This is a genomic window from Enterococcus sp. DIV1304_2 (genome assembly GCF_050555445.1).
In the GTDB taxonomy this organism is placed as follows: domain Bacteria; phylum Bacillota; class Bacilli; order Lactobacillales; family Enterococcaceae; genus Enterococcus_B; species Enterococcus_B pernyi.
The window spans coordinates 2,100,756-2,158,426 of the sequence record NZ_CP187851.1 but is presented as its reverse complement, the minus strand read 5'-3'; the positions used below and the strand labels follow the sequence as shown (position 1 = coordinate 2,158,426).

Below are 57,671 nucleotides of genomic sequence, written 5' to 3'. Positions count from 1 at the left end.
GATTCCTAAAGCAGACAAAATCTTGATCGGCGGCGGAATGACTTACACATTCTACGAAGCAAAAGGCATCAAGATCGGTAACTCTTTAGTTGAAGCAGATAAAGTAGCTTTAGCAAAAGAATTGATCGAAAAAGCAGGCGACAAATTAGTTTTACCAATCGACAACGTTTGTGCCCCTGAATTTTCAAATGATGTAGAAACACAAGTCATCGAAGGAGATATTCCTGAAGGCTTGATGGCATTAGACATCGGCCCTGCATCAGTTAAATTATTTGCTGATACATTACAAGGTGCGAAAACAGTTGTATGGAACGGACCAATGGGTGTATTCGAAATGAGTAACTTCGCTAAAGGTACGATCGGTGTTTGTGAAGCAATCGCTAACCTTGAAGATGCAACAACGATCATCGGTGGCGGTGACTCTGCTGCTGCTGCGGAACAATTAGGTTTTGCAGACAAATTCACTCACATCTCAACAGGTGGCGGTGCAAGCTTAGAGTTGCTTGAAGGGAAAGAATTACCTGGACTAGCTGCAATCAACGACAAATAAGCATAAAATCAACGAATAAATAAAATGGTGAGAGGACCATCTACAGATTGCTCAAATCTGTAGTCCTCTTACATTCTGAATAGGAGTGCATATCATGCGTAAACCAATTATCGCTGGTAACTGGAAAATGAACAAAACTGCATCTGAAGCAAAAGATTTTGCAGAAGCAGTAAAAAACAAGATCCCTTCAAATGATAAAGTAGATTCAGTGATTGGATCTCCTGCATTATTCTTACAAGAATTAATGGCTTCAGCTGAAGGTACAGAATTGAAAATCGCTGCACAAAACTCTTACTGGGAAAACTCAGGTGCATTCACTGGTGAAACATCACCAGCAGCTTTAGCTGATCTAGGTGTACAATATGTGATCATCGGTCACTCTGAGCGTCGTGAATACTTCCACGAAACTGACGAAGATATCAACAAAAAAGCGAAAGCAATCTTCGCAAACGGTATGATCCCAATTCTTTGCTGTGGTGAGTCATTAGAAACATATGAAGCAGGCAAAACTGCTGAGTGGATCGAAGGACAAATCACTGCTGGTCTTGAAGGCTTAACAGAAGGTCAAGTAAGTAATCTAGTTATTGCTTACGAACCAATCTGGGCAATCGGTACAGGTAAATCAGCAGATGCTGAAATCGCTGACGAAATCTGTGGCGTGGTACGTCAAACAGTTGAAAAACTTTACGGCAAAGAAGTATCAGAAGCAGTTCGTATCCAATACGGTGGTTCTGTAAAACCTGAGAACATTGCTGAGTATATGGCAAAAGAAAATGTGGATGGCGCATTAGTTGGCGGAGCTAGCTTAGAAGCGGATTCATTCTTAGCATTACTTGATGCTGTAAAATAATTATTGAAAATTTGTGAAAAATGCAAGAAATGTTTGCACAAAGACACAAAATTAACTAAAATCGTATATGAGGGAAATCCCTTAGGAAAAAACCAAACTCAAAGGAGAGACAAAACATGTCAATTATTACTGATGTTTACGCTCGCGAGATTCTAGACTCACGCGGTAACCCAACAATCGAAGTAGAAGTATACACAGAAAGCGGTGCTTTCGGCCGTGGAATGGTTCCTTCAGGTGCTTCAACTGGTGAATACGAAGCAGTTGAATTACGTGACGGAGACAAATCTCGTTATGGCGGTAAAGGTGTAATCAAAGCTGTTGACAACGTAAACAACATCATTGCTGAAGCAATCATTGGCTACGATGTACGTGACCAAATGGCTATCGACAAAGCAATGATCGCTTTAGACGGAACTCCTAACAAAGGTAAATTAGGTGCGAACGCTATTCTTGGTGTTTCAATCGCTGTTGCTCGTGCAGCTGCTGACTACCTAGAAGTACCTTTATACCACTACCTAGGCGGATTCAACACAAAAGTATTACCAACTCCAATGATGAACATCATCAACGGTGGATCACATGCGGATAACTCAATCGACTTCCAAGAATTCATGATCATGCCTGTTGGCGCGCCAACATTCAAAGAAGCACTACGTATGGGTGCGGAAGTATTCCATGCATTAGCTGCAATCTTGAAATCTCGTGGATTAGCAACTTCAGTTGGTGACGAAGGTGGATTCGCTCCTAACCTTGGTTCAAACGAAGAAGGTTTCGAAGTAATCATCGAAGCAATCGAAAAAGCTGGCTATGTTCCTGGTAAAGACGTTGTTCTTGCAATGGACGCTGCTTCTTCAGAATTCTACGACAAAGAAAAAGGTGTTTACGTATTAGCTGATTCAGGCGAAGGCGAAAAAACAACTGACGAAATGATCAAATTCTACGAAGAATTAGTATCTAAATACCCAATCATCTCTATTGAAGATGGATTAGACGAAAACGACTGGGATGGATTCAAGAAATTGACAGAAGTTCTAGGCGACAAAGTTCAATTAGTGGGTGACGACTTGTTCGTAACAAACACTGAAAAACTTGCTGAAGGTATCGAAAAAGGAATTGCTAACTCAATCCTTATCAAAGTTAACCAAATCGGTACTTTGACAGAAACTTTCGAAGCAATCGAAATGGCTAAAGAAGCTGGTTACACTGCAGTAGTTTCTCACCGTTCTGGTGAAACAGAAGATTCAACAATCTCTGATATCGCAGTTGCAACAAACGCTGGCCAAATCAAAACAGGTTCTCTATCACGTACTGACCGTGTTGCGAAATACAACCAATTATTACGTATCGAAGACCAACTTGGTGAAGTTGCAGAGTACAAAGGTTTGAAATCTTTCTACAACTTAAAAAACAAATAATTAAATGAATGTAAAAATGCCCTTCTTATGTCAATGACATGAGAGGGGTATTTTTTTTAGGCATATGATTAATCAGAAAAAATATTTTTAGTACTTAAAGAAACGAATGATAGAAACAAATCATAGATTCTTATGAATATAAATAAAGATCATCATTCCTCATATTTTATTAGGCACAAAATCGATTAATTAGCTTTAACCAAGCTGTTCTTAATTCATCGCGTCTTTATCATGGATGATGAAAACGAGACGATTGAGAACAAGAATGTACCTCCTATAAACTTGAAGATCGACAACTATGTGGGGTTTCTTTTTATTATATAGTGTGTTATAGTCTATTGATTATCTAAACGACGAACGATTCCGAAGAATTTCTTCTTTATCATTTGCTTCTCTTACTTCCTCAACCTAACCACCAAGTCTTTTGACGTCATCATCATATGTTGCCATATAAACAAAACCCGCATAGTGTTCGGTTCCAATATAAATAAGTTGATTTTTGATGAATGTAAGAGAATAAGTTCTCATGGAAATTTTTTTGATAACCGGATACGGTTTTGGTCGAAATATCACGCCTAAAAGGTCTAATAACTCTGATCAAAGGACAAATAGGGAGCTTTTATAGAGGTAAGGAGTGAGCCTAGTCCATCTTTCCGGACAAGTTTCTATCATGTAGCAAAGAACGTGGTGAAAGATTATCCTGTTTTTAAAAAAAGAGTTGAATGTTCGGATAAACCCTATAAGGAAATTTAATGTAAACTGATTTTGTGAAAAAAATATTAAATTCCGGAGGCTATCCAACAATGAAAAAAAAGGTATCCACAACAGTTATGCTATCAACTTTGTTGTTAGTAGGTAGTAACCCAAGCTTAGTAAACGCATCCGAGGCAGTCAGTGAAAAACAAATACCGATTGAAGTCCAAGATGGAAAACTAGATATCACTTTCAATGAAGGAACAACAAACAAAGTCGATTTCAAATTATCTGATTTTGACTTAAACTCAGATATGCGTAAACAAACGAAGGTCTTGAAAGCAACTGCTACAGTAAATAATACAAAATCACAGGATGTTTTTGTGAATATTTTTGCAAAACTTGACCAATATGGAAATGGACTAGACATTCAACCTTCAAACCCACATCTTCAAGCACAACAGGTAATGCGAATGAGTTCGGTACAGATCGAAAAAGATTTCGATGTCATTTTAGATGCAAATGATTACGTATGGCGATCAAACAGAGATGATAGCGCCAAAATCATCTTGACAGCACAAGAAGTAAATAATCCTTGGGGATAATACTCCGGACTAAAAAATAGTTATTTTCAGTTGTGAAAGGCTTGCCAGATAAAAAGAGTTAAGTGTGCGAAGATTGACAGAATACGATGGATCATAATATAGAATACGTAGATCTATCCGTCTGTCCTATAGAATATTCAAAGAAGAAATGCTGATCCAATCAATGAAAACTACTCTTGTTGATTGCCTGATCAGTGTTCCTTCTTTTATTCTTTCGTGTAGTTGCAAGCTTCTACTGGCGCTGGTTGGTCCATCAGATTTATGAATCTAGTAATGCAAACAGAGAAAATTTTAATCAATAGAAATTTATTAGAAATAAGTGAAGGTGTTTAGATAATAATTCCGTAGAAAGACAAATATACATGATCAAAGCTTCACTACCTTAGTAATCAAGTCAAAATGTACAGGCAAGACCAATACAACAGCCATGCAAGTTGAACTAGGAGACATCGGTATAGTTCGCTGAAAATAAAAAATGAAACATTCTGACTAAATGAATTCTTCTTAGTATAGAATCCTCTAAAAATGAAGGTTGGTAGAAGAAATGGAATATATAATGGATACGTTTAGTAGCCGTTACTTAACAAAAAAACAAAACGAAATGTTGCAACTGTTTACGGTTCTAGTGACAGAAAAATATTTGTCATTGAATAAATTAAGTGAGCGGTTAAACTTAACGATGTATCAAACGAAAATATTACTGGTTGAACTCGAAGAAAACTTCGAACAATTGAATTTTACATTTTCATCTTTCTTTTTACTAGAAAAGGGGACGATTGGTTTAATCGAAGGTGTTAATCAGGAACTGTTGCTTCAAGTATTTGTTAATTTGAAAAAAAAGTTTTTTAATGAATCACCTTATTTTCAATTATTGCTCTATCTCTTGAAACACCGAAAAACTCGTGTAGTCGATATTTCCGAAAAGTTGATGTTTAGTAAGTCTTATAGTTATAAATTGATCAGTCGGCTGAAAGATATCTTTCATTATCAAAAAATACCAATAACTATTAATAGTAATTTTGAATCAATTTCTTTGGAAGGCAATGAGATGTCTATCAGAACATATCATTACCTGGTACAAATCATGGCCTATAATGTTTTCGCAGATAGCCAAACAAGAGTGAATATTGACCTAGTAGGTGGACACTATGAGAGGTTGAAGACAACAAAAGCAAAGCATGACATTCTATTCTCGATACTTGAAAATGCTGTGTCACGTGGGTATATCATACAAGATTTGGACAAAACAGCGATAGCACTATTCGCTGATATGAAAGAACTGTATGAAGAGGACTCGCTAACAAAGTTGATACCAACGCGAAACATGGAAGATAGAGAAAAAGAAGTTGCATTCTTTTATTTTTGTAGACAACTTCTCATCCCTGAAACGACAAGCAAGCAGGACAAGATAGTCTTAGGTAAAAAATTCAAAGAGCATAGACAGAACGAAATCGTTGATTTTTCTATGAATGTCGTCGAAACATTATCAGAAAAATATAAGATAAATTCCGATGTGGAGCATGTGATTTTATATGAAAGTGTCATCAATAGTTGGGCATACAAAAATATTTATTTCGAGAATTTAAAGGGAGTGGCTAATCAAAATAGTCCTAATAGTAGAATCCATGAAGTGAAGCAGCTACTATTGGAAATAGTCAAAAATAGGAATTTTCAAGTTGGGGATAGACAAATATTTGCGAACAAGTTAGCACATATCCTTTCGTATTATTTGCCTATCCAAAACAATGAAAGAGTGACTATTGCTATATCGATGTTGCATCATCCGGAATATGTACCAGTTATCGAAAGTAAATTACTAACGATATTTAATAAAAAAATCATTCATTTCACTTCTGACTTTACTGATGCAGATATTTTGGTGTCTGATGGGATTGTGTACCACGATGAGTCCCAAGATTTTGCTTTTTTTAGAGACATTCACAATAAGGATCATTGGGACAATTTAAACGCGATTGTCCAAGCAAGAATTATCTTAAAGTTAGAGTAATGAATTTAATAAATATAGATAATAAAAGAATCTCTAAGGAAACTTATTCTTTTCAATTTGATCAGGGAAAAGTGAAACATTCTGATGAATCAAAATACAAAGTATGATGATAGGATAACTACTGTTGTGAAAAAGAGGAATAAGAATGATCAAGAAAAAATATAGAGATTTAAGATACTTGATAGGAAAATGAATAGGAGAAATAATGACAAAAAATAGCCAAGCCAAAGAATACAAGTTAGTTGACTTCTGTTCGCTTATTTTCGTTTTATTGATGGGATGTTTTTTTTACATACAACCAGTAGAGGCGTCCGAGGAAGATACTGCATCGATCCTAGTGGATGTGCAACCCAAAGAATATGAGATCAGAGATAGCTATCTGCAGTTTACTCCAGAACTTAATAAGAACTATGAGTTCACTGCTACGATTACAAATATAGGTGACAAAGACTTAGATGTTACTGTCTATCCATCGGTTGCTATATCAACGATGGGAAGTGTCACTTATGTTGAAAATACAGAAAATCTTTTAGATGAAAAGTATGACTTTAGTAAATACGTGAAGATAACTGATGCTAATGGCGAACTAGAAGACGGGAAAATCAAAGTTGAAGCGAAACAAAGTGAAACGATAGCAATTTTGATCAATGTGACTGAGGAACTTAATGGAGAAGTTTTAGGTGGGGTGAATTTCTCTCAGACATTAAGTGAAGAAAGTCATGAAGATGCTGTAGATATCGTTCATGTCTATGAGAAAGTGATCCTATTTCATCTCAAGATGGATGAAATAGAGGCTGAAAAAGAACAAACTTATGATGAGTTTGAGTTTGTGAGCTCACAGGATGCGATAAGGCTTGATTACTATATAGCCAACAATGATCCTGCAGTAACTTTTGCGGAAAGCGGCTCATACAAAGTAATCAATCCAAACGGGGATATCATTTCTGAAGGAGAAATTGAAGAAAGCTCAATTGCATTGACGCCAATGACTAAAACAAAGCTGAATCTGCCCTTAGTTAGGGACGCAGAATTGGTATCTGGGGAATATCAATTCATCATAACTGTTGATGGCAAGGAGAAAATAACTAGATTTAGCTATACAAAAGAGGCGCTTGAACAATTGATTGAACAAACAAACGGCTCGAATCATGTTGTTGTCAATCAAACCAACAATATATGGGTGATTGGTTTATTAATCATTTTTTCTACTCTATTGATTGTCATAAGTGTAATACTTTATCTTAAATATAAGAAAACGAGAATCAACAGCTAAGGCTGCGATTCTCGTTTTTCGCTATTAGGCGAAAGGCCAAATTTATAAATGATCAATAATGTGAGAAAAGAAATTCCGGTACCCGCAAAGCCAAAAAACATATCAATGAGATCAGGTGTGTTTATGAATCCAAGGACAGTTTCACATAGTGCATTTGCTATAAGCAATAGTAGAGAAAAGATAACTACATAATTGATTTTTACACCCATCAATAACCAAAAATAAGGAATCAAACCTAAAATCAAACTAATTGAAAAGTTTGAAATATGAAGATAAAAATCAGGATAGACAGAGGTGAAAATCGTTACATCCCAATATTTTGATAAATACATAAAAGATCCAGCAGCAATCACTACAAGATACAAAATAGAAGTCCATAACTTGGGTAAAAATTTAAAAGCAAGTTGGTTCTTCATGACGAGTCACCTCCGAATGATGTTTGGGTAATGAATATAGTGAGCTTTCCTATGTATTGTTAAAAAGAGGTGGTCAAGTTCATTATAGCCTATTTACTTTATTATGTAATATATCAAACAAGAAGGATGCGAATTAAAGAATATATCTATATCAAAAAGACAATACCAAGACATTTAAGGTAACTTATAGCCTAATGTTTACTCGATCTATTACAGACGTACCAGACTAATATTTATAACTCACTTGTAGAGGCAATTAAATTGTGGTACTATATTTTTGAAAGAAGTCGAGAATTCTTGGGCTTAATTGGAATTCTTGAAGAATGTATTTTCTTGCCTGAAAGGGTATCAGTTATCTGACGTGATGAAAGAGCCATTCATCAAAATCTTACTTTCAAAGTCATTGGGTGCTGACTTAAATGTAATCCTTATTTTGTAGCGAAGGTAATTTTGTTACGAATGAATGAAGTGTTTACTTACGATATCACGTATTTAAACATAGGCTTAGGAGAAGCCTTGATACACAGTTATCAAAAACAAGCACCCTTAAAAGAGAACTGGGAAAGCGAATGTGCAGTATGCATGTTCGCTTTTTTTACTAATTACAATTTAAATAGAAAAGAAAGAGAGCTTACAATGGAATATTCAAAAAAATTTGTGAAAACCTATCAATTATCTAAGTTATTCACCGAGAGCAATGAATTTCATTTGTTTTGCCAGACTATGATTTCTTTACTTACAGTTTTTCAAGAGGAATTTGTACATCGAAAAATAGATTACTTTTTTAAAACGGGAACAAAAGAGAGACAGCAAAAAATCTCTTTATGCGTACCTAAAGAAAGCATTATGCATTTATTTGGAATTAATTACTATGCCTTGCATGAGAGACATACTGTACATTTATATAATCAGCCCAGTTTTGCTTTAAATTTTTATCGTGATTTTGAATCTAATAAATTGGACTTTTCAAAATGCTGGGTTGAAAGTTTAGCTAAAGTAAAAGATAAAATGTCAGTTCTTAAATATATCAAGGACATTAAAACTGATAATGTTAGAGTTGGAAAATATGGGATACTTAGAACTATACCAATGACTAACACATTAAGTATACATAGAACATTTTTGGGATTAGGGCTATATCATGACAATCCTGAATTTTCAGTACCTCGCACTTGTCTTAATTTAAAAAAAGATAATGAAGCACAAAATAATACTTCTTTTAGAAATGTATATAAATGTTCAAAAATCATTGAATATGAAAGATTACCCAATGGAAAGTGGCAAAAAATAAGGCATGATGACTATACAAAGTATCTCCAAGCGGAAAAATCTTTGAAAAAGAAAAATAAAAAAAGAAAATAGCTCTTTGATTAAAAGAATCATAAACTTATTTATTATTTTTAATTTTTTTGTTCTATGGATAGTAGCAATATAGCCGTTTCAGTATACATATTTGTTAAATAAATTTAACTAGAAAATGAAGCCAAGACTGTATCAGTCTCTGACTTCATTTTTTTATATCTATTTATTGATATATGACATATTTCGTAGATAATCAGTTGACTCTAAAAATTAAGTAACATAATCTATCTAATCAGGTTTTTATCCAAGGATAGATTATAGTTTGTTATAATGTTTCTGGAAGCGTTATAATGGATGGTCAAATAGGGGCATAAATAAAAAATAGCTAACACGGTTTGCGTACATATATAGAAAGAGAAGCTCGATTTTTGAGATGAATGAAAGTAGAGGTTAGAGAGTTAACAGTGAAAAAAAAAATAATTGTGGTATGCATAACTATGTTTTTAACATTGGTGAGTATTTTAGGAATAAGAAACATATTGAAACCTACAGAAAAAGACAAACAGATAACCTTTTTAAAAGCACATGAAAAGGAGATGACGGAGTATATAAAAAATTATAGTTCGCAAGATGGCCACATTACGTTTAATTGGGAGACAACAGCAGTAAATACAGGTATTGCATTTTCCGAACCTGTATTGATTGTCAAATTTGATATTAGAGACAGTTCAAAATCAGAGTATAACAATCGAGGTTATGTACTTAGGGTAAAAACTGATTTAAAAAAATTAAATAAAATAAGGGAATTGATGGTTTTAAATGACCCTATTTATTCTAATATTCAGGAGGGAATAAATGACTGATTTGAAGATAACTATAATATATATGTTAATTTAGCGCAAAGTGCGTATACAGAACGTCCAAAACCGTTTCCTTATGAAGTACTTTTGGAAAAAGACCGTACTAAACCAGACAATAATAATTCTGTTAAATTCAATTTCCCAAATGCAAAAGATGCTCATGGAAATGGTTTAAGTACAGTCTACCTCCAACCCGATACTACCGTAAAAACAGTCAAATAATTAGCAATAATGCGACTACCGAAAGTAAACGGAGGATGAAGAAAAAAATGTGTGAAAGTGCCGATATTCTGTCTGAATATATCTAAATATTTTAGGTGCAAGAAATGGAGAGATAATCAAATGGGGAAGAAAAAATGGTTGGTTTTAGTATGTGTAGGTATATTATTAGTCATTTTGACAACGATAGGAGTGAATAAAATGAGCGAGCCACCAGAAAAAGAAAGACAAATTGCGTTTTTAAAAGAACATGAAAATAAAATGACTGAGTATGTGAAATCTCAAAATCCAAAGATTCAAAGTGTTAAGTATGAATGGGATAGTGTGAAAGTCGATGATATAGGAAATGGTACACCTATAGGCGCCGGAAAATTATTGACCATTAATGGGGAATTTAATGATATCGAAGAGTCAAACTTCATACTAAGTTTTGGAGTTGATGATAAAAAAATGCCTGAACTTGATACTATAGGACTTTTAAGCTCTTTATATGTAGAGGGGAGAATATATGAGTAAATTAGAGAATTCTGACAAGATTTCCCTAAAAACAGTCAAAGAATATGAAACAATATGATATCGAAAGTAAAGAAAGATATGAAATGTAAAGCTATGTAAAAGTACATATAAAAAATAATCTAGCATAAAAATATTGCTAAAATCAAAAACGCTGTTTTGTAAAAAAAATCTCTGATACATGTGAAAGTATTGATAGATTGCCTGAACATATACAAAAAATCCAAAATTTGGAAGATCGAGGAAGGTGGGAATAATCAATTGGGAAAGAAAAAATGGCTGATTGTAGTAAGTATAGGTATAGTATCAGTCCTTTTGACAACGATAGGATTAAAGAATATAAGCGAACCAACAAAAAAAGAAAGACAAATAGCCTTTTTAATTGAACACGAGGAAGAAATGGCGGAATTTGTAAAGCGGCAAAATGAAAAAGTTAATAAAGTTGTGTTTGATTGGAATTCACTAGAGCAAGAGATAGTTGGGAATGGACTTCCGCAAGGTGCCGGTGAGGTTTTTATTATTCGAATACAAATTACTGATAAGAATAGCAAGGAAATAAATTCATTTGGTTTCGCTATAAATCCAGATGATGTTAATAGGCCTAAGAAGATAGAAAAAATGTATACGATCAATGCTAACTATGATTACTATAGTTGCAGCCACAGGAGGGAGAAATTCTTGTGAGGAAAAAGGAAAAAATTATTGTAGTTAGCTTGACTATTATCTTAGTGCTTTTAGGCATGCCAGGATTGACAAACATAATGGAACCGACGGGAAAAGAAAAACAGATAGCTTTTTTGAAAAAACATGAAGAGAAAATGTCTAAATATATAAAACAAGAAAGTCATTCAGAAATCGAAATCAACTACGATTGGGAATCAGTAGAATGTTATCAAAGCATGGCGTTTTCGAGGCCAACCCTAGGAATCAAATTTGATGTTATAGATAAGAAAAAAAGTAGGGAAGAAAATTATTATTATAAAGGAAATACTTTGATCATTGACGTAGATAAAGAATATTCTACTATAAATGATATGTGGACGACGAACGCTATTCTAGAATCCAAATCTTGAAGGATATATGTAAATTTATTTCAAAGCTCGTACAAAAGAAGAACAAATAGTTTTGCCTATGAATCAATAAAAAAGGGAGTGAGGGGAGAATCAATTGGTCATGAAAAAATGGCTTATTCCAGTAAGTATAGGTATACTTTTAATGCTTGTTGCAACGATAGGAGTGAATAAAATAAGCGAACCAACAGAAAAAGAGAACCAAATTGCTTTTTTGAAAGAGCATGAAGAATACTTAACCAAGTACATTAAAGAGAGGAACCCACAAATCAATATAGCTATTATTAAATATGATTGGGAATCATTTAGGATAGAGGATAGCGGAGCTTTTACCCCAAAAATGTACATAGTTGATATTGAATTATATAGTATTGATAAAAATGAAATAGATGGCGGAGCAATTCAAGTTTTACCAAATAACTTAAAAAAACCTACTAAGATAGAAGAGATAGCGACCAATGATTTTGAAGAAGCAATGGAGGAACTAGATGATGGCTAACTTAGATAATTCATATACCATTCATGCTAATTTTGTAAATGCAAAAGATGGTTATGAAAAACCTGTTTATGAAAAACCTGTAAGCACAGTTTCCCTCTAACCCGATGCTAATGTGTGAAAGGAGTTAAAGAATTTGGAGCAATACCAGTATCAAAAGTAATGGGAAGATATGAAGTATAAATTTACGTGAAAATCCATACCAAAAAAGGTTTCAAAAACTTGGACGACCAAGAGATGAGAGGATAATGAATTGGTAAAGAAAAAATGGCTGATTCCAGTAAGTATTGGCATACTATTAGCCCTTTTTACAACAATAGGTGTGAATAAAATAGATGAGCCAACAGAAAAAGCAAGACAAATCGCTTTTTTGAAAGAGCACGAGAAAAAAATAACGGAATATGTGAAAGAAAGAAATGATTACGTAATTTTAAAAAAATATCAAATTAAAAATATTGAGTATGATTGGGAAACAGTTCGAGTTGTACAGGGCATGGCGTTTAGTCGTAAGTCAATCGCTGTTACTATCTATCTTTTTGATGAAACAGATAAAAAGGTTGATGGATTTGAAATATATATTTATCCCGATAATATTTCAAATCCTACTAAAATTAAAAGCTTTGAGTAAGGTGAAATACAAATGAACATTTAATTTGGTATAGTCAGCACACTTAATCGACCATTAAGAAGAGAAATTAAGATCAAAAATATAAGTATGCTTGTAACTATTGATTCACAAAGGTAAAAGCATAAAGGAGAAAAAATATGTGAGGAAAAAGAAAAAAATTATTGTAATAAGTTTGACTATTATCTTAGTACCTTTAGGCATGTTAGGGATGAAAAAAATAATGGAACCGACGGAAAAAGAAAAACAAATCGCTTTTTTGAAAGAACATGAAAAAGAAATGACCGTATATGTAAAGTCACAAAATGATAAAATCACAAGCGTTCAATATATCTGGGAAAGTGTAGAAGTTATTACGATTGGAAATGGACTTCCTTTTGGGGCAGGAGAAGCAATCACAATTGAAGGAAAATTCAATCATATTCCTGACTCCAGTTTTTATTTACAATTCAGTCTTGAAAAAACAAATAGAATGCCAGTGATAGAAAGCATGACTGCTTTTAATTCTTTTAGAATTGGGGGAATGCTCCTATGAGAAATGTAGAGAATATCAACAATATTTATACCAATTTAGCCGGAAGCAGCTATAATAGTTCGCCTAATTCAATTTAAAAATATTGAAATAGTATGAATTAAGTGGAATTTGATTATGCTATTAAAGAGATTGTTTAATATAGGAATGCAACTAATGAGGAAGCAAAGCTACCCAATAACGATAAGATGCTACCATAAAAACAGTCAAAGAGTTAGGGAAATACGTGGTCCAAAAGTAATCAGAGGAAATAAAGTACATACCAATAAATGTACACGAATAAATGATATTGCTAAAATCGATAAAGTTGTTTTGTTTTAAGGACCTGTTTAGGTAAAGTTTCGAGAGTTTGTCAGAAAGAACATAGACATAAATTAGGAGAGCTAGGAATGAGGGGATAATCAATTGGGAAAGAAGAAAAAATGGTTGATTTCAGTAAGTATAGGTGTATTATTAGTGCTTTTGTTAACGATAGGAGTGAATAGAATGAGCCAACCAACAGAAAAAGAGAACCAAATTGCTTTTTTGAAAGAGCATGAAAGTAAAATGACAGAATATATTAACCAATCTGAAGGTAAAAAAGTAACAGCGATTGATTATGATTGGAACAATGTTAATCAAGTGGTTATCGGAAATGGTCTTCCTAGTGGTGCAGGTAAAAAAATTCAAATTTTTGGATTCGTAAATAATAAGCCAAATATGGATTTCAGGCTTGATATAAAATTAAATAAAAACAATATACCTGATATGTCAACTTTACATTATGGTCAAAAAATAAATTATGAGGGAGAACATCATGTCTGATTTAGAAAATACAAATAATATATATGCTAATTTTGCACAAAGATCTTATACAGGTCGTGAGATTAACTTTCCTTATGAAGAGCTTAGCTTTAGTAAAAAAAAGAAACTAGACAATAATAATTCTGTTAAATTCAATTTCCCAAATGCAAAAGATGCTCATGGAAATGATTTAAGCACTGTCTACCTCCAACCCGACACCACCGTAAAAACAGTCAAGGAGTTAGGAAACATCCGAGTGCCGAAAGTAAATGGGGGCTATGAAGTACAAAGTTATGTGAAAAACACATATAAGCAAGGACTCTTGACGGATGAAAAAGCTGGATTCAATGCTTATTATGTGACGGATACGCCTAAGTTGTCGATAGAGACTAAGCATACTTATTTTGTTACTAGAGGCAGTGATGGTATTTCTTCAAGTAATTTGAATCTTAATGACTGGTGGCATAATAACCAGGCATTTACAACAAAAAATGCTTATATTCCGCAAGCAAAATTAGCAAATCAAGCCATGCACCAGAAGATAACGGAAATGACCACACAAGCACCTCATGCTACAATGTCTGTCACAGGTCATTCTCTGGGAACGATGGTGTCGATTCAGGCTGTGGCGAATCTCCCTGAAAAAGATATTGCTAAAATCGACAAAGTGGTTTTGTTTCAAGGACCTGATGCGCGTGAAAGTATCAATAAAATGTCTGAACAGGCACAAAAAAATATCCAGAAGTTGGAAGAGCATGGGAAAATCGACTATTACGTCAATGCTTTTGATATCGTTTCCATGTTGAATAGAAATAAGCCTGGAGTAGATGAAATCGGGAATGTTCGCTATTTACTACCGAAATCTTTTAACACGACGTTTGATATGGAAGATCAAAACGGCTCGAGTCATGATTTTGGACAGTTTCAAATAAATCCTGATGGCACACTTCAGGAAGCTAATTTAAAGGAACATGGCTACATTTTTGCTGCGGGGGTAAAGGTTTCCCAATTGATAGATAAATATTTGAATCGTGTAGTAAAAGAAAAACCAGAAGGTGGGTTATCTTTTACCGAAGTCATAAAATTATTGCTATCTGGAGAATATAAAGATTTTGAAAAAGAATATGCCAAGATTATTGCAGAGGCAAAAGTTGCTAGTGAATGGAACGAGACGGTCAACGAATTACATAAAAGAATTTCTAATGCTTCAGGTTCTAAAAAAATCACTTTACAATCGGAGTTAGTTCAATCGATCATCCAAAAGGCGAAAAATATAGGCGAAGAGTACGAGATCATCTTTAAAAATGCCCAAAAAGAATTTGAAGATGAGATTACGGCAATATCGAAAGAAATATTGGCTGGTGCGGGAGCAATCAAAAACTATTTGACTTATTGGGAAGTACAAGAGATGGTTTCCCCGTATGGAATAAATAATTTATGGGACAGCGGACAAGCCTCATTAAATACGAATCAAGTGAAACAATATAAAGAGAAGCTGGAGGAATTTAGTAATAAACTGGCGGTAGTAGCAAATCATCTTACAGAGTATGACAGACAGGCAGGAAATATTTTGTTCAAAAACAAGTGAAAGGAGTTTATCCATGGAAGATAGAGAATTACAAGAATTTTTAGAAAGACTTGGACAAGAACAAAAGGAACGGGAACGAGTAGCCATACAAGCGCTGATTCTGGCAAAGGAAAGTCGCATCGCTCAGGCCAAGTTAACTTCGATCGAATCCCTAAAAGAGATCTCAGAAGGAATGTATCAACAAACGAATAGTGTCTTACCATCTACTTTGAAAGGCGCTTTAGAAGGGGAAAGTGCCGTTGGAGCAGAACAGTATGTCAAACAAATGAAACAACCAACGTTGGTCACACCTGTGAAAAGGGGGTAAAGAATGGGGACAGTAGAGAAACAACGGAAACTACAAGATTTAGAGGAGCAATTCTATCAAAACAAACGTCAGATACACCGTCAACAAGAAGAAATCGATCATCAGTTAGTAAACTTTAGGAAAGAAACAGGTCAATTGGTACAAAAAATCATGTATTTGACGAAGAATGATCATTGGGATAGCCGACAATTCTATCATCAAATGGAGGCAATAGATCGTAACCTGATCCATACGGCTCAAAACTATGCACGACAATTAGAAGAAAAAGAGCAAGAATTAACAAGATCCTATCGAAAAGAGATAGAGCGAATTCACGAAACCAATTACTAGAAAAAAAGTGTCACGATCTTTCACAAATCTCTCTTCCTTATAGAAAATAGACTCTCTGTTATAATACATGTAAGCAAATAAGATAATAGGGGGAGAAAGATGAGCGAAGATGATGTGAAACAGATAACCAATACAGGGTTGCCATACGATGATATGGACTCTAAAGTAGTACACGCACGAAATCATGCCTTGAGACAATGCAGGAGATACAATTTTCTCGTGAATTCAGAAAATCATTATAAATACCCCATTTTACGGGCGCTATTCGCTTCAATGGGTGAGAATGTCTATATCGAGTCGAATTTTCAATGTGAGTTTGGATTCAACATTTCTATAGGAAATAATGTTTATTTGAACCATGATATGATCATTCTTGATTGTCATGAGGTGACGATCGGAAATGACGTTTATGTAGGGCCGAGAGTTGGTTTGTATGCAGCCAATCATGCAGAAGATCCATTTGAACGTGCTGATCATGTCGTTTATGCGAAGCCGATCCATATTGGCGATAAAGTTTGGTTAGGAGCGGGAGTCCATGTTCTTCAAGGGGTGACGATTGGTGCAAATAGCATCATTGGGGCAGGAAGTGTCGTAACAAAAGATATACCAGAAAATGTGATTGCTGCGGGGAATCCATGTAAAGTGATCCGACCGATTACGTATAAAGATCGAGAAAAAAATATTAAAGTCCAAGATAGTGCCTTGTTGATGGAACGATAGCATACTGGATTCAGGAAAGTCTCTTTCAGTCAAACAAGAGACAAAAACTTTTGGATAACAAACAATACCCGAACGATGGATCATTCCTTCTCATAGAGATGAGAGAAATTGATTCGACGTTCGGGTTTTTGCATTTAGTGATTAGCTATAGTACAAATACGCATCAACGATTTCTTGTCTTTGCCACTACTTGGTTTGGTAATTTCAACACAACGAGTGAAACGACAAGGACCGATAGCAGCCGATCTAAATAATCTGTCGCTGCTTGAACGATCGTGACACTTACAGCTTGGTTTAGTCCTAATCCGTAAAGAAGTTGGACGATGGCACTTGAACCTGATGAGGTGATACCGCCAAATAATTGGATCGTGATGATCGAGGATAGTATGGTTCCAGGCGCTGAAAGGACAAATGTCCACGCCAATAATGAAAGTCTACTCTTCAAACCGTGTGCCTGTAATTTCTGTGGTAAAATCAACCCTGCTAATAGTCCAGTGACGATTTGTATGGGTGAATAATACAAAGAGAACATGTCCATTGTCACGCCACTAAGCAAACTACTACTCAATCCTGTCAAAACACCAGGAATTGGTCCGAGTAAGGCACCGGCAAAAATCGTGCCGATCGAATCAAGATAAATCGGTAAACGGAGCCATAAAGCAATCGTTCCACCGAGAAAGTTGATTCCGATACTTAGTGCCATGATTGTGATCATTCTTGTCGTGATTTTCTTTTGTGTCATCTTTTTTCATCCTATCTTTAATCTTTCCAGATCATTTTTTATCAATTCTTCTTGTGCATGTAAAAGAACGGCTAAAAACTTCCGGAAAAAAAGAGAGGTGTCGACATCTGTCATGATTAGACTGTTTGGTTTTTTCTGCCAAAAATCATAACGATCAACCAAGGTTTGTCCGCGGCTGATGCCTTGTGTTTCAACAGCAGTATAGCTAGTGAATCCTTGGCACAGTTGTTCATCGATGAAATAAGCAACTGCTAAAGGATCATTGATGACACAACCAAGGATGCGTTCTTGCTGCCAGTGAAAGTCAAAGTAAAAGCGTGTGATTGCTTTTAAATAGTTGCCTTCTTGAGGTGCAAGTTGGCAACAATATTCTAGGATCGTTGGTGTAAAGACGATTTCTCGTGTCACGTCTAAACCGACCATCTCGATCATTTGACCAAGATGTTCAAATACATAAGCTGCGGCATCAGGGTCACACCAGTAATTGTATTCTGCTACTGGTGAACAATTGCCGTGGCTTTTATACGTGCCGCCCATCGAAACAAATCGATCCATGTGCTTTCCTAGTTGTGGATTCTTTTGTAAAGCAGAAGCGACATTTGTTAGCGGCCCTAACGCAATCACTGAAGTATCTTTTTGTTCAGCAAAATAACTCGCTAAAAAATCAACAGCGTGGATCGTTTCGGCTTGCTTGTCTGTTACTAATGGGAAGTTCGTTTCCCCTAGACCGTCCATGCCGTGAGTATCTTGAGCGCTGATAAATGGCGTGTTGAGTGGTGTTGCAGAACCTTGATAGACAGGGATGTCTAAACGGTCACAACGTTCCAAACAACGGATCACATTTTCAGTTCCCAAATGTACGGGGACGTTCCCACAAACGGTGGTGATTGCGACAACTTCGATTTCTGGTGATTTTAATGCAAACAATAGCGCTAATGTATCATCGATACCGGGATCGCAATCAATAATAACTTTTCGCATTATTTCCAATCTCCTTTCTTTAGAGACACTTAGTTTTTTATCCTGGGAAGTTTCCGAACCAGTCCAAGGGGTCAACCCTTGATTCCAATGCACGGCATTAGTATACTTATTTTTATGAAGAATGTAAATGTTATGCAAACAATTCATTATCTCTTATGAGTGTTAGAAGTAGGAAGAGAAGATCGTTTGTAAGGAATAAGGTGTTTAAAATTACAGCTGGTCAATGGTTCACTGTCTGCCTCTTTGGTAGAACGTGGTACAATAGAAATGAACGTTGAAATACGTAGGAGAAAGCTAGAGCACCATTTAGCATACTTGAATTTTTGTTTCAATCACCAAGTAGAAAGTGTGGGATGCAAGTGATTGTTTTTTATAGTTTATTAATTATGTTATTAATGATCGGTAGTTATCATTTTATTGCTTATCTGTACGCAAAGAAGTTGATCAAAACTGGATTACAACGTGGTTATGCTTGGTATGAAGAGACAGGTCATCAACTCATGGACCCTGCCTCTTTGACGACAGTCGAAGAGCAACGCCAACGTTTAGAAGATCTAGCAGAAGATTTTTGGCAACAAGGAGAACCCATTATGACCAAAAGTCAAGAGGGGTTAAAATTGAAGGGGAGGATATTCTCTACTTATTCGAACAAAGGTAAATGGGTAGTCTGTGTCCATGACTATCGCAGCACAGGAAAAAAAGACATGTCTTATATCGGGAAAAAGTATGCAGAAAAAGGCTTCAATGTCTTGATCCCTGATTTGCGTGCCCATGGGGAAAGTGAAGGGGAGATCATTGGGATGGGGTGGTTGGATCGATTAGATCTGATACTCTGGATCAATGAGATCTTGCAACGAGAGCCAGAGGCTAAGATCATCTTACATGGAGGCTCAATGGGGGCTTCTACGATCATGATGGCTAGTGGCGAGAAGTTGCCGAGTGCTGTCAAAGGCTTGATCCTTGATAGTGGCTTTGTATCCGTTTATTCAGAATTTCGTTATATGTTAAGCAAATTGACAGTTTTTCCAAAAAAAATCATTATGCGACATGCGAATCGTTACGCACAAAAATATGCAGGCTATTCTTTGAAACAGGCATCAGCAACGAGACAGTTAGGGAGCAATCATTTACCCGTTCTGATCATCCATGGTGAACATGATCATTTTGTTCCGATGGAAGCAGCTTATACGATCCAAAATGCAACGGCAGGAGATAAAGCCTTACTGCTAGTGCCTGGAGCAGAACATTTAGAAGCAGTCAGTAAAGATCCAGAGACCTACTGGACAGTGATTTTTTCATTCATTGAGCAAAGAGTGGGTCTATAAGTACAAATGATTGTTTGAAAAAAATAGGACTGGTAAAATCAAATTGAATAAAGAAACTGTTCGTTATTTTAGGGTTGGGAGAGTGAAATGATGGAAATCAAAGAAGAAAAAAATCGCTTAGTGTTATTGGACGATGAACAAAATGAAATAGGAGAAATGACGTGGTCTGATGCTGGTCCTGATATTATGATCATTGATCATACATTTGTTGATCCTGCATTTCGTGGACAGAAATTAGCAGAAAAATTGGTTGCTACAGGAGTAGAAGTAGCCAGACGTACTGGCAGAAAAGTGATTCCGTTATGTCCCTACGCAAAAGCGGAGTTTGAGAGAAAAGCTGAATATCATGATGTTTGGCGAAAATAAGCGTTAATGGTTAGCAAAAAAGCATTGATTTTAGAGGAGGATACAGGTGGATCGTTTGTCACAGAACCTGCAAAAAAATCGATGTGAAAAAGCCTAGAAATGTTCTTTAAAACATCGCCCATCTTATGAAACACTGTTGTCACAAGACGTGTTATGTGATAAAGTTAGAAGGACGATATTTTGAGAAAGGAGGCTGTTTGATGTATAATATTATTTTAGGGATCGTCATTGTCATCTCGATTATGATGGTCATTGCAATCATGATGCAACCAAGCAAACAAAATAGTGCAGCAAGTGCATTTACAGGTGGCGCAGATCAATTATTCGGAAAGCAAAAAGCACGTGGATTTGAAGCAGTAATGCAACGCTCGACAGCTGTTATGGGCGCTGTATGGATGATTCTGTTGTTCGTACTTGCATTTTTATCTTCTAAATAAATCGTTCGAAACCAATGATCAGAAGTGATCATTTGCTTCATTCAGATTTTGAGGATATACGGATGGTTCATCGATTGTTCAAAAAAATAGAAGGTCTGGGAAACGAAATGCTCCCAGACCTTTTTTGTTGAATAGAAAAAGAACCGTTATATAAGAAGGTATTTGCTAACTATGGTAAAATAAGGCTAATGAGGTGAATAAAATGAAAAGTCTACCACAACCTATTTATGAAAAACATGGGAAGCGTGCAATCCTCTTATTGCATGCGTATTCAGGTAGTCCAAATGATGTACGGATGTTAGCCCGTTTTTTAGAGAAATCAAACTATTCGGTCTATGCCCCAATGTTTACAGGACATGGCACGCTTGCTCCAAATGAGATCTTAGAACAGGACGCTGAGACGTGGTGGCAAGACACGAAACAAGCGATCCAGTTTCTCAACGATGAAGGATTTTCTGACATCGCCGTATTAGGATTGTCGATGGGTGGCATTTTTGCCGTTCGAGCATTATCAGAATTTCCGATGATAGGAGGCGGATTTTTTTGTTCGCCAATTTCTCCAGTAGAAAATCATGTGCCGGAGAATTTTGAGAATTATGTACGCCAGGTCTTGAAAATTGCCGGTGAATCGGAGTCGATGATCGAACAACAAGTCGAAAGCTTTCGGCCACGAGTACAGCAACAATTAATAGATATTCAAGAGCAAGCAGCAATAACAGAAAGTAAGTTATCAGATATCCAAAAACCAGTATTCATGGCTCAAGCGGGTCAAGATGAAATGATTGATCCTTATGGTGTCTACGAGACAGCAAAAAAACTTACGCAAACTGACATTTCCTTACACTGGTATCCAGAAAGTAAGCATGTGATCACAGTAGGAATAGCAAGAAAAGCGTTTGAAAAGGATGTATTGGATTTTCTAGAGAACTTACCTTGGAATGAGGAATAATAATGACAAAAGAAACATTAAAAGAAAAAATCATTTTCTTTATTGAAAGCAGTCGTAAGAAAAGTTTTTCGATGGAAGAAATCGCTGAAGGTCTTGGCTTTCAAAAAAGCGAAGATTTTAAATTACTAGTGCAAACCATCGCACAGATGGAAAGAGAACAAAGTATCGTATTTACCAAAAAAGGAAAAATCAAACTGCCACTTCAGCCTATTTTGATTGAAGGAACGTTCCGCGCAAATGAGCGAGGATTTGGGTTTGTCACGATCGATCCTGAAGAAGATGATGTGTATATCCCCAAAGAAGCGACTGGCTATGCGATGGACGGGGATACTGTTGCAATCGATATCGTCAAAACGGCGGATGCCTTTTCGGATCGTGGAGCCGAAGGAAAGGTCGTTGAGATTCGTCAACGCGCAACCACACAAATTGCCGGAGAGTTCATCGCTTATACAGAAGATGAAATGGCAGAAACGGATCTTTATGGAGTAGTCATTCCAAAAGATAAAAAAATGAATCAATTCAAAGTGTACGCCGCAGCAGAAGGTGTCCGTCCAGTAGATGGAAGTATCGTGCTGATCGAATTGACCCATTATCCAGAAAAAAGCTATGCAACGAGTTTAGAAGGAATCATCAAACAAGTCATTGGTCATAAGAATGATCCTGGGATGGATATTTTATCGATTGTCGTAGCCAATGGGATACCGACCCATTTTCCGGATGATGTATTAAGCGAAGCAGATGCTGTACCAGATAGTATCAGTGACAAAGATTTGATTGGTCGCAGAGATTTACGTGACCAATTGATCGTGACGATCGATGGCGAAGATGCCAAAGATTTAGATGATGCAGTCACAGTTAGAAAGTTAGATAATGGGAATTACTTTTTAGGTGTCCACATTGCCGATGTTTCATACTATGTGACAGAAGGCAGTCAATTAGATCGTGAAGCCTATGAACGTGGAACAAGTGTGTATTTGACTGATCGTGTGATTCCGATGATCCCGCAACGTTTATCAAATGGTATTTGTTCGCTGAATCCTAAGGTTCCTCGTTTAACGATGAGTTGTGAAATGGAGATCGACCCAATAGGGAAAATCATTTCTCATGAGATTTTTCCAAGTGTGATCCAAACAACAGAGCGAATGACTTATACAGCAGTCAATCAGATCTTAGAAGAGCAAGACGAAGAAACTATGGCTCGCTATGAATCATTGGTTCCTATGTTTCAAGCGATGGGTGAGTTGCATGAGATCTTAGAGACGATGCGTATTCGTCGTGGTGCGATCTCTTTTGAAGATCGGGAAGCCAAAATCTTGGTTGATCCAGACGGTCACCCTCAAGATATCCTCTTGCGGAGTCGTGGTGTAGGAGAACGTTTGATTGAATCCTTTATGTTAGCAGCCAATGAAACGGTGGCAGAACATTATTCACGTGCGAATTTCCCTTTTATTTATCGTATCCATGAGCAACCAAAAGAAGAGAAAATGCAACGATTCTTTGATTTTGCATCTGCTTTAGGAATTTTAGTCAAAGGAACGAAGGGCACGATCACACCTAAGGACTTACAAAAAGTGATCGAAGATGTTGAAGAAAAACCGGAGTCAGCAGTGATCAATACCATGTTGTTAAGAAGTATGCAACAAGCACGCTATTCTGAGGATAATTTTGGTCATTACGGATTAGCAGCAGAGTACTATACACATTTCACGTCACCGATCCGTCGTTATCCAGACTTGATCGTGCATCGTTTGATTCGTTCATATGGTCAAGATCCAAGTGAAAGCAATCAGACGCATTGGGAAAATGCACTGCCTGATATTGCCGATCATAGCTCGAAAATGGAGCGACGTGCAGTTGAAACGGAACGTGAAGTGGACTCAATGAAGAAAGCCGAGTTTATGATGGATAAAGTGGGAGAAGAATTTGATGGGATCATCAGCTCTGTGGTGAAATTCGGGTTATTCATCGAACTTCCAAATACAGTAGAAGGTTTGATTCATATCAATGAATTAAAACAAGATTACTTCCACTACATTGAAAACCATCTAGCGCTCGTTGGTGAGCGGACAGGATTAACATTCAAGATCGGGCAAAAAGTACGAGTGAAAGTAGTCAAGGCTGATCCTACTGAGCGAGCGGTTGATTTTGAATTAGTCTCAGCAGAAGAATTGGCACCGCTGGAAGCGCCAAAAGGAAGAAGAAAAGAAGCAAATAGAGGTTCTTCAAAACATTCAAATGGACGGCAAACGGACAAGAAAAAACGTCCGAAAAAAGCCGATAGTAAATATGGTCCAAAAAAAGAAAAAGGGAAAAAAGGAAAAAAACCTTTTTACAAAGGCGTCACCAAGAAGAAAAAGAAAAAATAAATAAAAAATGAAAATGAATTGGGGGAATGTCCAATGCCAAAAGGCGAGGGAAAACTGATTGCGCAAAATAAAAAAGCTCGCCATGATTATTCGATCATCGACACAATGGAAGCAGGAATGGTTTTACAAGGTACAGAGATCAAATCTATTCGCAATAGTCGTATCAACTTAAAAGATGGATTTGTTCGTGTGAGAAACGGCGAAGCTTTTTTGCATAATGTCCATGTCAGCCCTTATGAGCAAGGGAATATCTTTAATCATGATCCACTAAGAACTAGAAAATTGTTATTGCATAAAAAGCAAATTGCGCGTTTATTGAATGAAACAAAAAATACCGGAATCACGATTGTTCCTTTGAAAGTCTATATCCGAGATGGCTATGCGAAAGTCTTGATCGGATTGGCCAAAGGGAAAAAATCGTATGATAAGCGAGAAGATCTGAAGCGAAAAGATGTGGATCGACAAATTGATCGTACATTAAAAAATTTCTCTAGATAATTTCATTATCCTTTTTCGCATATTCGGTGCTTTTAGATTTACTTAATGATAAAATTTGTTAGCATTTAATCTGATGAAACATGATTATCACAGGTTTTTTCTGAGTTTCCAGACATCATATCATCCATGTTTTTGATGATTTTTAGACTGAAATAAAAAAGTGTCTAATTTTCATGAAAATACTTTGAAATTTCTATTTCGTGGTGGTATGATACCGTTTGGTTAGAAACCGATAAAGAAAAACCAGATACACACATGAAATTGATTTTATGTGAAATTCGGGGAAAAGAGGTGAAATGGATTGGATGAACGCTCGCTAACGTTCCACATTGGACCGGTTTGGTTTGATGGGACTGTTTGTTTGATGGTGTTGTTAACTTGTTTGATCGTTTTCTTTTTAGTTTACTTCTTTACAAGAAATCTAAAGATGAAGCCAACTGGGAAGCAAAATGCACTTGAATGGGTCATTGATTTTACACGAGGGATCGTTACAGATAATGTACCTAGAAAAGAATTGAATAATTTTCATTTATTGGCATTTACCTTGTTTCTCTTCGTTTTTGTTGCGAACAATATCGGTTTAGTTACAAAAATCGTCTTACCTAGCGAAACGACACTTTGGAAAAGTCCGACAGCAGACCCGTTTGTAACTTTAACATTGGCATTTATTATGATCACACTTACTCATCTATTCGGGGTGAAGAAGCTCGGTTTCAAAGGTTACTTTGTCAACTCGTTCCTAAAACCCTATAGTTTTATGTTTCCAATGAAGGTGATCGAAGAGTTCACAAACTTGTTAACACTTGCTTTACGTCTTTATGGGAATATTTATGCGGGAGAAGTATTGCTAACTTTGATCGCAAAAATGATGACAAGCTTAGGCTGGTTCTCATTGCCTTTAGCAATTCCGTTAGAGATGGTTTGGATCGCGTTCTCACTATTTATCGGAAGCATCCAAGCATTTGTCTTTGTCACTTTATCAATGGTATATATGAGTCACAAAATCGAAGTAGAAGAGTAAAACAACTAGATTTAATTACTATTTAAACTATTTTAGGAGGAAGTAAATTATGAATTATATCGCAGCAGCAATCGCAATCTTAGGGGCAGCTATCGGAGCTGGTTACGGTAATGGTCAAGTAATTTCTAAAACAATCGAATCAATGGCACGCCAACCTGAAATGTCAGGTCAATTACGTACAACGATGTTCATCGGGGTAGCCTTAGTCGAAGCCGTTCCTATTCTAGGTGTTGTTATCGCCTTGATCCTAGTTTTTGGTGTGTAATAAAAATGCTCAGGTTGCGCGATAGTCAAAAAAGCTATCTACTATTTTATTAAATACGCAATCTAAGAAAACTGGATTCTCAGAGAAAGGAAGGCTAACCTATGCTGAATCAATTGGCAATTGCAGAAGTTGGCAATCCGATGTTAGGTAATATCATCGTTGTCAGCGGCTCATTTTTGATATTAATGGTCCTATTAAAACACTTTGCGTGGGGACCGATCAGCGATATTTTAAAAAAACGTGAAGATAAGATCGCCAATGATTTAGATTCTGCAGAACAATCTCGCATCAAATCAGCAAAATTAGAACAAGAACGTGAGCAACAATTGTTGGCTTCTCGCTCTGATGCTGCGGATATCATCAAACATGCGAAAGAAAGTGGAGAATTAAGCCGCCAAAATATTTTGAAGGAGACGCAAGAAGAAGTTGCTCGTCTAAAAAGTAAAGCCCAATCGGATATCACGATGGAACGTGATACGGCATTGAACTCAGTCAAAGACGATGTAGCTGAACTTTCTCTTCAAATCGCGGAAAAAATCTTGAATAAAGAATTATCTCCAGAAATGCACGAATCTTTAATCAATCAATACATCGAAGGTCTAGGTTCGTCAAATGAAACTAGATAAATATACAGTAGGTAGACGTTACGGAAAAGCATTATTTGAACTGGCGATCGATTCAAATAATACAGAAGAAATTTACCAAGAACTTCTTAGTCTACGTAAAATCTATGCTGATGTTCCTGAATTAGGGAGTATCCTTAGTGATGTTCGGTTGGAACCTCATGAAAAGCGATTGATCATGGACAAATTAGTCAGTGGTTATCAAGGAATTGTAAAAAACTTTTTAGAAGTCGTGTTCATGTACAATCGGATGAACGATCTACCTTTGATGATCGACGAATATGAACATCGCTACAATGAAAATAATGGTTTGTTACTGGGAAGTGTGACTACAGCAGTCCCACTTTCAGCGGAACAATTGACTAGACTTGAAGAAAATGTCGCTAAAACAATGAACTATCAAACGGTCGAATTGAAGCAACAAGTTGATTCTACGATCATTGGTGGGGCAATTGTAGAAGCAGATCATCAAGTGATCGACGGAAGCATTCGGACGCAGTTGGAAAAATTGCGTAATCAATTAAATAGATAGTACAAAGAGGTAGGTGAATCGAATGGCTATCAAAGCAGAAGAAATTAGTGCCTTGATTAAAGAACAAATTGAACATTATGAAAACGTGCTTTCAGTCGAAGAAATCGGTACAGTCACTTATGTTGGTGACGGAATCGCACGTGCGCATGGACTTGAAAATGCCATGAGTGGTGAACTACTTGAATTTTCGAACGGTTCATATGGTATGGCACAAAACTTGGAATCAAATGATGTCGGAATCATTATCTTAGGTGATTTTGAATCCATTCGTGAAGGGGATAAAGTAAAACGCACAGGAAAGATCATGGAAGTACCTGTAGGGGACGCAATGATCGGACGTGTCGTCAATCCTTTAGGACAACCCATTGATGGGCTAGGTGAAATCGTGACGGACAAAACACGTCCAGTTGAAGCGATGGCACCTGGTGTTATGCAACGTAAATCAGTCAACGAACCAATGCAAACAGGGTTGAAAGCGATCGATGCGTTAGTACCGATCGGACGTGGACAACGTGAATTAGTCATCGGTGACCGTAAAACAGGGAAAACATCGATTGCAATCGATACAATCATCAACCAAAAAGGTCAAGATATGATTTGTATCTATGTAGCTATTGGACAAAAAGATTCAACGGTACGTACACAAGTAGAAACATTGAAAAAATATGGCGCAATGGATTATACGATCGTAGTCAATGCGGGCGCTTCTCAACCTGCACCATTGCTATACATCGCACCTTATGCTGGAACAGCTATGGGTGAAGAATTCATGTATAACGGCAAACATGTATTGATCATTTTTGATGATCTATCTAAACAAGCTGTTGCCTATCGTGAGCTTTCTTTATTACTTCGTCGACCACCAGGCCGCGAAGCCTATCCAGGGGATGTTTTCTACTTGCACTCACGTTTGTTAGAACGTGCAGCAAAATTAAGTGATGATCTAGGTGGAGGGTCAATGACTGCTTTACCATTTGTTGAAACACAAGCTGGGGATATCTCTGCTTATATTCCAACAAACGTCATTTCGATCACTGATGGACAAATCTTCTTAGAAAGTGATTTGTTCTATGCAGGAACTCGTCCAGCCGTAGATGCAGGGTTATCAGTTTCTCGTGTTGGTGGTTCAGCACAGATCAAAGCAATGAAAAAAGTTGCCGGAACATTGCGTCTAGACTTAGCAAGTTATCGTGAATTAGAAGCATTTACGCAATTTGGTTCTGATTTAGATGCGGCGACACAAGCGAAATTGAATCGTGGTCGTCGTACAGTAGAAATCTTGAAGCAAAAATTACATGCACCTCTTGCAGTGGAAAAACAAGTAGTCATCTTATATGCATTGACACACGGTTACTTAGACAGTATCCCTGTAGATAGCATTTTAGATTTTGAACATGAGTTATTTGAATATCTTGAGACAAATCATGCAGATCTCTTTGAAACGATCCGTACAACGAAAGATCTTCCAGAAGAAGAAGCGTTGAACCAAGCAATTCAAGAGTACAAAGATATCTTTATGGCAACAAAAGGAAATAATTCTTCAACAGAAGACAAATTGAAATCCATTCAAAATGCATAGTGAGGTGAGATGAATGGGCGCTTCATTAAATGAAATCAAGACACGAATCGCGTCAACGAAAAAAACGAGCCAAATCACTCGTGCCATGCAAATGGTCTCAGCTTCTAAATTGACAAAATCTGAAGCTTCTTCACAGAAGTTCCAGATTTATGCCAATAAGGTGAGAGAAATCGTTACGCATTTAACAGCAACACAATTAACTGACATTGCTTCGGCTAATCCAAGAGGAGATGTCAATTATAATAGTATGCTGATCAGTCGACCAGTTAAAAAAACCGGTTATATCGTGATCACAGCTGATGGTGGGTTAGTCGGTGGCTACAATAGTTCCATATTGAAACAAACCATGTCCATCTTGGAAGAAGATCATCAATCACCAGATGAATATGTCATGATCGCCATTGGTGGTACCGGAGCGGATTTCTTTAAAGCTCGTGACATCAACTTAGCGTATGAACTGCGCAATTTGTCTGATCAACCTAGCTTTGATGAGGTTCGTAAAATCGTGAACATGGCAACGACCATGTATCAAAATGAAGTATTTGACGAATTGTATGTATGTTATAACCATCATATCAATTCATTGACTAGTCAATTTCGTGTAGAAAAAATGTTACCTATTTCAGATTTAGATCCGGGAGAAGCGAAAAGCTTTGAGCAAGAATATATTTTTGAACCTTCAAAAGAAGAAATCTTGACTAAACTGTTGCCGCAATATGCCGAAAGTTTGATTTATGGTGCGATCGTCGATGCGAAAACGGCAGAACATGCCGCGGGAATGACTGCAATGAAAACCGCAACAGATAATGCTGCGAACATCATCGATGATCTGACGGTTTCTTATAACCGTGCAAGACAAGGGGCGATCACCCAAGAAATTACCGAAATTGTTGCCGGAGCATCGGCACTAGAATAGCAAGGAGATTGGAGGAAAAAAGATGAGTTCAGGCAAGATTGTTCAAGTAATCGGTCCCGTTGTCGACGTGGAATTTTCTTTAGACCAATCCTTACCAGATATCAACAACGCATTAGTTGTTTATAAAAATGATGAGCAAAAATCAAAAGTTGTTCTTGAAGCAGCATTAGAATTAGGTGACGGTGTGATCCGTACGATCGCAATGGAATCGACGGATGGACTACAACGTGGAATGGAAGTCATCGACACAAGTAAAGCGATCTCTGTACCAGTTGGAACAGAAACATTAGGTCGTGTGTTCAACGTGTTAGGTGAAACAATCGATTTGGAAGCACCATTTCCAGAGGATGCCCAAAGAAGCGAGATCCACAAGAAAGCACCAAATTTTGATGAATTAAGCACAAGTACAGAGATTCTTGAAACTGGGATCAAAGTCATTGACTTATTAGCACCTTATTTAAAAGGTGGGAAAGTTGGATTGTTTGGGGGTGCCGGTGTTGGTAAAACCGTACTGATCCAAGAATTGATCCATAATATCGCCCAAGAACATGGGGGAATCTCAGTGTTTACCGGTGTTGGTGAACGTACCCGTGAAGGAAACGATCTGTATTACGAAATGAAAGATTCAGGCGTAATCGAAAAAACAGCGATGGTGTTTGGACAAATGAATGAGCCACCAGGTGCTCGTATGCGTGTCGCACTAACTGGATTGACGATTGCGGAATATTTCCGTGATGTCGAAGGACAAGACGTGCTCTTATTTATTGATAATATTTTCCGTTTTACCCAAGCAGGTTCGGAAGTATCTGCCTTACTAGGACGTATGCCATCAGCGGTTGGTTATCAACCAACCTTAGCGACTGAAATGGGACAACTCCAAGAACGGATCACTTCAACGAAAAAAGGTTCGATCACTTCGATCCAAGCAATCTACGTGCCAGCGGATGACTATACTGACCCAGCGCCAGCAACGACATTTGCCCATTTAGATGCAACGACAAACTTGGAACGTAAATTGACCGAACAAGGGATCTATCCAGCCGTTGACCCACTTGCTTCTTCATCAAGTGCGTTATCTCCTGAAATCGTAGGAGAAGAACACTACAAAGTAGCGACTGAAGTACAACATGTATTACAACGTTACCGTGAATTGCAAGACATCATCGCTATTTTAGGGATGGATGAATTATCAGATCAAGAAAAAATATTGGTTTCACGCGCTCGTCGAATCCAATTCTTCTTATCACAAAACTTCAATGTAGCTGAACAATTCACAGGTCTTCCAGGTTCTTATGTACCAGTTGAAGAAACTGTCAAAGGCTTCCGTGAGATTCTTGAAGGTAAATACGATGACCTTCCTGAAGAAGCATTCCGCAGTGTCGGCCGAATCGAAGACGTTGTCGAAAAAGCGAAAAAACTAGGCTACTAGAAAGGGGTGCCCCATGGATCAATATTTAACTGTTAATGTGGTTACTCCCGATGGTTTAGTTTATGATCACCATGCGGCAATCGTTGTTGCACGCACTACTGCTGGCGAACTTGGTATTTTACCACAGCATGCGCCCATCATCGTGCCTTTAACAATCGATGAAGTTCGTGTGAAGCGGACAGATTCAGATACACACGTTGACTGGATCGCTGTGAACGGCGGCATCATGGAAGTTCGCGATAACTTAGTTTCAATCGTCGCAGATAGTGCGGAACGTGAACGAGATATCGACGTCACTCGAGCAGAACGCGCAAAACAACGTGCTGAACGCCAAATCGAAGAAGCCAAACAAAAAGAAGATAAGAATGAACTGAAACGGGCAACTGTTGCGTTACACCGCGCAGTGAACCGTATCAATGTATCAAAACATAAGTGATTACTATAATTGACAAGTAATTGAATTATGGTGGGAGAACAACTCCCAAAAGAAGAGATCGGGACAAACACTTATGGGTGCTAATGCAGCCACGTGTGTTTCCCGATCTCTTCTTTTCTTTATCATTCATTGTTAGGATAAAATTTATTTTTTTAGTGTAAAGAAATGATATTTTTCATCCATTTTTCAGAGTTTGTCAAGAAAATTACAGAGATTTATCATTTTTACAACCAATAATTTCTACTTTTATAAAATTTATGGTATCATCAGTGTGTTAGTTATCAAAAACATTTGTTAGAAAGGGCGTAATGATGCAAGTATATGGTATTGATGCAATCATTCGGATCGTTAGTCATTTGGCATTTATTTACTTAGCCTTTTGGTCTTTGCGTTCTTTACGCGTTGACGCTTTTTTTCGTTCAATGCATACGACACAAATTAGAATGGCAATTGTCCTTTTTTCAATTTTTTTAGGGTATACAGCGAGCAGTTTTTTCTTAGAGATCATTGCGCTATGTCGAAATCTTTTCGTCAGCCTATAATTTTAAAAAAAGGTACTATTTTAAAACAAGAAGTGATATAATAAAAAAGATTTTGAGCGAATGTATACTCAACGGATTTTTTTGGGGGGAACAACATGGAAGAGATCATCGTAAAAGGTGGCAATCAATTAAAAGGAACAGTAAAGATCGAAGGAGCAAAGAATGCGGTATTGCCGATTTTAGCCGCAAGTTTATTGGCTGAAGAAGGAACGACCGTTTTAGATAATGTGCCAATTCTTTCTGACGTGTTCACTATGAATCAAGTGATCCGTCATTTGAACGTAGATGTAGCGTTTGATGAAGAGAATAATCGTGTGACACTTGATGCATCGAGAGAATTAGAAATTGAAGCACCTTATGAATACGTAAGCCAAATGCGTGCGTCAATCGTTGTGATGGGACCATTATTGGCTAGAAATGGTCATGCAAAAGTTGCAATGCCTGGTGGATGTGCGATTGGAAAACGTCCGATCGATTTACACCTAAAAGGTTTTCAAGCCTTGGGTGCAAAAATCATTCAAAAGAATGGTTATATCGAAGCAATCGCCGATCAACTGATCGGAAATACGATCTATTTAGATTTTCCAAGTGTTGGTGCGACACAAAACATCATGATGGCTGCTGTCAAAGCAAAAGGCACGACGATCATTGAAAACGTCGCACGTGAACCTGAAATCGTTGATTTAGCGAATATCTTAAATAAAATGGGTGCGAATGTTTATGGCGCTGGTACAGAAACGATGCGTATCGAAGGCGTTGATCATTTGTATGCAGTCAACCATTCAATCGTCCAAGACCGTATCGAAGCTGGTACTTTCATGGTAGCAGCAGCAATGACTGAAGGCAATCTATTGATCGCTGATGCGATTTCTGAGCATAATCGTCCATTGATCTCTAAATTGATTGAAATGGGTGCAACGATCACTGAAGAAGACGGTGGCGTTCGTGTCATCGGACCAAAACATATTTTACCAACAGATGTAAAAACAATGCCACATCCTGGTTTCCCAACGGATATGCAAGCACAAATGACTGCTATTCAGTTGGTTGCAGAAGGTACAAGTGTTGTGACTGAAACAGTCTTTGAGAACCGTTTCCAACATCTTGAAGAAATGCGCAGAATGAATGCACATGTAAAAATCGATGGTAACATTGCAATCATGGATGGTAATCACGAATTACAAGGTGCTGAAGTCTATGCAACAGATCTAAGAGCAGCAGCAGCGCTCGTATTAGCTGGTTTGAAAGCAAATGGAATCACACGCGTTCGTAACCTAAAATATTTAGATCGTGGCTATTATAATTTCCATATTAAATTGCAACAATTAGGTGCAGATGTGGAACGTGTAAATGTAGAAGAAACACCAGTCGAAAAAACACCACAAACAATCGCTTAAGGATGTGACGAGAGATGACGAGTCCACGCTATATTTTGATAAGTTTGGTAAAAATTTTAGCTGTCATTTTACTTGTACTCCTATTATTCATCATTGGAACAATGATCGGATATGGTTTGATTGGCGGTGGAAGTCCATTCAAGGTCTTTCAACCGAGCTTATGGTTGCATATCTTTGATTTCTTTAGTTAAGTGTGTACACTAGGTAACAGATAAGATAAAAAGAGGTTGTGGCAAAAGCGTACAGCTCCGAGAAATAAGCGCCAAAATCCGAAAATAGCTTTTCATATTTTTGGGTTTTGGCGCTTATTTCTGTAGGAGTTGCTTTTAGAACACCGTTTATCCGGTTATAGGGGATGGTAAGTGGATGTATGACCAATCCTCTTTTTTATGGAGATGAAAATATGAAAAAGATTTTAATTTATTTAGTTCGAGGATACCAGCGTTTTATTTCACCTGCGTTCCCACCAAGTTGTCGGTATTATCCAACTTGTTCCAATTACATGATTCAAGCCATCCAAGTACATGGTGCGCTCAAAGGAACCCTAATGGGAACAGCACGCATCTTTCGTTGCCACCCATTTGTGAAAGGCGGTATCGATTATGTGCCTCGTAACTTTCGTTTGACGCGTAATAAAGAAGATCAATCGATGCCAGACTATAAAAAATACAAAAAATAGAGTCATTGATTTTTATTAGATGGGAGAAAGCGATGTTTCAACAATTGAACAAAAGTGACTTACCATGGGCGTTACTACTAGAAGCCGATCCTGATAAAGACAAAGTGATCACTTATGTGACCAATGGCGATGGATTTATCTGGAAAGAGCAGGATGAAGTGATTGGTGTGCTTGTTTATGAAATCAGAGAAACGGAATGTGAGATCATGAATGTTTCTGTTGCTGATGCGCATCAAGGAAGAGGAATCGGTGGCAAGCTGATTGACCATGCACTCGAACAGTTGAGCAAAGAATGCAAACAACCAACAAAAATACTGATCCGTACAGGAAGCATCACGAATCCAGCGTTACATCTTTATCAGAAAAAAGGCTTTAAAGAAGTATCAAGAGAAAAGGATTACTTCATCAATAACTACCCAGAACCAATCTATGAAGAAGGAATACTTCTAAGAGATCAAGTCACTTTAGCCAAAGAATTATAGAATAAAAAGAGAGCGTTTCACAGTGAAACTAATGATGAAAAACTATCGAGGAGGAACAAATAATTATGGGGATTTTAGCATTCGATTTTGGTGGTTCAGCTGTCAAATATGGTTATTGGGAACAAGAAACACTAACACATAAAGGTCAGTTCACAACACCAGCTACATGGAAAGAAATGAAAGCGCAATTATTATTGGTATTCCAACAATTATCACAAGAAGTAGCAATCAGTGGGGTCGCCTTTAGTGCACCAGGTGTTGTGAATAGCCAACGACAAGTGATTGAAGGTATCAGCGCGATCCCCTATATCCATGGGTTTGATATTTATACTGAATTAGAGGAATTGTTTGGTCTGCCAGTTGCTATGGAAAATGATGCGAATTGCGCGGGAATGGCTGAGTTTTATGAAGGTGCTGCTCGTGGCTATCAAAATGTTGCTTTTGTAGTAATTGGTACAGGCGTAGGTGGTGCGATGTTCACTAATGGTGAATTGAATAAAGGCGCTCATCTTTATGGCGGAGAATTTGGCTTGATGTTTCTTAATGGGGAGCATACATTCAGTACATTAGGAACGGCAGTCCAAATGGCGTGGCGGTATTGTGAACGCAAAGGATTAGATAAACATACCTTTAGTGGAAAAGAAGTCTTTGAATTAGCAGAAAATGGTGATCCTCTCGCACAAGAAGAAGTTGAATCTTTTTATGATTATTTAACAAAAGGGTTATTTAGTATTCAATTTTCTTTTGATCCAGAAGTGATCGTATTGGGTGGCGGAATTTCTGCAAAAGAGGGATTACTGACAGAAATCAATCAACGGATGAAAAAATTGACGAATCATTTTGGGTTGAATGATTTTGATCCATTGATCACCCTGTGTGAGTATCGCAATGATGCGAACCTGATAGGGGCAGCAGCAAATTATCTAGCGCAACAAGAAGCAGGAAAATAAATTATCAAATAGAAGGCACGCAGTGAATGTTTTCTGCCGTTAAATGTGATAAACTATTGAGGAGGTGGGAAATAATGTCAAAAAAGAATAAAGATATTGAAGTGCGTACCGAAGAGATCAAAAAAACGATCAAAGGGAACACATATGAGGTAACGCAGTTATTTATTGGTAAAAAAATGATCGGTGAAATTTTAGCGTATGGCCCAAAAGAATTTGAGATTTTCTTGGGAGAAGAAGACTTTGGCAAAGAAAAAAGTCTTGAAAATGCGATAGAAACAGTAATTCGTCATTGGAATTTACACGAATAAAAAAATATCAAAAAAATTTTCAATAAAGGGTTGCAATCACTTGGAAAATTAGGTATTATAACTAAGTCAGGTTGATACAAACCTTTCGGAGGAGTAGCGAAGTGGCTAAACGCGACGGACTGTAAATCCGTTCCTTAGGGTTCAGTGGTTCGAATCCACTCTCCTCCATTTCATTGGGGTATAGCCAAGCGGTAAGGCAAGGGACTTTGACTCCCTCATGCGTTGGTTCGAATCCAGCTACCCCAGTTCCTAGAGTGATCAGTTGCAGATCACTCTTTTTTTGTGTAAAACACCTTGTTTCTTGCTGATTTTGCTATTATAGGCTAGAGTAGATATAAGAAGAAAAAAGGAGGCGGCACAAATGAAGTGGAAACAAAAAGTAGATGAAACAGCAGAAAAAATTTACGATATGATCAAATCGGAGAAGTACAATGTAGAGATCCATGTACCGAAAAAATCAGAAAAATTTGTCCAAATCAAAGCGAAACGTCCAACAAATCATACCAAAAAATGGTTGTCTAAAAATCGTTAAGAATAACAAAAGCTCTGAAGTTCACATAATCTTGTGTTCTTCAGAGCTTTTGTTATTTTTCAATCTCGATCCCTAAGACGGTCAAGTGACCATTTCCCACTAATTTGATGACTAAAGTAGCTAACTGCTGTGGTGTCATCTCGGTATCACTAGTGACCCACCAATGTAAAGTACCGGTGAAAATGGCAGTTATGTATTCTGTGATAAAGTCAATAGGTACTTCTAGTTCGTTCTCTGTGATTTTTAGACGATCAAAGATAGTGGCATATTTTTCTGATAAGAAAATTTTCAACTTTTTTCTGAAAAACTCGATCGAAGTGCCGTCCAAAGTCGTAATAAATATGGCTTTGTTCTCAGCCACCAATTGGTAAATTTGAGTTAAGGCGCGGTTGACCCGTTTCAGCTTCAATTTATTGCCTTCCATCAAGGGTTCCAAATCTAAGATCGAGGTAAATGTCTGGATAGCGATATGGAATAAATGCTCATAGAGATCTTGTTTATCTTTGAAATGAGCATAAAAAGTCGCACGATTGATCATTGCTTCATCGGCGATTTCTTGGATCGTGATTCGCTCCATACTTTTTGTTTCTAGTAAACGTAAGAACGCTTCAATAATCATTTTGTTGGTACGTTTCACTCGAAGATCGTTTTTCTTCATCATAAAAATCTCCTCACTTTTGGTCGACAAATCGCACACGATTGTTGTTTATCTCACAAACTGACGATTATTGCTTATTGCAATCGCTCTAAATCGTTTTAAAATAGATATATGTAGTATAACAGACGGTTTGTTCAATGTTCAACAAAGCGTTTTTTTAAGAAGGTGGCGAGACGATGAAAATGTACGGAGGTATCGATGTAGGTTCAACGACAGTAAAATTAGTGATTCTTGATAACCATGGCGAAACTCTTTTTGCTAAATACGAACGACATTATGCAGATATCAGAAAAGCAACCATCAACATATTAGAAGAAGCCAAAACAACCTTACAAGATCAGGGGATTGCTTTTGCCATCACTGGTTCTGGCGGTATGGGATTAGCGGAACATCTACAATTACCTTTTATCCAAGAAGTGATTGCATGTACAAAAACGATTGAAGAAAGGATTCCCGAAACAGATGTAGCAATTGAATTAGGGGGAGAAGATGCCAAAATCACTTTTTTTGGTTCTTCTTTAGAACAACGCATGAATGGTAGCTGCGCGGGAGGGACAGGCGCGTTTATTGATCAGATGGCAGCACTATTGAAAACCGATGCAAATGGGTTGAATGAACTAGCTAAAGCGTACCAACAGCTTTATCCAATTGCCTCTCGCTGTGGTGTATTCGCTAAAACGGATGTACAACCACTGATCAATGAAGGAGCGGCGAAAGCCGATATCGCTGCTAGTATTTTTCAAGCCGTCGTCAATCAAACGATCGCTGGTTTAGCAGCAGGCAGAAAGATCAAAGGAAAGGTCGCCTTTTTAGGTGGCCCACTTTACTTTATGTCTGAATTACGGCGACGCTTTATTGAAACGCTCGGTCTATCGACGGAAGAAGTGATTTTTCCAGAAAATCCGCAACTATTCGTAGCATTAGGGGCAGCTTATCACGCAAAAACTTCAAAGGAAAAAACACTCAGTGAATTAATCCAGAAATTGAAAAGCCAAGAGCAAGAGTTGCTTCATCCATCTCGTTCTTTAGCGCCATTGTTTCAGAACGATCAAGAGTTAGCTGATTTTCGCAGCCGACACGAAAAAGCGAAGGTGCAAGAACGTGCGCTAGCTACCCATCAGGGGGTGGCTTTTCTAGGTATTGATGCTGGTTCGACAACGACGAAAGTCACCTTGATCAATCAATCAGGAGAGCTATTATTCTCATTTTATGGAAACAATGAAGGACAGCCTTTAGAAACAACCATCAACGTATTGAAAAATATGTATGAGCAAATGCCCAAAGACTGCTTTATCGGTAAAGCGGTAGTGACTGGGTATGGTGAAGCGTTGATCAAGAGTGCATTGAAAATCGATATTGGTGAAGTCGAAACGATGGCGCATTATAAAGCAGCAAATTTTTTTCAACCAGGTGTCGATTTTATTTTAGATATTGGCGGACAAGACATGAAGGCAATGACGATCAAGGACGGTGCATTGTCCTCGATTCAATTGAACGAAGCCTGTTCTTCAGGTTGTGGTTCATTTATCGAAACATTTGCTAAGTCATTAGGTTATGGAATCCAAGATTTTGCGGTTGCTGCTATTTCAGCCAAGAACCCTGTGGACTTAGGTTCCAGATGTACGGTCTTCATGAATTCAAAGGTCAAGCAAGTCCAAAAAGAAGGCGCTTCTGTTGGAGACATCTCGGCTGGTCTATCTTATTCTGTGATCAAAAATGCGATCTACAAAGTGATCAAAATCAGAAAACCAGAAGATCTAGGCAATAAGATCGTGTGCCAAGGTGGAACCTTTTACAACGATGCAGTCTTGCGAGCATTTGAAACAATCAGTGGAAGAGAAGTTGTTCGTCCTTCTATCGCAGGATTGATGGGTGCATATGGGGCTTCTTTGATTGCTTTGGAAGAATATCAAAAAGGGGAAATAAGTGAAGTACTCTCATTCGAAGAATTGTCTCAGTTGACCACAGAAAAAGAATTGACGCACTGTGGGTTGTGTGAGAACAATTGCCTATTGACGGTCACTTTATTTTCTGATGGTCGGAAGTTGATTTCTGGTAATCGTTGTGAACGTGGGGCACAGATCAAAATCAAAAAAGCCGATAAGAAAATCAATTTAGTGGCTGAAAAATCTCGGCAATTATTCCGTTACCGTCCATTACGAAAAACAGAAGCTGTCAACGGGGAAATCGGGATTCCAAGAGTATTGAATATGTATGAAAACTTTCCTCTTTGGCAGACTTTCTTTCGTACTTTAGGCTTTCGAGTAGTCTTATCCCCTCGTTCGAGTAAAGAAATCTACGAACAAGGAATCGACACGATTTCCAGTGATACCGTCTGCTATCCAGCAAAACTGGTGCATGGCCATATCCAGTCACTGATCGATGCTGGGGTTTCCTGCATTTTTTATCCGGGCGTGATCTTTGAGCAAAAGGAGAACAACCAAGCGGACAATCATTTTAATTGTCCCATCGTTCAAAGTTATCCAGATGTCATCAAAAATAATGTCGATGCGATTCGGGAAGGAAGGATCGATTACCGTCAACCGTTTTTGAATCTAGCGAACGAAGCATCAGTGGCAAAGACGTTACACCAAACATTTTCTGACTATGGATTTTCAGAAGATCAAATAAAAGAAGCCTTACACCAAGGATATGAAGCATTAGCCGATTTTAAAAAAGAGATTCAGCGAAAAGGAGAAGAAACCTTAAGGATGCTGCATCAAAACAATGAACGTGGCATCGTCCTTGCAGGTCGTCCTTACCATCTAGATCCGGAAATCAATCATGGGATTGCAGAATTGATCACACAAGAAGGCTTCCATGTCTTGACAGAAGATAGCATTGCTCATCTAGGAGATGTGGGGCAATTACGAGTAGTGAATCAATGGGTCTATCAATCAAGGTTATATGCAGCTGCCCGAGTCGTCGCCAAATCTAAGGAGTTAGAATTAGTGCAATTAAACTCTTTCGGCTGCGGTATCGATGCGGTGACAACGGATCAAGTGGAAGAAATCATGGGGCAATATGGCAAGTTATACACTGTCCTAAAAATCGATGAAGGCGCAAATTTAGGTGCTATCAGGATACGCTTGCGCTCATTAAAAGCGGCAGTCAATGCACGAACCAAACAACAATTTCAACCAACAAAACAATTTCTGACACCAGAAAAAATCACCTTTACCAAAGAAATGAAGAAAACACATACCTTGTTATTGCCAATGTTGAGTCCTATCCATCAATCTGGTTTAGTTGATGTTGCTCTAAAATCCTCGGGATATCGAGTCGTTTGTTTGCCAAGTGAAAGTGGCAGTGCCGTTGATGTTGGGTTGAAGTATGTCAACAATGACGCGTGTTATCCAGCAATCATCTCGATTGGGCAAATAGTCGAGGCATTGGAAAGTGGCACATATGATTTAAATCATACCAGCGTGATGATGACCCAAACAGGAGGTGGATGCCGAGCGACTAATTATATCCCACTACTTCGCAAGGCGCTTGATGAAGCTGGCTTCCCACAGATACCTGTGGTTTCAGTGTCTTTCGGCAATCAAGGGGTAGAATCTTCTCCTGGTTTTACGTTCACATTGCCATTGTTGAAACGTTTAGCTGTTGCTTTTTTATATGGCGATCTTTTTGAACGAGTCGTTTACCGCACTCGACCATATGAGATAGAAAAAGGCACGATTGATGAAATGCACCAACAATGGCTTGAACGAGTGGAACGCAATGTCAAAAATGGTTCTTTGACAAATTTCAATCGAAATATGGCGAAAATCATCCATGATTTTGACACGGTTCCGCTAACGAACCAAACGAAACCTAAAGTAGGGATTGTTGGAGAGATCCTAGTCAAGTATTCACCGACAGCCAATAATGATATCGTCCGATTATTAGAAGAAGAAGGAGCTGAAGTCGTTGTTCCTGATATCATGGGCTTTATGAATTATTCGATATACAACCAAATCTGGAAATATGAACATTTAGGTCATTCGAAAAAAAGCAAATGGGTCGCGCAGTTTCTTATCCGCTTGATTGAACAGGTTGTAAAGCCAATGGATAAAGCGTTAAGGAAATCACAACGCTTTGATGGAATAACACCAATTCATCAATTAGCAGAGGAAGCAAGCCAGATTTTATCAATTGGCAATCAGACTGGTGAAGGCTGGTTTTTAACCGGGGAGATGATTGAATTGTTGGAAACTGATGTGCCTAATATCGTTTGTATGCAACCATTTGGCTGTCTACCGAATCATGTTGTAGGCAAAGGGGTATTCAAAGAGCTTCGTCATCGTTACCCAAAAGCCAACATTACGGCAATCGATTATGACCCAGGTGCTTCCGTAGTCAATCAATTGAATCGAATCCGTTTGATGATGGCAACGGCCATGAAAACATTGGATCAATGATTAATTGGGTAAACTTGAGCCAGCCTTTTTGATTCTGTCGTTTCCGAGCAAGAATAGTAAGGGCTTGTTACTTTAATTACTTATTGAATAAGAGTGAATGATCATAGGTCTCTATCCAAACGCTATTATGTCGGAGGGCAAGGCAGTGGAATGAACCGCATGATGGGCTCTTTTTTGTTGAGAATTAGGTATATACCAGTTATAATAAAATAGAAATGAAAGGACGGGTAGATGTTATGTCGAATCAATTACCGGTATATATACAAATTCACGATCAAATCAAAACTGAAATCGAGCAAGGCGTCTGGAAAATTGGAGATCGTCTTCCTTCAGAAAGAGAATTAGCCATCAAGTTCAATGTTAGTCGAATGACTTTAAGACAAGCAATCCAAAACTTAGCCGATGAAGGAATCCTTGAAAGAAAAATTGGATCAGGTACCTACGTGGCACGAGAAAAAGTCCAAGAAAAGATGTCTGGTGCAACCAGTTTTACCGAAATCATGGAATCACAAAATCGTGTACCATCCAGTCGAACGATTTCTTATTTTCTCACGTCACCAAGTTCGAGTGAAATGGAGAAATTGCAACTAAAAAAAGATGATACTATCTTACGAATGGAACGTATTCGTTTTGCTGATGATATCCCGATTTGCTTTGAAATTGCGAGTATTCCGCAAAAAATCATCGACGGATACAGCAAAGCAGAAATTACGGAGTCATTGTACCGAACACTCGAAGAAAAAAGAGGAAACAAGATTGGTGCGGCGAAACAAACAATTTCAGCAGTCTTAGCTTCAGAAAAAATTGCTGAATATTTAGAGGTCAAGCGAGGAGATGCCGTTTTACGTTTAAGACAGATTTCTTACTTTGAAGATGGCACGCCATTTGAATACGTACGTACCCAATATGTCGGCGACCGCTTTGAGTTTTATTTAGAAAGATGATCGTTCATATTGAATAAAAAGACCAGAGAATAGGAGGCAGATATGCCATTTTCTATTCTCTGGTCTTTTCTATACCATTCAAGTCACTCTCTTGCTTGAATGAGTTGTTCATGATAAGAAACAGCGCCTTCAGTAAATGTCACTTGACCGCTCAAAAGTTCAATGATTGCTTCTTGGAAAGCAGAGACCTCTTTTTCATTGATCATGCAAACAACGATGACTTTTTCTGTATAGCGGATTTCTTTCACATTCACCTGCTGGAGTGCCAAGAAGTTTTCTATTTTTCCTAGCTGGGGATAGGCAATATGAATCGATAGTTCTTGTTGCAATGTCCCTTCAACGATGCCAATTTCTTGTAATGCGTGGGAAACCGAATGCGCATATGCACGAATCAAGCCGCCTGCACCTAACTTGATCCCGCCGAAATAACGAGTCACAACAGCTGCAACATTGATTAGTTCATTTTTTTTGATGACTTCTAGCATCGGCACGCCAGCAGTTCCACTCGGTTCACCATCATCGCTACTTCGTTGAATCTCATTTTTTTCACCAATCACGAACGCACTACAATTATGATTGGCTTTCCAATGTTCTTTTTTTGTTTCTTGGATAAATTGTTTTGCTTCTTCTTCCGTTTCAACTCGTTTCAGTGAGCAGATAAAACGTGATTTTTTTATTTCAAGCTCACTTTGACCATTTTCTTTGATCGTGTAATAACGTTCTAACATCTGTTTCACTACTTTCATTGTTTGTTCTCGTCTCTTTTCAAGTATAGAGAATTTTTTTCTGCATGACAATTATGTTAATAGTTGCTTAACGAAGGGAATATGGGATAATAAAGAAAAGTGAGGTGCGTAACATGAAAGAACGAGTCAAAAAGTATGATGCCATCACTCATTATTTAAAGACAAATGGTGGCTCTCAAATCACGCTGACATTTACTCAAATCGATGAGTTGCTTTTTCCAAGTAGTGCCTTGCCCCGTTCTGCACGAGAAAGTACCGATTGGTGGGCGAACGACTATAAACATCCTGAAAAAGGCGCCTATGGCTGGATCAATGCTGGCTATGAAGTGGTGGTCATCAATTTAGAAAAAGAATTTATCGTATTCAATCAATTAGTCAAATCCAGTTGGTTGTTTGACGAATAACTATTTTTCTAGCTGTTGATCCGATCCCTCGATTCAAGTCCAAATTTAGGTCTAGCTACATATATCAGTATGATCTGAGTCCGAAAGTTTCTGTTAAAGAAATGGCCCGCTGACTCAGTTTCATACTTTTTTTGTTTTTCATTGAAATCATCACGTTCGTTCGTCCGCTTATGAGCTGATTTTCTAATTGGATCAATCCGATTGATTCTGCATGAAGGATTTCTTTTTTTGCGTATCTATTTTGCGAAGGGAGAGAAGTACACATGCAAGCGGAAGATTTTTTTGGGCGGCGATTATTAACTAAAGAAGTATATGGGAATGAACATTCTTATGAAAAATTGAACTATGTAGTGGTCGATGCAGTCACAATAAAAAAGAAGCAGCTTTATTGCAATCGTTGCAGTCAAACGACCACTTTGCAAACAGCAAGGCTCAATGCGTCTATCTACTACTGTCCCCACTGTCTATTTTTGGGGCGTTGCGATACCCTGCAACAGCTCTACTTATTCGAACAACCAAATGGAAAGAAGCGTCATATAAAGCACTGTTGGGAAGGTCAATTAACAACACTACAACAGCGAATTTCGGATGATCTAAGTGAACGATCGGGTGAGCATTTGGTTTGGGCAGTTACCGGTTCAGGCAAGACGGAGATGCTTTACGCCAGTATCCGAACGACCTTAGCTAAAGGTAGGAGAGTTGCTATCGCCTCACCAAGGATCGATGTTTGTCAGGAATTATACCTACGACTTAGCAAGGTCTTCCCAGAAGAAAAGATCCGCCTGCTTCATGGGAAATCAGACGAACCTGATCGCTATGGTTCTTTAGTGATTTGTACGACGCATCAGTTGTATCGTTTTTACCGAGCATTTGCTCTTTTAGTAGTAGATGAAGTGGATGCTTTTCCATTTGTGGGGGATCAAGGGTTAGCTTATGCAGTAGAAACCGCGCTACAAAGAAATGGCCAACTGATATATTTAAGTGCGACACCCGATGACCAGTTATTGAAAAAAAGCCGAACAGCTATGACTGTTCATCAGTTGGCTTTACGCTTTCATCAACGATTATTGCCAGAACCGAAACTGCTTTTTTGGGATCAGTGGGCTAATCGCTGTTTACACCCAAAAAAGAATCAACGATTGTGTCGCTTGATCCAAGAGCTAGTCAAAGAAAACCATGTGCTATTGTTTTGCCCGAGTATCTCTTTAATGGAGCAATTGGAGAAACAATTAAAAAAACAATTGTCATGTCGTATGACATCCGCCTCATCAAAAGATGAAGCACGTAGTAGCAAAGTCCAAAATATGAGACAGCAACACTACGATGTGTTTTTGACCACGATGATCTTAGAGCGTGGGGTGACTTTTGAACGGATCTCAGTCATTGTTTTAGGTGCCGACCATCCGGTATTCAGCAAATCATCACTGGTCCAAATTGCTGGACGTGCCGATCGAAAGGGAGGATTCACCAATAGTCAGGTCTATTTTTTCTATGAAGAAAAGACACGTGCTATCACAAAAGCGTGTAAAGAAATCAAACAAATGAATAAAAAAGGAAAAGAGCAACGAGATGAGATGCGTATACTGTAAGAAAACATTTAGTAGAAATATAACAGTTAGTGAATTGCTTGGACTGAAAAAAATAGCGAGACGTTGCCAGGAATGTCAATTCTTATTCCAACGAATACAACAGGAGAGTAGCCATCAATGCGAAGGCTGCCAAAAAGTATGGACGAAACAGGCGATTGATCAACATGACTATTGCCGAGATTGCTTGCATTGGCGTACGCGTTATCCTGACTATCGTTTTTGTCATCGTGCGTTCTTCCGCTATGATGAAGCGTTCCGTACTTGGCTCAAACAATATAAATTCATGGGGGATATCCTGTTGGCACACACATTCAGCTTAGAGTTACAAGAATTACGAAAACAATATAAGTCGTTTGTTTTTTGTCCGATCCCATTGTCTACAGAAAGGATCAGCGAAAGGGGATTTAATCAAGTGAGTGAACTATTGAGAGCTGCTGGGCTGCCTTTTCAAGAATTGCTGATCAGAGAAAAACACCATACACCACAATCTAAAAAAACAAGAGAGCAACGTTTGATTGCGCCCCAACCATTTGTTTATCAGCCATCTACACTGAAAATTAAAGGGGAAAATATCTTACTGATCGATGATGTTTATACGACTGGCCAGACGATGTTCCATGCAGCAACCTGCCTATTGGCGCAGTCACCCAATAAAGTACAGACGTTCTCACTTGCTAGATAAGCTTTTTGTAGAAACAGCAGTAAAATGACAGCGATTTAGTTTGCAAATGCTTACGAGTTCGATATAATAGAAGTAAGAAGAGGGAAAGAGTGGTCCTTCTCCTTCTTGATTGTGGTAGATGAAAGGGGTAGTTTTTATGTTTAGATATAATGTACGCGGCGAAAATATCGAAGTAACTGAAGCGATTCGTGACTACGTAGAGAAAAAAGTAGGAAAATTAGAACGTTATTTCAGCGATGCTCCCGATGCTACGGCGCATGTGAATTTAAAAGTTTATACTGAAAAAACAGCAAAAGTGGAAGTTACGATTCCATTACCTTATCTCGTACTACGTGCCGAAGAAACTTCACCAGATCTATATGCAAGTATTGATTTGGTTGTAGATAAATTGGAACGTCAAATCCGCAAATTCAAAACAAAAATCAATCGCAAATCTCGTGAAACTGGTTTGAATACAGCAAATGCGGCGGTTATGTTCAATAATGAAGACGAAGAAGAAAATGAGTCTGAATTAGATATCGTGCGTACAAAACGCTTGTCATTGAAACCAATGGACAGCGAAGAAGCTGTTTTACAAATGAATATGTTAGGCCATAACTTTTTCATCTTTGAAGATGCAGAAACGAATGGTACAAGCATTGTTTACCGTCGTAAAGATGGCAAATATGGATTGATCGAAACTGATTGATAAATAACGAAAGAATAACATGAGAAAAACTTGCAGTGGTCTCTAATGACTACTGCAAGCTTTTTTTTCGGATTGAATAGATAAAAAAGAATATGAAATAATTATGAAGATATCACTTTAATTGTCTTAAGTTATTTCATTTATCCACAACTAATGATAAAATAAGAAACAGAGTCTACATAGTTTGGATATTATATAAAAGGAGATTAAACAACGCATGGCCAATTTTATTCGTTCGATTATCGAAAATGATAAGAAAGAACTAAAACGTTTAGAAAATATTGTAAAAAAAATCGAAGCTCATGCTGATGATATGGCAGCATTAACAGATGAACAATTACAAGCAAAGACAACCGAATTTAAGGAAAGATATAAAAAAGGGGAAACATTAGATCAACTTTTACCAGAAGCTTTCGCAGTCGTTCGTGAAGCAGCAAAACGCGTATTAGGATTGTACCCTTACCCTGTGCAGTTGATGGGGGGGATCGTCCTTCATGATGGAAATATTCCAGAGATGCGTACCGGTGAAGGGAAAACCTTGACTGCTACGATGCCTGTTTATTTAAATGCTTTGACAGGAGAAGGCGTTCACGTAGTTACTGTCAATGAATACTTGTCTACCCGTGACTCCAATGAGATGGGTGAGTTATACAACTTCTTAGGTTTGACAGTTGGTTTGAATATCAATTCAAAATCAGCAGATGAAAAACGTGAAGCCTACAATTGTGACATTACGTATAGTACAAACAACGAGCTAGGGTTTGACTATTTGAGAGACAACATGGTCGTTTATCGTCATCAAATGGTACAACGTCCATTGAACTATGCGATCGTCGATGAAGTCGATTCGATCTTGATCGATGAAGCAAGAACGCCACTGATCATTTCTGGACAAGCAGAAAAGTCAACTGCGTTATATACGCGTGCTGATAACTTTGTCAAACGATTGAAAGAAGAAGAAGATTATAAAATCGATGTTCAATCAAAAACGATCAGCTTGACTGAAGCGGGAATTGAAAAAGCCGAAGAAACTTTCGGTTTAGATAACTTATATGATATCGAAAATTCTGCTTTAACGCATCATATCGATCAATCATTACGCGCAAACTATATCATGATTTTAGATATCGACTATGTGGTCCAAGATGGAAAAGTAATGATCGTTGACCAATTTACTGGTCGTATCATGGATGGACGCCGTTATTCTGATGGCTTGCACCAAGCGATTGAAGCCAAAGAAGGCGTGGAGATCGAAGATGAAACAAAAACGATGGCATCGATCACATTCCAAAACTATTTCCGTATGTATAAGAAATTATCTGGTATGACAGGGACAGCGAAGACAGAAGAAGAAGAGTTTAGAGAAATCTACAACATCCAAGTCATTCAAATCCCTACAAATCGTCCGGTCATTCGTGATGATCGTCCAGATTTGTTATATCCGACATTGACAAGCAAATTCAATGCAGTCGTTCAAGATATCAAAGATCGTTACCGTAAAGGACAACCTGTTCTTGTAGGTACTGTCGCTGTTGAAACGTCTGAATTGCTTTCTGATTTATTGAACCGAGAACGCGTCCCTCATGAAGTACTAAATGCCAAAAACCACTTTAAAGAAGCCGAGATCATCATGAATGCTGGTCAAAAAGGAGCAGTTACGATTGCAACGAACATGGCTGGTCGTGGTACGGATATCAAGTTAGGTCTAGGTGTTCGTGAGTTGGGTGGATTAGCCGTTATTGGTACAGAACGTCACGAATCAAGACGTATCGATAACCAGTTACGTGGACGTGCCGGTCGTCAAGGAGATCCAGGGATGTCACAATTCTACTTGTCTCTTGAAGATGACTTGATGAAACGATTCGGTTCAGAACGAATCAAAGCTTTCTTGGAACGCATGAAGATCGGTGAAGAAGATGCAGTGATCCAAAGTAAGATGTTGTCGAAACAAGTTGAATCTGCGCAAAAACGTGTAGAAGGAAACAACTACGACACACGTAAAAACGTTCTTCAATACGATGACGTGATGCGTGAACAACGTGAAGTCATCTATAAACAACGTCAAGACGTCATCATGGAAGAAACAAGTCTATCTGAACCATTGATGAATATGGTCAAACGAACGATCAGTCGAGTAGTAGATGCACATACTCAACTTGAAAAGGAAAACTGGAACCTTGAAGGGATCGTTGACTTTGCTGGTAGTACACTTGTTCATGAAGACAGTATTTCATTGGCTGATCTAGAAGGCAAGACACCACAACAAATCAAAGAGTTCTTAAATGAAAAAGCACAAGAAATCTTTAATACTAAAGCTTCACAACTAAATGGACCTGAGCAATTACTTGAGTTTGAAAAAGTCGTGATCTTACGTGTTGTCGATTCAAAATGGACAGACCACATCGATGCAATGGATCAATTACGTCAATCGATCGGACTACGTGCTTACGGACAAAACAATCCACTTGTCGAATATCAAACAGAAGGATACAAAATGTTTGAAGACATGATTGGTGCAATCGAATACGAAGTAACACGTATCTTTATGAAAGCAGAGATCCGTCAAAACGTCCAACGTGAACAAGTGTCTCAAGGACAGCCTGTTCAACCAACAGAAGGCGACGCGAAAGAAAACAGTCGATTGAATGTGAAATCACAGCCTGTCAGTGTCAATAAAGTTGGTCGTAATGACACTTGTCCATGTGGCAGTGGTAAAAAATTCAAAAATTGTCACGGCAAGAATGAAATGTAATCTTTCCTATTGAAAGAAATCGTTCATACTGAACAATAAGATTTGATCAATTCAGAAAAGGAACTTCCCTCATATGAGAGTGATCGTTCCTTTTCACAAACTAAAATAGATAGGGAATCTTAAAGCACTATTTTTTGTTTTATGACTTCCCTGAGGTCAAGCAGTACTGAGCCTCAAGAAATAAGGTGGAATCCGCAAAAATCGTTCGTTGAATTTTTGTGGATTCCACCTTATTTCCGAAGAGGTTACTTTTGGGACGCACTACCATTAAGAACGGAATGAAAAAGGGAAAGTGGCAAGCTTGTCGCATCTTATTCTTTCTGTTCGTTCAAGATTCTGGTAGACTAAACAATGAAGATTAGACAGAAAGAAGGAAATCGAAATGGAAATTTCTGAAATTCGAAACCTCCTAACCGAAATGCAAGAGAAAGTCACAAGTTTTAGGGGGTCTCTTTGACTTAGATCAGCTGGAAGAAGATATTGCTGAAGCAGAAGCAAAAATGGCTGAACCAGGTTTTTGGGATGATAGTGAAGCTGCACAAAAAGTGATCAATGAAAATAATGCAAACAAAGAAACCTATGATCAGTTCAATGAACTCGCACAAGAGCTAGAAGAACTAGAATTGATGGTGGAAATGTTACAAGAAGAGCCAGATGCGCAAATGCAAGAAGAAGCACAAGAGCGAATCAGTGCGTTAGCTGAAAAGATGACGACTTACGAATTAGCCATGTTACTAGATGGACCATATGACCGCAATAACGCCATCGTCGAGCTGCATCCAGGTGCTGGGGGAACAGAATCTCAAGACTGGGGAAGTATGTTGTTACGAATGTACACCCGTTGGTCAGAGCAACACAACTACCAAGTGGAAATGTTAGATTACCAAGCTGGTGATGAAGCTGGAATCAAAAGTGTGACATTATTGATCAAAGGGCATAATGCTTATGGTTATTTGAAATCAGAAAAAGGCGTTCACCGTCTTGTTCGGATCTCGCCATTTGATTCGGCGAAACGTCGACATACGTCATTCTGTTCGGTCGATGTCATGCCAGAATTAGATGACATGATCGACATCGAGGTCAATCCTGATGATTTGAAGATCGACACTTACCGAGCAAGTGGAGCGGGTGGACAGCATATCAACAAAACAGAATCTGCTGTACGGATCACGCATTTGCCAACAGGAACGGTCGTTGCCAGTCAGGCACAACGCTCACAATTAAAAAACCGTGAACAAGCGATGGGGATGCTGAAAGCGAAACTTTATCAATTGGAAGTTGAAAAGAAAGAACAAGAAGCAGCTGCATTACGTGGGGAACAAATGGAAATCGGCTGGGGCTCACAGATCCGTTCTTATGTTTTCCATCCGTATTCGATGGTCAAAGATCATCGGACCAATGTGGAAACTGGAAATGTCCAAGCGGTGATGGATGGCGAGTTAGACCCATTCATCGATGGCTATTTAAAAATGCATATATAGTATGCTTACGATTAGTAGTAAATTGAAATAAAATTGTAAGATTTCGAAAGCAAGCTGAAACATTCCCATGCTATAATGACTAAAGACTGAAAAGATATGGAGAGAACGCCATGATTGAAATGAAGGATGTAATGAAGAAGTACTCAAATGGTACCACAGCTATCCGAAATCTCTCGATCGTCATTGACCAAGGAGAGTTTGTTTATGTAGTAGGACCATCTGGTGCTGGTAAATCTACATTCATCAAATTGATGTACCGAGAAGAAAAAGCAACGAAAGGAACATTGAACGTTGCTGGCCATGATCTGATAAATATCAAAGATCGTGAAGTACCTTATTTACGTAGAGAAATCGGAGTAGTTTTCCAAGACTATAAATTGTTACCTCGAAAAACAGTATATGAAAATGTCGCATATGCGATGCAAGTCATCGGTAGAAAACCTCGTGACATAAAAAAACGTGTCATGGAAGTTTTAGACTTAGTCGGCTTGAAACATAAAGTACGTGTTTTCCCAAGTGAATTATCAGGTGGGGAACAACAGCGTGTTTCGATTGCTCGAGCAATCGTGAATACACCAAAAGTATTGATTGCAGATGAACCGACAGGAAACTTAGACCCGGAAAATTCATGGGAAATCATGAAGTTATTGGATCGGATCAATGCGCAAGGAACGACTGTTGTGATGGCTACACATAACAGTACGATCGTTAATACAATTCGTCACCGCGTAATCGCCATTGAAAATGGCCGGATTATTCGTGACCAAGCGGAAGGGGAATATGGATACGATGATTAGAACCTTTTTCCGTCATTTATTAGAAAGTATCAAAAGTTTAAAACGAAACGGTTGGATGACCATCGCATCAATCAGTGCGGTGACGATCACACTGACTTTGGTTGGTGTATTTATGGCAATCATCATGAATGCGACTAAATTAGCCGAAGACATCGAAGGTAACGTAGATGTTTCTGTGTTCGTTGATATCGGGACGAATGAGAAAGATATGAAAACACTCGAAAAAGAATTGAATGAACTTGAACACGTCAACAAAGTTGAATTTTCAAGTAAAGACCAAGAATTAAAGAAAATCCAGGATCAAATGGGTGATTCTTGGAGTTTGTTTGAGGGAGACGGCAATCCGTTATACGATGTATACGTTGTAACAACGACACAACCTTCTTATACTAAAGAAGTTTCTGAAGAAGCCGCGAAGTTGAAAAATGTTTTCCGTTCGGATTATGGTGGCACTTCGTCTGACCGAATCTTTGATATTGCTGCGGCAGTACGTACATGGGGATTAGCAGCAGCTGCCTTGCTATTATTTGTCGCGATGTTCTTGATCTCAAATACGATTCGTATCACGATCATTTCACGTCAAAGAGAGATCCAGATCATGCGTTTAGTGGGTGCCAAGAATGGCTATATCCGTTGGCCGTTCTTCTTGGAAGGTGGTTGGATCGGTTTGATCGGTGCGATTCTTCCTGTATTGATCATTACATTTGGGTATCAACAAATCTATGGTTTGCTCAATCCAACCTTGTTGCGTTCAAATTACTCATTGATACAGCCACAGGATATCGTTTGGAAAATCGACGCATTGATGGCCGGTATTGGTGTCATTATTGGTTCATTGGGTTCGATTATTTCAATGAGAAGATTCTTGAAATTTTAGTCAAAGATATGAAGCAGACCAGTGGGAGCGATCCTGCTGGTTTTTTTTTGTAAAAATTTTCATTCTCGAAAAATCTATTTTATAGAAAAATAAACTTACTCTTTCCTATCTATCTATAGTATTCTAAGGAAGTCGGTTTTTCTGGTAGACAAATCAGTGGTTTTTCTTTACTTTAAAAAACAACTTCGCTATCCTAAGGAGGATAGCCGGATAAGAGGTGAGGCAATGGATATTATTTTTGACAATTTTTCGACGATCTTACTGCTTACGAACACATTATTATCTTTAGTGATCGTTTTTACCGAAAGAAAAGAAACTGCTCAAACTTGGGCATGGTTACTTGTATTGACTTTTATCCCGATACTAGGTTTTTTCCTTTACATTTTCTTTGGACGTGGGATTTCAAAAGATAAGATATTTGATTTGAAGATTCAAGGAAAGATCGGTAAGAACTTAGAGATCGAAGAGGATCGACAGGCATTGATGCGGGGATTATACCCACATCCTCCGACTGGACAAGTGGATGTCAAACAGTTGATTTATATGTTAACTGTTGGAGAAAGCACACTGTATACCACAAGCAATGATGTGACGGTGTTCACCGATGGCAGAGAAAAATTTGATCGGTTGATCGAGGATATTGAACAGGCAACTGACCACATCCATCTACAATATTATATTTATCGCAGCGATAGCTTAGGGATCGAGGTCTGCCAAGCATTAACTTCTGCTGCTCGCAGAGGGGTTCAAGTAAGAGTTTTACTAGATGCATGGGGATCGACGGAAGTTTCAACCAAGTTTTTCCATGAGTTAAAAGAAGCTGGTGGAGAAGTTGCTTTCTTTTTTCCGCTTTTTGTTCCTTATCTGAACCCGCGAATCAATTATCGGAATCATCGAAAGATCGTAGTAATCGATGGGAAAATTGGTTATACAGGTGGATTCAATGTGGGAAATGAGTATTTAGGTCTCGTGCAAAAATTTGGTTATTGGCGAGATAATCATTTGCGTATCTATGGTGAAGGAGTCTATGCGCTACAAAATCGCTTTTTGATGGATTGGAATTCTCAACATACAAAAGAAGTGCATTATGCGGCGCGCTTTTTCCCAAGTATTGCATCAACCGGTGAGATTGCCTTACAGGTCGTGACGAGTGGACCAGACTCAGAACATGAACAAATCAAAATGACGTACCTTAAAATGATCTCACTGGCCAAGCGGGAGATCTTGATCCAAACGCCTTATTATATTCCAGATGAATCAATCCATGAAGCGTTGAAATTGGCATTGTTATCCGGTGTGAAGGTCCATTTGCAGATCCCCAATAAACCAGATCACCCATTAGTTTATTGGGCAACGTATTCTTTTGCTGCTGAATTGATCGAATATGGTGCTGTCATCGAAACTTATGAAAATGGATTTATTCATGCGAAGACAATGATCATCGATGGCGGAATCGTTTCCGTAGGTTCAGCAAACATCGACGTTCGTTCTTTCCGTTTAGATTTTGAGGTCAATACACTGATCTATGACGAACGGCTCGCAACTCAAGTGCGAGGGGCATTTTTTGAAGATGCAAAAGTTTCTGAGCGTTTGACAAAAGAACGTTACGAGGCTCGGGGCTGGATGATCAAGCTAAAAGAGGGATTGGCTCGACTTGTTTCGCCACTCTTGTAAAAAACTGAACAAAAAAGGACATGAAATAGACTCATAAGAGCAGATTTTCATGTCCTTTTCTATCGGGGCCATTTCTGTAGTTTTATTACAAGAAATGGAGAAAGCGTCTCGCAAGAGCGGGAATTAACTTTTGGGGTATTTCTTGTTTTTTGGGGAAAGCAAGAAATAAGTTAATGCTTGCTTGGTACAGAGACACATTTCAATGCCAGTATAGCATAGAAAAATTTATTGAGATAGTATTTTTTTTAATTAAATTAAATTATTTGTTATTTAATAAAATCAATTGATTTTCAAGTAATAGTGAAAATGTTAAAATGGAAATACTTTAGGATTGAAGGAGATTTCTAATGAAAAAATTACGATTATTAATACCAATGATAGCACTATTTATAACAATGTCTGGGTGTTCAAACCTGGTCGACCAAGGTGAATCGATCACAGCGGTGGGATCATCCGCTTTACAACCTTTAGTTGAAACGGTTGCTGAGACATATCAATCAGAAAATCCCGGCAAATTTATCAATGTACAAGGTGGCGGAAGTGGTACTGGTTTATCGCAAGTCCAATCAGGCGCTGTGGAGATCGGTAATTCTGATTTGTTCGCAGAGGAGAAATCAGGGATCGATGCGTCCGCACTGATCGACCATCGAGTAGCAGTAGTGGGCATTACACCAATTGTCAACAAAGAAGTCGGCATCGACAACATTTCGATGGAAGACTTGAAAAAAGTATTTACTGGTGAATTGACGAACTGGAAACAACTAGGTGGGAAAGATCAGCCAATCGTGATCTTGAACCGTGCAGCAGGTAGTGGAACGAGAGCAACTTTTGAAAAATGGGTCTTAGACGGTGAAACAGCGATTCGTTCCCAAGAACAAGATTCTAGTGGAATGGTCCGTCAAATCGTTGCGGATACCCCAGGAGCAATCAGCTATGTCGCATTCTCTTATGTATCAAAAGATGTGGATACACTGAAAATCGACGGAGTCGAGCCAACAGACAAGAATGTCACAACAAATGATTGGACGATTTGGGCTTATGAGCATATGTATACGCGAAAAGAGACAAGTCAATTAACGAAAGACTTTTTAGCTTATATCTTATCAGATGAAGTGCAAAAAAATATCGTTGGAGATTTAGGCTATATTCCAGTGTCGAGTATGAAAGTTGAACGCGATTGGGAAGGTAATGTGGTGAATTAACCATCTTTACACAAAATTTACAAAGTTAGCAAAAAATTTACATGTTATTAAAATCAAATTGATATTCGCTTAGTAGACTGTATAGGTATGTTAAAGGACCAAGGAGGAATCATCTGTGGAAGATGTAAAAAAAGCACTAGTAACTAAATCCAAGCGCTCGAAAATGGAACAACGTGGAAAGTTTATCAGCTTTTTATGTATTGCATTGATTGTAGTGGTTGTTTTAGCAATATTTTATTTTGTTGCCAGCAAAGGGTTAGCGACCTTTTTTGTTGATAAAATCAATGTTTTTGATTTCTTATTTGGAACAAATTGGAATCCGAGCGCACTCGGGCCGGATGGAAAACCAATGGTAGGAGCTCTACCAATGATCGCGGGTTCGTTTATCGTTACTTTTTTATCTGCGATCATTGCAACACCTTTTGCCATCGGAGCAGCTGTGTTCATGACAGAAATCTCTCCGAAAAACGGAACAAAGATTTTACAACCGGTCATTGAACTACTTGTAGGTATTCCTTCAGTTGTTTATGGGTTTATCGGTCTATCCGTCATCGTTCCATTCATTCGCGGCATTTTTGGCGGAACGGGTTTTGGTATTTTAGCCGGAACATTTGTGTTGTTCGTAATGATCTTACCAACGGTTACGACGATGACAGTCGATGCGTTAAAAGCCGTACCAAGACACTATCGTGAAGCTTCTCTTGCATTAGGAGCAACGAGATGGCAAACCACATATAAAGTAGTCTTACGCGCAGCAATTCCAGGAATCTTGACAGCTATCGTCTTTGGGATGGCTCGTGCCTTTGGTGAAGCCTTAGCGATTCAAATGGTTATCGGTAATGCGGCATTGATGCCAACAAGCTTTACTACTCCAGCTGCAACGCTGACATCGATCTTGACGATGGGTATCGGAAATACAATCATGGGTACCGTTGAAAACAACGTGTTGTGGTCTCTAGCCTTGATCCTACTCTTGATGTCATTATTCTTTAATATCGTTATCCGCTTGATTGGTAAGAAGGGAGAATTGAAATAATGAATGCAAAACGTTCTGATAAAATAGCAACAGGTGTCTTATATGTGATTTCAGGCATCATCGTCCTGATCCTCGCTGCGTTGCTTCTTTATATCTTAGTTCGCGGTATTCCACATATCTCTTGGGCATTTTTGACTGAACCGTCAAAAGCGTATCAAACTGGCGGAGGAATTGGAATCCAATTATTCAACTCTATCTATTTACTGATCATCACAATGATCATCAGTTTTCCGATTTCACTGGGTGCAGGAATCTACTTGTCTGAGTATGCAGGTAAAAACTGGTTGACAGATATCATCCGCACATCCATTGAGATTCTTAGCTCATTGCCTTCTGTCGTTGTCGGTCTCTTTGGTTTCTTGGTTTTCGTTATCCAATTCCAATATGGGTTCTCGATCATTTCAGGTGCCTTGGCATTAACCGTATTCAACTTGCCTTTATTGACTCGGACAGTCGAAGAATCTTTACAAGCTGTTCATTATACACAACGTGAAGCTGGTTTAGCTCTAGGATTGTCTCGTTGGGAAACAGTGCTTCGTGTCGTTGTTCCTGAAGCGACACCAGGTATTTTGACGGGGGTCATCTTGAGTTCTGGCCGTATTTTCGGTGAGGCCGCAGCGTTGATCTATACCGCTGGTCAAAGTGCGCCAGCCTTAGATTTTACTAACTGGAATCCATTTAGCATTTCCAGCCCGATCGGTATCTTCCGACAAGCTGAAACACTAGCTGTCCACATTTGGAAAATCAATACAGAAGGAACGATGCCCGATGGGGTTTCCGTTTCGGCAGGAGCTTCTGCAGTATTGATCATCGCTGTGTTACTATTCAACTTTGGTGCTCGAGCAATTGGAAAACGTCTGCACCGTAAAATGACTTCAGCTTAAGGAGAAGAAGCAGAATGAAAGAATATAATATGAATGAAACCAACATCATCAAAATGGGCGCTGAAAAAGATATCGCGCTATATACAGATGATTTGCATGTATGGTATGGCGATAACGAAGCCATTAAAGGTGTCAATCTTGAATTTGAAAAGAATAAAATCACTGCATTGATCGGACCATCAGGGTGTGGGAAGTCCACTTATCTACGTTCATTGAATCGAATGAACGATGGGATCGCAAATACGAAGATCACTGGAAAGATCATGTATAAAGATGTCGATGTCAATGCACCACAAATCGACGTTTACGAAATGCGCAAACGAATCGGCATGGTGTTCCAA

General features: G+C 38.2%; 62 protein-coding genes, 2 tRNA genes and 1 riboswitch (2 of these 65 cut by a window edge). Of the genes, 59 read left to right on the top strand and 5 right to left on the bottom strand.

All coding sequences use genetic code 11. From position 1 onward, the window contains the following. The 6 genes from IGJ14_RS09950 to IGJ14_RS09925 all read left to right on the top strand — a co-directional run. On the top strand, positions 1-550 hold the final stretch of the coding sequence (locus IGJ14_RS09950; protein ID WP_010734863.1) for a phosphoglycerate kinase. The gene continues 641 nt to the left of window position 1, outside the view; the window shows 550 of its 1,191 coding nt (coding positions 642-1,191); the start codon falls outside the window, past its left edge; its stop codon occupies positions 548-550. Between the two features lie 94 nt (positions 551-644). Then, entirely contained in the window at positions 645-1,400 is a 756-nt protein-coding gene (gene tpiA, locus IGJ14_RS09945) for a triose-phosphate isomerase (RefSeq protein ID WP_019723102.1), read from the top strand. A 116-nt stretch (positions 1,401-1,516) separates the two neighbouring features. Next, entirely contained in the window at positions 1,517-2,815 is a 1,299-nt protein-coding gene (gene eno / locus IGJ14_RS09940; protein ID WP_010734865.1) for a phosphopyruvate hydratase, read from the top strand. 803 nt (positions 2,816-3,618) lie between these two features. Next, positions 3,619-4,113: a hypothetical protein gene (locus IGJ14_RS09935; protein ID WP_019723101.1), complete on the top strand. Its 495-nt coding sequence runs from the start codon at positions 3,619-3,621 to the stop codon at positions 4,111-4,113. Between the two features lie 544 nt (positions 4,114-4,657). Continuing rightward, a complete protein-coding gene (locus IGJ14_RS09930; protein WP_019723100.1) occupies positions 4,658-6,121 on the top strand; it encodes a helix-turn-helix domain-containing protein in 1,464 nt (487 codons plus the stop codon). A 205-nt stretch (positions 6,122-6,326) separates the two neighbouring features. Beyond that, positions 6,327-7,394 (top strand): WxL protein peptidoglycan domain-containing protein, encoded by a 1,068-nt coding sequence (locus IGJ14_RS09925; RefSeq protein WP_019723099.1) that lies wholly within the window; start codon positions 6,327-6,329, stop codon positions 7,392-7,394. Here IGJ14_RS09925 and IGJ14_RS09920 read toward each other — a convergent pair. Further along, the gene (locus IGJ14_RS09920; RefSeq protein WP_019723098.1) at positions 7,391-7,810 is read right to left on the bottom strand and encodes a hypothetical protein; all 420 of its coding nucleotides are present in this window, start codon (positions 7,808-7,810) and stop codon (positions 7,391-7,393) included. The genes IGJ14_RS09925 and IGJ14_RS09920 overlap by 4 nt on opposite strands. Positions 7,811-8,269: 459 nt before the next feature. Between IGJ14_RS09920 and IGJ14_RS09915 the strand changes: the two genes are divergently transcribed. The 14 genes from IGJ14_RS09915 to IGJ14_RS09850 all read left to right on the top strand — a co-directional run bounded on the left by IGJ14_RS09915 (position 8,270) and on the right by IGJ14_RS09850 (position 17,155). Continuing rightward, positions 8,270-9,172 (top strand): PBECR4 domain-containing protein, encoded by a 903-nt coding sequence (locus tag IGJ14_RS09915; protein ID WP_195339224.1) that lies wholly within the window; start codon positions 8,270-8,272, stop codon positions 9,170-9,172. Positions 9,173-9,576: 404 nt separating this feature from the next. Next, complete coding sequence (locus tag IGJ14_RS09910) at positions 9,577-9,975, top strand: hypothetical protein (protein ID WP_272019727.1); 399 nt, start codon at positions 9,577-9,579, stop codon at positions 9,973-9,975. An 84-nt stretch (positions 9,976-10,059) separates the two neighbouring features. Further along, entirely contained in the window at positions 10,060-10,194 is a 135-nt protein-coding gene (locus tag IGJ14_RS09905) for a hypothetical protein (protein WP_430607690.1), read from the top strand. Between the two features lie 120 nt (positions 10,195-10,314). Next, entirely contained in the window at positions 10,315-10,707 is a 393-nt protein-coding gene (locus tag IGJ14_RS09900; protein ID WP_195339225.1) for a hypothetical protein, read from the top strand. Positions 10,708-10,965: 258 nt separating this feature from the next. Beyond that, on the top strand, positions 10,966-11,388 hold the full coding sequence (locus IGJ14_RS09895) for a hypothetical protein (protein ID WP_019723978.1): 423 nt from the start codon (positions 10,966-10,968) through the stop codon (positions 11,386-11,388). Continuing rightward, the gene (locus IGJ14_RS09890) at positions 11,385-11,777 is read left to right on the top strand and encodes a hypothetical protein (protein ID WP_019723977.1); all 393 of its coding nucleotides are present in this window, start codon (positions 11,385-11,387) and stop codon (positions 11,775-11,777) included. Before IGJ14_RS09895 ends, IGJ14_RS09890 begins: the two co-directional genes overlap by 4 nt. Before the next feature lie 100 nt (positions 11,778-11,877). After that, positions 11,878-12,273 (top strand): hypothetical protein, encoded by a 396-nt coding sequence (locus IGJ14_RS09885; RefSeq protein WP_019723976.1) that lies wholly within the window; start codon positions 11,878-11,880, stop codon positions 12,271-12,273. A gap of 250 nt (positions 12,274-12,523) precedes the next feature. Further along, the gene (locus IGJ14_RS09880; protein WP_019723974.1) at positions 12,524-12,898 is read left to right on the top strand and encodes a hypothetical protein; all 375 of its coding nucleotides are present in this window, start codon (positions 12,524-12,526) and stop codon (positions 12,896-12,898) included. A gap of 139 nt (positions 12,899-13,037) precedes the next feature. After that, positions 13,038-13,430 (top strand): hypothetical protein, encoded by a 393-nt coding sequence (locus tag IGJ14_RS09875; protein ID WP_019723973.1) that lies wholly within the window; start codon positions 13,038-13,040, stop codon positions 13,428-13,430. Between the two features lie 402 nt (positions 13,431-13,832). Further along, complete coding sequence (locus IGJ14_RS09870; protein ID WP_029594178.1) at positions 13,833-14,231, top strand: hypothetical protein; 399 nt, start codon at positions 13,833-13,835, stop codon at positions 14,229-14,231. Further along, a complete protein-coding gene (locus IGJ14_RS09865; RefSeq protein WP_430607685.1) occupies positions 14,224-15,798 on the top strand; it encodes a cutinase family protein in 1,575 nt (524 codons plus the stop codon). The genes IGJ14_RS09870 and IGJ14_RS09865 overlap by 8 nt, the downstream gene beginning before the upstream one ends. A 13-nt stretch (positions 15,799-15,811) precedes the next feature. Continuing rightward, positions 15,812-16,105 (top strand): hypothetical protein, encoded by a 294-nt coding sequence (locus tag IGJ14_RS09860; protein ID WP_065095657.1) that lies wholly within the window; start codon positions 15,812-15,814, stop codon positions 16,103-16,105. Positions 16,106-16,108: 3 nt separating this feature from the next. Next, positions 16,109-16,435: a hypothetical protein gene (locus IGJ14_RS09855; protein ID WP_019723969.1), complete on the top strand. Its 327-nt coding sequence runs from the start codon at positions 16,109-16,111 to the stop codon at positions 16,433-16,435. A 99-nt stretch (positions 16,436-16,534) separates the two neighbouring features. Continuing rightward, positions 16,535-17,155: a sugar O-acetyltransferase gene (locus tag IGJ14_RS09850; RefSeq protein WP_010734876.1), complete on the top strand. Its 621-nt coding sequence runs from the start codon at positions 16,535-16,537 to the stop codon at positions 17,153-17,155. Between the two features lie 163 nt (positions 17,156-17,318). Here IGJ14_RS09850 and IGJ14_RS09845 read toward each other — a convergent pair whose 3' ends face one another. Further along, positions 17,319-17,897 carry an ECF transporter S component gene (locus tag IGJ14_RS09845; RefSeq protein ID WP_065095658.1) on the bottom strand — a complete coding sequence of 193 codons (579 nt, stop codon included), beginning with the start codon at positions 17,895-17,897 and terminating at the stop codon, positions 17,319-17,321. 6 nt (positions 17,898-17,903) lie between these two features. Further along, complete coding sequence (locus tag IGJ14_RS09840) at positions 17,904-18,878, bottom strand: nucleoside hydrolase (RefSeq protein WP_065095659.1); 975 nt, start codon at positions 18,876-18,878, stop codon at positions 17,904-17,906. 23 nt (positions 18,879-18,901) lie between these two features. After that, a riboswitch (PreQ1 riboswitch) is annotated at positions 18,902-18,946 on the bottom strand. A 291-nt stretch (positions 18,947-19,237) separates the two neighbouring features. Between IGJ14_RS09840 and IGJ14_RS09835 the strand changes: the two genes are divergently transcribed. From IGJ14_RS09835 to IGJ14_RS09720, 24 genes are all read left to right on the top strand, one after another. Continuing rightward, positions 19,238-20,203: an alpha/beta hydrolase gene (locus IGJ14_RS09835; protein WP_171844985.1), complete on the top strand. Its 966-nt coding sequence runs from the start codon at positions 19,238-19,240 to the stop codon at positions 20,201-20,203. Between the two features lie 90 nt (positions 20,204-20,293). Next, the gene (locus IGJ14_RS09830; protein WP_019724263.1) at positions 20,294-20,569 is read left to right on the top strand and encodes a GNAT family N-acetyltransferase; all 276 of its coding nucleotides are present in this window, start codon (positions 20,294-20,296) and stop codon (positions 20,567-20,569) included. A gap of 200 nt (positions 20,570-20,769) precedes the next feature. Then, the gene (gene secG / locus IGJ14_RS09825) at positions 20,770-21,006 is read left to right on the top strand and encodes a preprotein translocase subunit SecG (RefSeq protein ID WP_010734881.1); all 237 of its coding nucleotides are present in this window, start codon (positions 20,770-20,772) and stop codon (positions 21,004-21,006) included. A 202-nt stretch (positions 21,007-21,208) separates the two neighbouring features. Next, the gene (locus IGJ14_RS09820; RefSeq protein WP_065095661.1) at positions 21,209-21,955 is read left to right on the top strand and encodes an alpha/beta hydrolase; all 747 of its coding nucleotides are present in this window, start codon (positions 21,209-21,211) and stop codon (positions 21,953-21,955) included. A 2-nt stretch (positions 21,956-21,957) separates the two neighbouring features. Then, positions 21,958-24,321, top strand: coding sequence for a ribonuclease R (gene rnr, locus IGJ14_RS09815; protein WP_065095662.1), 2,364 nt, complete (start codon positions 21,958-21,960; stop codon positions 24,319-24,321). A gap of 33 nt (positions 24,322-24,354) precedes the next feature. After that, positions 24,355-24,819: an SsrA-binding protein SmpB gene (smpB, locus tag IGJ14_RS09810; RefSeq protein WP_010734884.1), complete on the top strand. Its 465-nt coding sequence runs from the start codon at positions 24,355-24,357 to the stop codon at positions 24,817-24,819. 301 nt (positions 24,820-25,120) lie between these two features. Beyond that, positions 25,121-25,840, top strand: a complete 720-nt coding sequence (gene atpB, locus IGJ14_RS09805) for a F0F1 ATP synthase subunit A (RefSeq protein WP_010734885.1) — start codon at positions 25,121-25,123, stop codon at positions 25,838-25,840. Between the two features lie 49 nt (positions 25,841-25,889). Further along, positions 25,890-26,105 (top strand): ATP synthase F0 subunit C, encoded by a 216-nt coding sequence (atpE, locus tag IGJ14_RS09800; protein ID WP_010734886.1) that lies wholly within the window; start codon positions 25,890-25,892, stop codon positions 26,103-26,105. Positions 26,106-26,206: 101 nt separating this feature from the next. Then, positions 26,207-26,731: a F0F1 ATP synthase subunit B gene (atpF, locus tag IGJ14_RS09795; RefSeq protein WP_010734887.1), complete on the top strand. Its 525-nt coding sequence runs from the start codon at positions 26,207-26,209 to the stop codon at positions 26,729-26,731. Next, entirely contained in the window at positions 26,718-27,260 is a 543-nt protein-coding gene (atpH, locus tag IGJ14_RS09790) for an ATP synthase F1 subunit delta (protein WP_010734888.1), read from the top strand. The genes atpF and atpH overlap by 14 nt, the downstream gene beginning before the upstream one ends. A 22-nt stretch (positions 27,261-27,282) precedes the next feature. Then, positions 27,283-28,839, top strand: a complete 1,557-nt coding sequence (gene atpA / locus IGJ14_RS09785) for a F0F1 ATP synthase subunit alpha (RefSeq protein WP_010734889.1) — start codon at positions 27,283-27,285, stop codon at positions 28,837-28,839. Between the two features lie 13 nt (positions 28,840-28,852). Continuing rightward, a complete protein-coding gene (locus IGJ14_RS09780) occupies positions 28,853-29,755 on the top strand; it encodes a F0F1 ATP synthase subunit gamma (protein WP_430607681.1) in 903 nt (300 codons plus the stop codon). Between the two features lie 22 nt (positions 29,756-29,777). Beyond that, positions 29,778-31,184: a F0F1 ATP synthase subunit beta gene (gene atpD, locus IGJ14_RS09775; protein ID WP_010734891.1), complete on the top strand. Its 1,407-nt coding sequence runs from the start codon at positions 29,778-29,780 to the stop codon at positions 31,182-31,184. Positions 31,185-31,197: 13 nt separating this feature from the next. Next, positions 31,198-31,620, top strand: coding sequence for a F0F1 ATP synthase subunit epsilon (locus IGJ14_RS09770; protein ID WP_010734892.1), 423 nt, complete (start codon positions 31,198-31,200; stop codon positions 31,618-31,620). A 311-nt stretch (positions 31,621-31,931) separates the two neighbouring features. After that, positions 31,932-32,162, top strand: a complete 231-nt coding sequence (locus IGJ14_RS09765) for a DUF1146 family protein (RefSeq protein ID WP_029594144.1) — start codon at positions 31,932-31,934, stop codon at positions 32,160-32,162. A gap of 95 nt (positions 32,163-32,257) precedes the next feature. Further along, a complete protein-coding gene (murA, locus tag IGJ14_RS09760; protein WP_065095663.1) occupies positions 32,258-33,559 on the top strand; it encodes a UDP-N-acetylglucosamine 1-carboxyvinyltransferase in 1,302 nt (433 codons plus the stop codon). A 14-nt stretch (positions 33,560-33,573) separates the two neighbouring features. Beyond that, on the top strand, positions 33,574-33,750 hold the full coding sequence (locus IGJ14_RS09755; protein ID WP_010734895.1) for a DNA-directed RNA polymerase subunit beta: 177 nt from the start codon (positions 33,574-33,576) through the stop codon (positions 33,748-33,750). Between the two features lie 212 nt (positions 33,751-33,962). Then, entirely contained in the window at positions 33,963-34,238 is a 276-nt protein-coding gene (yidD, locus tag IGJ14_RS09750) for a membrane protein insertion efficiency factor YidD (protein WP_010734896.1), read from the top strand. Between the two features lie 32 nt (positions 34,239-34,270). Beyond that, positions 34,271-34,720 carry a GNAT family N-acetyltransferase gene (locus tag IGJ14_RS09745; RefSeq protein ID WP_430607678.1) on the top strand — a complete coding sequence of 150 codons (450 nt, stop codon included), beginning with the start codon at positions 34,271-34,273 and terminating at the stop codon, positions 34,718-34,720. Positions 34,721-34,785: 65 nt separating this feature from the next. Then, complete coding sequence (locus tag IGJ14_RS09740) at positions 34,786-35,670, top strand: ROK family protein (RefSeq protein ID WP_430607675.1); 885 nt, start codon at positions 34,786-34,788, stop codon at positions 35,668-35,670. Positions 35,671-35,744: 74 nt separating this feature from the next. Beyond that, positions 35,745-35,978, top strand: coding sequence for a DUF2969 domain-containing protein (locus tag IGJ14_RS09735; protein ID WP_010734899.1), 234 nt, complete (start codon positions 35,745-35,747; stop codon positions 35,976-35,978). Positions 35,979-36,065: 87 nt separating this feature from the next. Further along, positions 36,066-36,146, top strand: a tRNA-Tyr gene (locus IGJ14_RS09730). A gap of 6 nt (positions 36,147-36,152) precedes the next feature. Next, positions 36,153-36,224, top strand: a tRNA-Gln gene (locus IGJ14_RS09725). Between the two features lie 115 nt (positions 36,225-36,339). Next, positions 36,340-36,510 carry a hypothetical protein gene (locus IGJ14_RS09720; protein ID WP_010734900.1) on the top strand — a complete coding sequence of 57 codons (171 nt, stop codon included), beginning with the start codon at positions 36,340-36,342 and terminating at the stop codon, positions 36,508-36,510. 52 nt (positions 36,511-36,562) lie between these two features. Here IGJ14_RS09720 and IGJ14_RS09715 read toward each other — a convergent pair whose 3' ends face one another. Next, positions 36,563-37,171, bottom strand: coding sequence for a TetR/AcrR family transcriptional regulator (locus tag IGJ14_RS09715; protein ID WP_029594141.1), 609 nt, complete (start codon positions 37,169-37,171; stop codon positions 36,563-36,565). A 173-nt stretch (positions 37,172-37,344) separates the two neighbouring features. Here IGJ14_RS09715 and IGJ14_RS09710 point away from each other — a divergent pair, with 173 nt between their 5' ends. Both IGJ14_RS09710 and IGJ14_RS09705 read left to right on the top strand, forming a co-directional pair. Further along, positions 37,345-41,574 carry an acyl-CoA dehydratase activase-related protein gene (locus IGJ14_RS09710; protein ID WP_430607673.1) on the top strand — a complete coding sequence of 1,410 codons (4,230 nt, stop codon included), beginning with the start codon at positions 37,345-37,347 and terminating at the stop codon, positions 41,572-41,574. Between the two features lie 236 nt (positions 41,575-41,810). Further along, positions 41,811-42,518: a GntR family transcriptional regulator gene (locus IGJ14_RS09705; RefSeq protein ID WP_430607670.1), complete on the top strand. Its 708-nt coding sequence runs from the start codon at positions 41,811-41,813 to the stop codon at positions 42,516-42,518. 83 nt (positions 42,519-42,601) lie between these two features. Here IGJ14_RS09705 and IGJ14_RS09700 read toward each other — a convergent pair whose 3' ends face one another. Then, a complete protein-coding gene (locus IGJ14_RS09700; RefSeq protein ID WP_029594000.1) occupies positions 42,602-43,246 on the bottom strand; it encodes a YigZ family protein in 645 nt (214 codons plus the stop codon). A 131-nt stretch (positions 43,247-43,377) separates the two neighbouring features. Between IGJ14_RS09700 and IGJ14_RS09695 the strand changes: the two genes are divergently transcribed. From IGJ14_RS09695 to pstB, 13 genes are all read left to right on the top strand, one after another. Further along, the gene (locus IGJ14_RS09695; RefSeq protein WP_010734907.1) at positions 43,378-43,668 is read left to right on the top strand and encodes a DUF7662 domain-containing protein; all 291 of its coding nucleotides are present in this window, start codon (positions 43,378-43,380) and stop codon (positions 43,666-43,668) included. A gap of 263 nt (positions 43,669-43,931) precedes the next feature. Then, positions 43,932-45,257: a DEAD/DEAH box helicase gene (locus IGJ14_RS09690; protein ID WP_430607667.1), complete on the top strand. Its 1,326-nt coding sequence runs from the start codon at positions 43,932-43,934 to the stop codon at positions 45,255-45,257. Beyond that, positions 45,238-45,939 carry a ComF family protein gene (locus tag IGJ14_RS09685; RefSeq protein ID WP_430607665.1) on the top strand — a complete coding sequence of 234 codons (702 nt, stop codon included), beginning with the start codon at positions 45,238-45,240 and terminating at the stop codon, positions 45,937-45,939. The genes IGJ14_RS09690 and IGJ14_RS09685 overlap by 20 nt, the downstream gene beginning before the upstream one ends. Positions 45,940-46,075: 136 nt before the next feature. Beyond that, positions 46,076-46,627, top strand: a complete 552-nt coding sequence (hpf, locus tag IGJ14_RS09680) for a ribosome hibernation-promoting factor, HPF/YfiA family (RefSeq protein ID WP_010734910.1) — start codon at positions 46,076-46,078, stop codon at positions 46,625-46,627. A gap of 217 nt (positions 46,628-46,844) precedes the next feature. Next, the gene (secA, locus tag IGJ14_RS09675; protein WP_430607662.1) at positions 46,845-49,379 is read left to right on the top strand and encodes a preprotein translocase subunit SecA; all 2,535 of its coding nucleotides are present in this window, start codon (positions 46,845-46,847) and stop codon (positions 49,377-49,379) included. A gap of 382 nt (positions 49,380-49,761) precedes the next feature. Next, positions 49,762-50,860, top strand: a protein-coding gene (gene prfB / locus IGJ14_RS09670) for a peptide chain release factor 2 (RefSeq protein ID WP_178946468.1) whose coding sequence is annotated in 2 segments (ribosomal slippage) — positions 49,762-49,833 and positions 49,835-50,860 — 1,098 coding nt in all. Because the reading frame shifts where the segments join, the coding sequence is not laid out codon by codon here. Positions 50,861-50,970: 110 nt separating this feature from the next. After that, the gene (gene ftsE / locus IGJ14_RS09665) at positions 50,971-51,657 is read left to right on the top strand and encodes a cell division ATP-binding protein FtsE (protein ID WP_010734913.1); all 687 of its coding nucleotides are present in this window, start codon (positions 50,971-50,973) and stop codon (positions 51,655-51,657) included. After that, positions 51,650-52,534, top strand: a complete 885-nt coding sequence (gene ftsX / locus IGJ14_RS09660; protein ID WP_338064522.1) for a permease-like cell division protein FtsX — start codon at positions 51,650-51,652, stop codon at positions 52,532-52,534. The genes ftsE and ftsX overlap by 8 nt, the downstream gene beginning before the upstream one ends. A gap of 225 nt (positions 52,535-52,759) precedes the next feature. Continuing rightward, positions 52,760-54,208 (top strand): cardiolipin synthase, encoded by a 1,449-nt coding sequence (gene cls, locus IGJ14_RS09655; protein ID WP_430607659.1) that lies wholly within the window; start codon positions 52,760-52,762, stop codon positions 54,206-54,208. Between the two features lie 347 nt (positions 54,209-54,555). Continuing rightward, on the top strand, positions 54,556-55,410 hold the full coding sequence (locus IGJ14_RS09650) for a phosphate ABC transporter substrate-binding protein PstS (protein WP_010734916.1): 855 nt from the start codon (positions 54,556-54,558) through the stop codon (positions 55,408-55,410). A gap of 115 nt (positions 55,411-55,525) precedes the next feature. Next, entirely contained in the window at positions 55,526-56,446 is a 921-nt protein-coding gene (gene pstC, locus IGJ14_RS09645; protein ID WP_034687410.1) for a phosphate ABC transporter permease subunit PstC, read from the top strand. After that, positions 56,446-57,330, top strand: a complete 885-nt coding sequence (gene pstA / locus IGJ14_RS09640) for a phosphate ABC transporter permease PstA (protein WP_065096311.1) — start codon at positions 56,446-56,448, stop codon at positions 57,328-57,330. The genes pstC and pstA overlap by 1 nt, the downstream gene beginning before the upstream one ends. 14 nt (positions 57,331-57,344) lie before the next feature. Then, positions 57,345-57,671, top strand: partial view of a phosphate ABC transporter ATP-binding protein PstB gene (pstB, locus tag IGJ14_RS09635; RefSeq protein ID WP_071866762.1) — the start only. The gene runs 480 nt beyond the window's last position; the window shows 327 of its 807 coding nt (coding positions 1-327); it begins with the start codon at positions 57,345-57,347; its stop codon lies beyond the right edge, outside the window.

Bases quoted from the DNA above. Each gene is read 5' to 3' on its own strand.
- cls (WP_430607659.1), top strand. From the start codon at position 52,760: ATGGATATTATTTTTGACAATTTTTCGACGATCTTACTGCTTACGAAC.
- IGJ14_RS09770 (WP_010734892.1), top strand. From the start codon at position 31,198: ATGGATCAATATTTAACTGTTAATGTGGTTACTCCCGATGGTTTAGTT.
- IGJ14_RS09740 (WP_430607675.1), top strand. From the start codon at position 34,786: ATGGGGATTTTAGCATTCGATTTTGGTGGTTCAGCTGTCAAATATGGT.
- IGJ14_RS09840 (WP_065095659.1), bottom strand. From the start codon at position 18,878: ATGCGAAAAGTTATTATTGATTGCGATCCCGGTATCGATGATACATTA.
- ftsX (WP_338064522.1), top strand. From the start codon at position 51,650: ATGATTAGAACCTTTTTCCGTCATTTATTAGAAAGTATCAAAAGTTTA.
- hpf (WP_010734910.1), top strand. From the start codon at position 46,076: ATGTTTAGATATAATGTACGCGGCGAAAATATCGAAGTAACTGAAGCG.
- IGJ14_RS09925 (WP_019723099.1), top strand. From the start codon at position 6,327: ATGACAAAAAATAGCCAAGCCAAAGAATACAAGTTAGTTGACTTCTGT.
- IGJ14_RS09850 (WP_010734876.1), top strand. From the start codon at position 16,535: ATGAGCGAAGATGATGTGAAACAGATAACCAATACAGGGTTGCCATAC.
- murA (WP_065095663.1), top strand. From the start codon at position 32,258: ATGGAAGAGATCATCGTAAAAGGTGGCAATCAATTAAAAGGAACAGTA.
- IGJ14_RS09695 (WP_010734907.1), top strand. From the start codon at position 43,378: ATGAAAGAACGAGTCAAAAAGTATGATGCCATCACTCATTATTTAAAG.
- ftsE (WP_010734913.1), top strand. From the start codon at position 50,971: ATGATTGAAATGAAGGATGTAATGAAGAAGTACTCAAATGGTACCACA.
- IGJ14_RS09845 (WP_065095658.1), bottom strand. From the start codon at position 17,897: ATGACACAAAAGAAAATCACGACAAGAATGATCACAATCATGGCACTA.
- tpiA (WP_019723102.1), top strand. From the start codon at position 645: ATGCGTAAACCAATTATCGCTGGTAACTGGAAAATGAACAAAACTGCA.
- rnr (WP_065095662.1), top strand. From the start codon at position 21,958: ATGACAAAAGAAACATTAAAAGAAAAAATCATTTTCTTTATTGAAAGC.
- atpE (WP_010734886.1), top strand. From the start codon at position 25,890: ATGAATTATATCGCAGCAGCAATCGCAATCTTAGGGGCAGCTATCGGA.
- secA (WP_430607662.1), top strand. From the start codon at position 46,845: ATGGCCAATTTTATTCGTTCGATTATCGAAAATGATAAGAAAGAACTA.
- IGJ14_RS09710 (WP_430607673.1), top strand. From the start codon at position 37,345: ATGAAAATGTACGGAGGTATCGATGTAGGTTCAACGACAGTAAAATTA.
- IGJ14_RS09920 (WP_019723098.1), bottom strand. From the start codon at position 7,810: ATGAAGAACCAACTTGCTTTTAAATTTTTACCCAAGTTATGGACTTCT.
- IGJ14_RS09705 (WP_430607670.1), top strand. From the start codon at position 41,811: ATGTCGAATCAATTACCGGTATATATACAAATTCACGATCAAATCAAA.
- IGJ14_RS09745 (WP_430607678.1), top strand. From the start codon at position 34,271: ATGTTTCAACAATTGAACAAAAGTGACTTACCATGGGCGTTACTACTA.
- IGJ14_RS09915 (WP_195339224.1), top strand. From the start codon at position 8,270: ATGAATGAAGTGTTTACTTACGATATCACGTATTTAAACATAGGCTTA.
- IGJ14_RS09830 (WP_019724263.1), top strand. From the start codon at position 20,294: ATGGAAATCAAAGAAGAAAAAAATCGCTTAGTGTTATTGGACGATGAA.
- secG (WP_010734881.1), top strand. From the start codon at position 20,770: ATGTATAATATTATTTTAGGGATCGTCATTGTCATCTCGATTATGATG.
- IGJ14_RS09865 (WP_430607685.1), top strand. From the start codon at position 14,224: ATGTCTGATTTAGAAAATACAAATAATATATATGCTAATTTTGCACAA.
- pstA (WP_065096311.1), top strand. From the start codon at position 56,446: ATGAATGCAAAACGTTCTGATAAAATAGCAACAGGTGTCTTATATGTG.
- IGJ14_RS09765 (WP_029594144.1), top strand. From the start codon at position 31,932: ATGCAAGTATATGGTATTGATGCAATCATTCGGATCGTTAGTCATTTG.
- yidD (WP_010734896.1), top strand. From the start codon at position 33,963: ATGAAAAAGATTTTAATTTATTTAGTTCGAGGATACCAGCGTTTTATT.
- IGJ14_RS09860 (WP_065095657.1), top strand. From the start codon at position 15,812: ATGGAAGATAGAGAATTACAAGAATTTTTAGAAAGACTTGGACAAGAA.
- IGJ14_RS09715 (WP_029594141.1), bottom strand. From the start codon at position 37,171: ATGATGAAGAAAAACGATCTTCGAGTGAAACGTACCAACAAAATGATT.
- IGJ14_RS09935 (WP_019723101.1), top strand. From the start codon at position 3,619: ATGAAAAAAAAGGTATCCACAACAGTTATGCTATCAACTTTGTTGTTA.
- IGJ14_RS09685 (WP_430607665.1), top strand. From the start codon at position 45,238: ATGAGATGCGTATACTGTAAGAAAACATTTAGTAGAAATATAACAGTT.
- IGJ14_RS09735 (WP_010734899.1), top strand. From the start codon at position 35,745: ATGTCAAAAAAGAATAAAGATATTGAAGTGCGTACCGAAGAGATCAAA.
- IGJ14_RS09930 (WP_019723100.1), top strand. From the start codon at position 4,658: ATGGAATATATAATGGATACGTTTAGTAGCCGTTACTTAACAAAAAAA.
- IGJ14_RS09820 (WP_065095661.1), top strand. From the start codon at position 21,209: ATGAAAAGTCTACCACAACCTATTTATGAAAAACATGGGAAGCGTGCA.
- IGJ14_RS09855 (WP_019723969.1), top strand. From the start codon at position 16,109: ATGGGGACAGTAGAGAAACAACGGAAACTACAAGATTTAGAGGAGCAA.
- eno (WP_010734865.1), top strand. From the start codon at position 1,517: ATGTCAATTATTACTGATGTTTACGCTCGCGAGATTCTAGACTCACGC.
- atpH (WP_010734888.1), top strand. From the start codon at position 26,718: ATGAAACTAGATAAATATACAGTAGGTAGACGTTACGGAAAAGCATTA.
- atpA (WP_010734889.1), top strand. From the start codon at position 27,283: ATGGCTATCAAAGCAGAAGAAATTAGTGCCTTGATTAAAGAACAAATT.
- IGJ14_RS09780 (WP_430607681.1), top strand. From the start codon at position 28,853: ATGGGCGCTTCATTAAATGAAATCAAGACACGAATCGCGTCAACGAAA.
- smpB (WP_010734884.1), top strand. From the start codon at position 24,355: ATGCCAAAAGGCGAGGGAAAACTGATTGCGCAAAATAAAAAAGCTCGC.
- IGJ14_RS09650 (WP_010734916.1), top strand. From the start codon at position 54,556: ATGAAAAAATTACGATTATTAATACCAATGATAGCACTATTTATAACA.
- IGJ14_RS09700 (WP_029594000.1), bottom strand. From the start codon at position 43,246: ATGTTAGAACGTTATTACACGATCAAAGAAAATGGTCAAAGTGAGCTT.
- atpD (WP_010734891.1), top strand. From the start codon at position 29,778: ATGAGTTCAGGCAAGATTGTTCAAGTAATCGGTCCCGTTGTCGACGTG.
- IGJ14_RS09755 (WP_010734895.1), top strand. From the start codon at position 33,574: ATGACGAGTCCACGCTATATTTTGATAAGTTTGGTAAAAATTTTAGCT.
- IGJ14_RS09885 (WP_019723976.1), top strand. From the start codon at position 11,878: ATGAAAAAATGGCTTATTCCAGTAAGTATAGGTATACTTTTAATGCTT.
- IGJ14_RS09690 (WP_430607667.1), top strand. From the start codon at position 43,932: ATGCAAGCGGAAGATTTTTTTGGGCGGCGATTATTAACTAAAGAAGTA.
- atpF (WP_010734887.1), top strand. From the start codon at position 26,207: ATGCTGAATCAATTGGCAATTGCAGAAGTTGGCAATCCGATGTTAGGT.
- IGJ14_RS09720 (WP_010734900.1), top strand. From the start codon at position 36,340: ATGAAGTGGAAACAAAAAGTAGATGAAACAGCAGAAAAAATTTACGAT.
- IGJ14_RS09900 (WP_195339225.1), top strand. From the start codon at position 10,315: ATGGGGAAGAAAAAATGGTTGGTTTTAGTATGTGTAGGTATATTATTA.